Here is a 55,855-nt window from a genome sequence, read left to right as displayed (position 1 = left end):
CGGCACGGAGACGCCGCCGAGGCTGAACGCGCGCAGCACGTTGTCGATCCACGTGTTGTTGCGCAGTGCCGCCACGATGCCGAGGCCCCCACCGACGACGAGCGCGATGACGGTGGCCATAAGAGCGAGTTCGGCCGACGCGGGGCCGAACTGCGCGAGGTCCTCAGTGACGGGGCGATTGCTCTGCAACGACAACCCGAGGTCGCCGCGCACCAGGCCGCCGAGGTAGATGAAGAACTGCTCCCAGATCGGCCTGTCGAGCCCGAGTTCGGCTCGCAGCTTCGCGACGAGCTCGGCGTTCGCCGCGGCTCGCTCTCCGAGACGCGCAGTCAGCGCGTCACCGGGAAGGACGGAGGTCAGAAGGAACGCCACGATCGTCGTCCCCAGCACGAGGAGCAGGGATGCTCCCAGCCGACGCAGGACGAACATCAGCATTCTTCGGGGCCTTTCTGAACGGGAGGAGCGGTGCCGGGGAGGTCAGGCCTCCCCGGCACCGCGCGGATCACTTGCCGATCGCGGCGATATCCAGCTGGAACACCGGGTCGAAGTCGACCTGGCCCACGGCCGTCGTCGCGACGACGGTCGCGGCCGGCTGGAAGAGCGGCACGATGACCGACGCCTCGTTCTCGAGCTTCTGGAAGTCCTGATACAGCGTCTCACGGGTGGCGGCGTCGGTCTCGGTCGAGACCTGGTCCATCACCGACTCGAGTGCCGGATCGCTGCCCTCAGCCCAGCCTGCGCGGAGGCCGACGATCTCGCCCGGTCCGAAGGCCAGGTAGTCCGCCGAGTCCGGGTAGTCCGGGTTCCAGAGCCAGAGGCCCATCTCCTCGGTGCCGTTGCGGTAGTTCTCGAGCGTCGTCGCCACCGGGCCGGGCGCGAGCTCGACCGTGATGCCGACCTCGGCCAGCTGAGCGGCGATGCGCTCGGCGACCGGCCCGAAGTTGATGCCCGCGACCGAGATGTCGTTCGGGTACTCGAGCGAGACGGTCACGTCTCCGCCGAGACGCGCCACTGCTGCCGACGCACGGTCGACGTCGCGCTCCACCGCGGCGTCCTCACCCAGCGCACCCAGGTAGGTGTTCGGGATGATGCCGTAGGCCACGCTCGCGCCGTCTCCGGCGAGCTCGAGGAGGGCGTCGCGATCCAGGCCGTACTTCATCGCCTCGCGGAAGTCGTCGGTCGCGGTCACGTCCGAGACATCCACGTTCGCGTTCGCGAAGAGGAAGAAGATCGTCGGCGAGCTCGAGGTGCTGGTGATGATCTCGTCGTTGCCCTCGAGTGCGCCGAGCTGGTCGGATCCGAGGTCGAGCGCGACATGCGCGGTACCGCTCTGGATGTCCTGCAGCTGCGTCTCAGCCGTGGCGTTGCGGATCACGACGCGGTCGTACTCGGGCGCCTCACCCCAGTACTCCGGGTTGGCGACCAGCACGACCTCGGTCGTCGTGTCGAACGACTCGATCGTGTACGGACCGGAACCGGCCGACGCGGAGTTCAGGTACTCCTCCGCGGTGTCGGTGTCGATCGCGTCCTCGGCGTCGGTGCCGCCGTTCTCCTCGACGACGTCCTTGTTGACGATCCCGAGCGTGGCGCTCGTGAGGATCGCCGGCACGGCGGTGTTCGGAGCCTCGGAGGTGATGACCACCGTGTCCTCGTCAGGCGCCTCGACGCTCAGGCCGGCCATGAGGAACGAGCCGTTTCCCTGGATGTTCTTCACGCGGTCGAGCGAGAACACGACGTCGTCGGAGGTGAGCGGGCTGCCGTCGGAGAACACGATGCCGTCACGGAGGTTGAAGGTGTAGACCGTGGCGTCGTCGTTCACCTCCCACGACTCGGCGACGCTCGGGAGCGGCTCCTCGGCGTTGCCGTCGGCAAAGGTGAGGAGGCTGTCGTACACGGCGTGCAGCACGATGCCGCCCGTCGTCTCGAACATGCGGGCCGGGTCGGCCGTCACGAGGTCGAACGACTTGTCGATCACGAGCGTGTCGGGCGAGTCGGGCGACTCTTCGGCGGGAGCCGAGCAGCCGACCGCGACGAGCGCGACACCGGTGGCGAGGGCGACAAGGCCCCCGATACGGGTGGATGACTTCACAGCGTGTGTCCTTTCAGGATGCGATGCGGTGTGGTGCGGGTGGGATTCAGGAGGGGAGAACGTCTTCGTGGTTGTGTACGACGAGCCAGCGACCATCGCGTCGATGCCACACGCCCGTGTTGCGCACGCGCTCACGGGGCAGCTCTTCCGATGCGAAGACGACCTCGAAGGTGTGCCGCACGAGAGCGATGTCGCCCCAGACGTCGATGACCGGATCGCCCGTCTCGATCGCGACGACCCGGGTCGCCGGGTCGGGTTCGGGGCGGGTGTCACGGAGCGCGTCGAGCCCGTCTCGCGTGGAGACGAGCGGTTCGTGAGCTGTGTCCCAGAGAGTGACGTCCGGCGCGATGTGGGAGTTCGAGCGCTCACGATCGCCATCGAGGTAGGCGTCGTACATGTCGCGCACGGCGCTCCAGATCGCCTGGGCGTCCGGGTGGGTCGGGTCGGTCATCTCGTGGGGGCAGCCTTTCGAGCGTGGTCGATGACCAGAAATCTACCCCGACAGCTTGCTAACGAAAAGTCAAACGCTGTTTCAAGTGTGTAAACGATCTTGAGCAGGGGGTGCAATCTTTACGTTTGATCAACGCACGGACGCAACCCCGTGCCGCGCGAGCCATCCTTCGACGACGTGCATGAATCCCTGAAGATCGTCGCGGAAGACGGAATGACCGGCGCCGGCGAGCGTCTCGACGGTCATCCCGAGGCGGCGCAGCGAGGAGGCCGCCGCATCCGTGATGAGCAAGCTCCGCTCCGCCAGCACGACGAGGCTCGGTGCCGCGAGACGCAGCGGAGGCACGACCGGACGCGTGTCGGCGAAACCGAGGATCGTCCGCTTGTCCCACTCGCGCACCGCCGCGAGCTCATTCTCGACATCCGCCGGACTCCACCGCGGATTCCAGCGCACGAGCGCCGAGCGCCGAGGACGCGGCGCGAGCGCGAAGGCGAGCTTGAAGGCCAAACCGCGCACGCCCCGCGGGAAGGCGAACGCAGGGTCCACGTAGATGGCCGCGCGCGGCGCGAGCCGGTCCGCGGCGAGCGATGCCACGAGCCCGCCGAGCGAGTGCCCCATGACGAGCGCCGGCGGCTTCCGCAGGAGCGGCTCCACGGTCTCGACGACGTCGTCGGCCCACGCGCGTGGGCTGTAGCGACGCGCACGCGGACTGCGACCGTGTCCAGCGAGGTCGACGGCCAGCACCCGGAAGCCGCGGTCGACGAGCTCCGCCGTCACGCGGTCCCAGGCGCGGTGATCCGACATGATGCCGTGGATGAGGATCGCGGTCTGCTCCCCCGCACCGAACTCGTGAACCGCCAGCTGCACGCGACGACCGTACGACTCGAGGCTGAGCACGTGCTCAGCCCCACCTGGGCAAGCGCTCAGGCCTCGGCGCGCGCGCCATCCTCGAGCAGGTGCGCCACGGCCTCGCTCGCCTGCACACGGATGCGGGTGCCGGTCTCCTCGTAGCTCGTCGCGAGCACGTGCGCGCGGTCGTGAGCGAGCGAGACGAGGTCGCCGCGCTCGTAGGGGATCACGATGTCGAGCTCGACATCGGGCTGAGGAAGACGACGCCCGATCTCCTCGAGAAGCTCCTCGACCCCCTCGCCGGTGCGCGCGGAGACGAACACAGAGTCGGGCTCGAGGCCCCGCAGGAGGATGCGACGGTCGGCGTCGGCGAGGTCCGCCTTGGTGAACACGATGAGCTCGGGCACGTCGCGCGCGCCCGCATCGCCGAGGACGTCGCGCACGGTCGCGATCTGCTGCGACGGATCCGGGTGGCTGGCATCGACGACGTGCAGCACGAGATCAGATGCGGCGACCTCTTCGAGCGTCGAGCGGAACGCCTCCACCAGCTGGTGCGGGAGGTTGCGCACGAAACCGACCGTGTCGGCGATCGTGAACATCCGGCCGTCGGGTGTGCGGCTGCGACGCACGGTGGGGTCGAGGGTCGCGAACAGCGCGTTCTCGACGAGCACCCCCGCGCGCGTGATGCGGTTGAGCATGCTCGACTTGCCGGCGTTCGTGTATCCCGCGATGGCGACCGCGGGGACTTCGAAGCGGTCGCGGTTGGCGCGCATGGCCTGACGCGCGGGCGCGAAGCCGCGGATCTGGCGACGCAGCTTCGCCATCCGAGAGTGGATGCGCCGACGATCGAGCTCGATCTTCGTCTCACCGGGACCACGCGAGCCCATGCCGTTTCCGGCGCCCACCTGGCCACCGGCCTGACGGGACATCGACTCACCCCATCCACGCAGACGCGGAAGGAGATATTCGAGCTGCGCGAGTTCGACCTGCGCCTTGCCCTCGCGGGACTTCGCGTGCTGGCTGAAGATGTCGAGGATCACGGCCGTGCGGTCGATGACCTTGACCTTGACGGCGTCCTCCAGCGCACGCCGCTGGCTGGGGGCGAGCTCGGTGTCCGCCACGACGGTGTCTGCGCCGAGCGCGGCCACGATATCCGCGAGCTCGGCGACCTTGCCCCGGCCCAGGTAGGTGGCAGGGTCGGGATGCGGGCGCCGCTGCAGTACGCCATCGAGCACGACCGCGCCTGCCGTCTCGGCGAGCGCGGCGAGCTCGCGCAGGGAGTTCTCGGCGTCCTCGAGCGATTCCGACGGCGAGTACACGCCGATCAGCACAACGTTCTCGAGCCGCACCTGCCGGTATTCGACCTCGGTGACATCCGCGAGCTCGGTGGAGAGCCCTGCGACGCGGCGGAGTGCCGCGCGCTCGGCACGGTCGAACTGCTCGCCATCCTCGTCGCCGCCGGCTGCCGTGACATGATCCTGCAGAGCGGTCGCTCGACCGCCGAATACACGCACTCCCGCGTGCGTGCCCTCGGTGGCGAGGATGCGGTCGAGAGCGTCGCGACCGGCGTCCTCGCCGATCGTGCCCTCGATGTCCTGACGGATCTCGCTCATGTCCGGTTAACCCTAGTCACTCGTTTTCGGTAGGTTCTGTGCATGTCGCCCGAGCATTACTTCTCGTCGACTCCCGCGGGTGAGCCGGTGCTGCGGACGATCTCCGTGCGCCTCGCGGGACGCGATCTCGAGCTGACCACCGCGAACGGCATCTTCAGCCCCGAGCGCGTCGACACCGGCACGCAGGTGCTGCTCGGCAGCACGCCTGCTCCCCCGCCGGGTGGTGATCTGCTCGACATCGGATGCGGCTGGGGCCCGATCGCACTCACGCTCGCCCTCGAGTCGCCCCGCGCGACCGTCTGGGCCATCGACGTGAACGAGAGGGCGCTCGACATGGTGCGCCGGAACGCCGCATCCCTCGGCCTCGACAACATCAACGCCTGCCACCCCGAAGATGTTCCCGCCGATACACGCTTCCGCACGATCTGGTCGAATCCGCCGATCCGGGTGGGTAAGAACGAGCTGCACGCGATGCTCGAGCACTGGCTGCCGCGGCTGGATCTCGCCTCCGACGCGTGGCTCGTCGTGCAGCGCAACCTCGGATCCGACTCGCTCCACCGGTGGCTGCAGGGTGCTCTCCCCGATGACTTCACCGTAACGCGCGCGACGACAGGCAAGGGCTACCGGGTACTGCGCGTCCGGCACCGCTCGGGCACGGATCTCACCGCGCCGATCGACATCATCGGCTGAGGCGTCCGCCTCAGAGTTCGAGAACGCCGTCGTAGACGAGCTCGGCCGGGCCGCTCAGCAAGACATGCGGGCCCTCGGGCGTGTCTGCGACGCGGACACCGAGCTCGCCGCCCGGGACCTGCACCGACCAGGCATCCGGAGCGCCTTCGCCCGCCCAGGAGCGGGTGGCGAGAGCCGCGGCGGCCGCGCCGGTGCCGCACGACAGCGTCTCTCCGCTGCCGCGTTCGTGCACGCGCATCCGGATGCGACCCACGCCGTCCGCGATGAGCGGATCCGACGGGACGACGAATTCGACGTTCGCCCCCGCGGGCGGAGCGGGCTCGACGACGGGAGCGTCCGACAGATCGAGGGCGTCCAGCTCGGCGTCATCCGCGAGCGCGACGACGACGTGCGGATTGCCGACCCCGACCGCGAGGCCGGGACGGTCGACCGCGAGGCGCCGGGCCGCGACCATGGCCTCGCCCGCCACCACGAAGGGGCCGAGGTCGACCTCGAAGCCGTCGACCGTGCGGGTGAGGTCGCGAACACCCCCGCGCGTGCCGATCGGGATGGACTCGCCGACCTCCAGCGAGAGCAGACCCTCTGCCAGCAGGAACGCACCGAACACCCGGATGCCGTTCCCGCACATCTCCGCCGGGCTGCCATCGGCGTTGTGGTAATCCATGAACCACACCGCACCCGGATCCTCGGCGAGCGCCGCGGCCCCTTCGGGCAGCCGAGACGAGCGGACCGCGCGGATGACGCCGTCGCCGCCGACCCCGAAGCGGCGGTCGGCGAGGCCCGCCAGCTGATCTGCGTCGAGTTCGATCTCGCCATCGGGGTCGGCGAACAGGACGAAGTCGTTGCCGGTGCCCTGCCCCTTGGTGAAGGCGATCTCGATTGTCACCCGGGAAGCCTACCGGCGGCCGACTGGACCGCGCCGAACGCCCCGTCCGCCCGCTCCGGGTCGTCGGCGTCGAGCCAGACCGTGTCGGGATCGCGCCGGAACCAGGACACCTGGCGTCGTGCATAGCGACGGGTGAGTGCCTGAGTCTCGGCGATCGCCTGCGCCTCGTCGAGGGCACCGTCGAGCTGCGCGAGCGCCTGCGCGTATCCGATCGCCCGGCTCGCCGTCGTCCCGAGGCCGGCGGGCCGCAAGCCCTCGACCTCGGCGAGGAGGCCCGCCCGCCACATCCGCTCGACGCGGGCATCGAGTCGCGCGATGAGTACGGGCCTCTCGAGACGCAGCCCGACGATGGTGGTGGGCCGCCAGCGGCTGCGCGACTCCGGCAGGCCCGAACCGAAGGGCTCGCCGGTGAGTTCGATGACCTCGAGGGCGCGCACGATCCGCCGCCCGTTGTGCGCCCCGATCGCGGCGGCCGCCTCCGGGTCGAGCGTGCTGAGGCGGCGGTGAAGGATACCGGGTCCCTCTGCTTCGAGCTCGGCCTCGAGCCGTGCGCGGATCCCGGCGTCCGTCCCGGGGAAGCGGAAGTCGTCGATCACGCTGCCGACGTAGAGACCGGATCCGCCGACGAGGATCGGCCAGACGCCTCGACCGAGGATGTCGTCGATGACCGCACGGGCGTCGATCTGGTATCGCGCAACGCTCGCCTCCTCGGACGGCTCGAGCACATCGAGCAGAAGGTGCGGGATGCCGCGCCGCTCGTCGACCGTGAGCTTGGCCGTCCCGATGTCCATGCCGCGGTACAGCTGCATGGCGTCGGCGTTGACGATCTCGGCCCTCTCGCCCACCCGTCCGAGGCGCTCGGCGAGGTCGACCGCGAGTTCCGATTTGCCTGTACCCGTCGCACCGACGACGGCGACGAGTCGGGTCACCCCACCGGGCGCAGACCCGGCAGGCCGAGGCTCACGGCGCGCGTGCCGGTCTCGGGCGTCGGGACAGCGCAGGACTCCGCCTCGGCACGGTCCCACGCGTCGCCCGCTCGCGTGCGGCGGATGGGAAGCTCTGTGCCCGACGCCGCGGCGATCAGGTAGTGCGGGGTCGCCCGAGTGACCTCGACGCTCACGATGTCGCCGGGGCGCGGTATCGCCGACCCGTCGGGAACGTCGACGTGCACGAGGCGATTGTCTTCGGCGCGACCGGAGATGCGGTTGGTCCGGTCGTCGCGGCGGCCTTCACCTGCCGCGACGAGCACCTCGACCCTCGTGCCCACGAGCCGCTGGGCCTCCTCGCCTGAGACGCGCTCCTGGAGTTCGATGAGGCGCTCGTAGCGCTCTTGCACGACTTCCTTCGGCACCTGGTCGGGCATGGTCGCTGCGGGGGTGCCCGGGCGGATGGAGTATTGGAAGGTGAACGCCGACGCGAATCGCGCCTGCTCCACGACGCGCAGCGTCTCGGCGAAGTCCTCTTCGGTTTCGCCCGGGAATCCGACGATGATGTCGGTCGAGATCGCGGCGTGCGGGATACGGGTGCGGACGCGGTCGAGGATGCCGAGGAACCGCTCGGATCGGTAGGAGCGTCGCATCGCGCGGAGAATCCGGTCGGATCCCGACTGCAGCGGCATGTGGAGCTGCGGCATGACGACCGGGGTCTCGGCCATCGCCTCGATGACGTCGTCGGTGAAGGCGGCCGGGTGGGGACTCGTGAACCGGAGGCGCTCGAGACCGTCGATCGATCCGGCCGCCCGCAGGAGCTTCCCGAACGCGAGCCGGTCGCCGAACTCGACTCCGTAGGAGTTGACGTTCTGGCCGAGGAGGGTCACCTCGATGGCGCCGTCGGCGACGAGCGCCTCGATCTCGGCGAGGATGTCGCCCGGGCGGCGGTCCTTCTCCTTGCCGCGCAGTGACGGCACGATGCAGAAGGTGCAGGTGTTGTTGCATCCGACCGAGATGGATACCCAGCCGGATGAGGTGGAGTCGCGTCTGGTCGGAAGGGTGGAGGGGAACACGTCGAGAGATTCGAGGATCTCGAGCTGGGCTTCGCCGTTGTGTCGGGCGCGCTCGAGCATCGTCGGGAGGGATCCCATGTTGTGGGTGCCGAATACCACGTCGACCCAGGGCGCCTTCTCGAGGATGACGTTCTTGTCCTTCTGGGCGAGGCATCCGCCGACGGCGATCTGCATGCCGTCGTGCTGACGCTTGCTGTTGGCCAGGTGTCCGAGGGTTCCGTAGAGCTTGTTGTCGGCGTTCTCGCGGACCGCGCAGGTGTTGATGACGACGATGTCGGCTTCGCCGTCTGTCGCCCGGACGTAGCCGGCGGCCTCGAGCGACCCGCTCAGGCGTTCGGAGTCGTGCACGTTCATCTGGCACCCGAAGGTGCGCACCTCGTAGGTGCGGGGGGCGGTTCCGGCGGTCGTGCCGGAGTCGGCGTCGAGCAGCGTCATGGTGGCGACAGTCTACGTCGGGGAGGGCGTGAGGCGCCCTCTCACTGGAGTTCGAGGTCGACCGTGAAATCGCCGTCGGCGAAGGTGCCGGTCGCCCGCATCGGTTCGCCGAGACCCTCGTACTGCCCGAGCATCACGAGGTCGCCGTCGGCGAAGGCGATACGCATCATGACGGTGTCGTCGTCGTGCGACCACACGTCGGTGTCGTCGTCGAAGGTCGACCCGGCGTAGCCGAGTCCGATCGTCCCGTCGGCCTGGAACTCGATGCTCCACCGATCTCCGTCGGAGTCGACGCCCGCCCAGGTCGTTCCGACGAGCTCGTCGGTCTGGGCCGACGTGGCTGTCGGGTCGGGGGTGGCGGTGGGCGTCGCGACAGGCGCGGGCGTCGTGCACGCGGCGAGGGCCGCCACCAGCACCGTGGCAGCCAGGAGCCCACGACCGGTTCGGGCGAGGGATCGGAGGCTCACCTGTCGGAGGTTATCGGAACCGCACCGCAGTGCCCGCGCCCCGCGCGGGGAGAAGCTGATCCACGACGGATCGCACCGTGCTGCCCGAGTATCCCCGCCGAGCGAGGTAACCGCTCAGACGGCGGACGGCCGTGTCGCGGTCGAGGCTCGAGAGCTGGGCGGCACGCTTGCGGCCGACCTCGCGAGCCCGCGCGAGCTCGTCGCCGGTGTCGATCAGTTCGAGGGCGTACTCGATGGCACTGGGAGCCAGCATGCGACGCGCCAACTCGGCGGCGATCGCGCTGCGCCCGAGCCCCTTGCGCTCTTGCAAGGTGCCGACGAGCGTCTGGGCGAGCGCTTCGTCGTCGAGGAGCCCGACGCGCACGAGCCGCTCCGACTCTCGGACGATGGCATCGTCGTCCACGCCCTGATCGCGCAAGACGCGCTCCAGCTCGCGCCGGGAGAGCGGCCGTCGCCCGAGTGCCTTCATCGAGATGCGCTCGACGTCCAGATCGGCGACGGCGATCTCGACATCGGATCCCCACGCGTCGTTCCACTCCGGCGCGACATCTGCCGCAGCCGCGCCGACGGGCACTCCGGAGTCAGATGCCCGGGCGTCGGTCCGTGCGGCGCCCGCCGCCTCGACGGACGACCGGGGGACCGACGCGCGCACCGCCCTCTCGTCAGGGCCGGATGCGGCCCCGAAGAGGTAGGTGACGGGCGCGAGCCGGTCGTCGGTCCCCTCGGTCATGATCCGACCTACTCCCCCGAGGCCTTGCGTGCAGCGAGCTTGTCGCCGAGGGACTCGACGTTATCGCCGAGTCCGTCGTCGACCTTCGCCGCGACGCCGACGCCGAGCTTGGTCAGGATCTTCTGCTCGATCTCGTCGGCCATCTCGGGGTGCTCGATGAGGAACGACCGCGCGTTCTCCTTGCCCTGCCCGAGCTGGTCGCCGTCGTAGGTGTACCAGGCTCCCGACTTGCGCACGATCTCGTGCTCGACGCCGTAGTCGATGAGGCTGCCCTCACGCGAGATGCCGACGCCGTAGAGGATGTCGAACTCCGCCTGCTTGAAGGGCGGCGCCATCTTGTTCTTGACGACCTTGACCCGGGTGCGGTTGCCCACCGCCTCGGTGCCGTCCTTGAGGGTCTCGATGCGGCGGATGTCGAGCCGAACCGAGGCGTAGAACTTGAGCGCCTTACCGCCCGAGGTGGTCTCGGGGCTGCCGAAGAACACGCCCACCTTCTCGCGCAGCTGGTTGATGAAGATCATCGTGGTCTGCGTCTGGTTGAGACCACCCGTGAGCTTGCGGAGAGCCTGCGACATGAGTCGTGCCTGGAGGCCGACGTGGCTGTCGCCCATCTCTCCCTCGATCTCGGCGCGCGGCACGAGGGCGGCGACCGAGTCGACGACGATGAGGTCGATCGAGCCCGACCGCACGAGCATGTCGGCGATCTCGAGCGCCTGCTCACCGGTGTCGGGCTGCGACACGAGCAGCGCGTCGATGTCGACGCCGAGCTTCTTGGCGTACTCGGGGTCGAGGGCGTGCTCCGCGTCGATGAACGCCGCGATGCCGCCGGCCCGCTGCGCGTTCGCGATCGCGTGCAGCGTGAGCGTGGTCTTACCGGAGGACTCCGGTCCGTAGATCTCGACGATGCGGCCACGAGGAAGACCGCCGATGCCGAGAGCGACATCGAGGGCGATGGAGCCCGTGGGGACGACGGCGACCGGGGCGCGCTCGTCGCTCCCGAGCCGCATGACGGTTCCCTTGCCGAATTGACGGTCGATCTGGGCGAGGGCCGTCTCGAGGGCCTTCTCGCGATCTGCAGGTGTAGGCATGTGCCCGGTCTCCTTCTTTTTCGTGTTCCGCGCGCCCATAGGCTGTCGTCCCTGCGCCGACCGATGGTGCCAGGCCTGCGCCCTTTCGACAGGGCTGTCTCCGTGTGGGACAGGGCCGACGTTACGCCCGACCTCCGACATCGCATCGGAGTGACAGGCGGAACTGTCGACGACTCTTCTTCGACGGATCCTGTGGAGGAGACTAGCGAGAATCGAACCGATGTTCGAACAATCCGCGGCGTGTCGCGCGGCGGATCACTGCGGCGGATCGCCGAGACCGACCCCGTGCCAGCGCTCACGCGGCACATCCTGTGCGCGGCACAGCGCCAGCCACACCCGCCCGGCGGGCACGCCATCCGCGAGGGCGACCGCGGGAGTGCGGTTGCCGAGCTCCACCAGGACGGTGTCGCGCACGAGCACACGGCCGAAACCCGCGCCGAACTCGCCCTCGACCGCCCGCTGGAACTCGCTCGCCTTCATCCGCTTCAGGCTAACGAGCCCGGACGATCCCCGCAGACGACGACGCCCCGACCATCGGCCGGGGCGTCGCAAGACGGGACGTCAGCGGACCGCGAGATCCGCATCGAACTGCGCGACGAGGTCGTCGGGCAGCGTGTCGGGCACGGTATTGATGCCCTCGATCACCGCGAGCCGGTCTCCGACCTCGCGCATGATCGTCGAGACCGGGGTGTCGAGCGCCTCGGCGACGGAGGCGAGGATCTCGGAGCTGGCCTCCTTCTGACCACGCTCCACCTCGCTCAGATACCCGAGGGCCACGCTCGCGCGGCTCGCGACCTGACGCAGGGTCAACGCCTTCTGGAGACGTACGTCGCGGAGGACGTCACCGAGTTCCTGACGAACCAGAACCATGATGTGTTCCTCCTTCTCTGCTGACCGGCGGAGCTCCGGGGGGCTCAGGCTACCCGGATGATGCAAAAACTCTAAATCCTGCTGGCTTGGATCCCGCCGTGAAGACACCACATGTAACGAGATCGAAACCGCGGATTATTCCCGGGGCTCGAGCGGGTTCGCGTGCGGGATCCCGAGGTGGTCCGCAAGCAGCTCGAGCGCGCCGTCGACCGCCGCCTCGCGAACCGCGGCGCGGTCTCCGACGACGAGGAGCCCGCGGTCGTCCTGCGCGATCTGAGAGGAGTATCCGATCCAGACCGTGCCGGGTGGATGGCCGTCCTGCGACTCGGGACCCGCCACGCCCGTCGTCGAGACACCGTGCTCGGCCACGCGACCGTCGACCACGAGGCGCTCCCGAGCTCCGGCCGCCATCTGCCTCGCCACCTGCGGATCCACGGCGCCGCGCTCGGCGAGCAGCGCGCCGTCGACGTAGAGGACACTCGCCTTGAGAGGCGTCGCGTAGGCGACCACTCCCCCGACGAGCACGGCGGAAGCGCCCGGCACATCGACGAGCGCGGCCGTGAGCATACCGCCGGTCAGCGACTCGGCCACGGCCAGGTGCTCACCGCGCCGCGTCAGCTCCGCGACGATGCGCTCCGCGAGCGGCCGCGTCATCGGCGCTGCCTGCTCACCCGCCAGGCACTCCAGAGATACTCGACCCCGCTCACGACCGTGAGCACGAGTGCTGCGCCCATGAGCACCGCATTGACCACGTGCACCCAATCGCCGAGCAGCGTCCACAGCGGCACGAGCGCGAACGACACCGCCACCGCCTGCACGACGGTCTTGACCTTGCCGAGGAATCCCGCGGGGATCACGTGGTCGCGCAGCATGAGGAAGCGGAAGATCGTGATGCCGAACTCGCGCACGAGGATCACGATCGCCACCCACGGCCACAGCTCACCCAGCACCGCGAGCGCGACGAGGGCCGCACCGACGAGGATCTTGTCGGCGATCGGGTCGACGAGCTTCCCGAAGTCGGTCACGAGGTTGCGGCTGCGGGCGACGAACCCGTCCACCGAGTCCGTCGTGATCGACAGGATGAACAGCACCGCGGCGACCCAGCGCCAGACGCCCAGCTCCCCGCCGTCGAGGATCATGAGCCACACGAAGACCGGCGCGAGCAGGATGCGCACGACGGTGATGATGTTCGCGATGTTGCCCATGCTCGCGGGGGTCTCCCCCGCGCTCACAACACGACCCCGCATGGGGTTCACGCGGCTGCTCTTGCCGGATGCGCCCTCGGGCGCCGGATCCGAGACGGCCACGCGCTACTCCCTGCCGGTCAGCCCCCAGGCGTCCTCGTCTGAGGAGCCCTCCTCGACAGGATAGCCGTCGAACTGGGCGTCGACGGGGTCGGGCGACCCCGTAGGCGACCCCGCAGGCGCTGCGCTCGACGCCGGGGACGACGGCCCGGGAGCGGCGGGCGCCGCGGCGCCGGGAGGTTCCTCACCGCGCAGACGGGCGAGCACACCGGGCAGCTGCTCGGGCGTCACGAGGACGTCGCGGGCCTTCGACCCCTCGGAGGGGCCGACGATCTCGCGCGACTCGAGCAGGTCCATGAGACGCCCGGCCTTCGCGAACCCGACACGCAGCTTGCGCTGCAGCATCGAGGTCGAGCCGAACTGGGTGTTCACGACGAGAGTCGCCGCCTCGAGCAGGAGTTCGAGGTCGTCACCGATGTCGGCGTCGACCTCCTTCTTCTCGACGACCGCGGCCACATCCTGGCGGTACTCGGGCCGCGCCTGATCCGTCACGTGCTTGACGACCGCGTGGACCTCGTCCTCGGTGACCCACGCGCCCTGCACCCGGATGGCCTTCGAGGCGCCCATCGGCAGGAACAGGCCATCGCCCTGGCCGATGAGCTTGTCGGCACCCGGCTGATCGAGGATCACGCGACTGTCGGTCATGCTCGACACCGCGAACGCCAGACGGCTGGGCACGTTCGCCTTGATGAGGCCGGTGACGACGTCGACCGAGGGCCGCTGCGTCGCGAGCACGAGGTGGATGCCGGATGCGCGGGCGAGCTGGGTGATGCGCACGATCGAGTCCTCGACGTCACGAGGCGCGACCATCATCAGATCGGCGAGCTCGTCGACGACGACGAGCAGATACGGATACGGCTGCAACACCCGCTCCGATCCCGCCGGGAGCACGATCTCGTCCGCGAGCACGGCGCGGTTGAAGTCGTCGATGTGACGGAAGCCGAACGACGCGAGGTCGTCGTAGCGCATGTCCATCTCCTTCACGACCCACTGCAGCGCCTCGGCCGCCTTCTTGGGGTTCGTGATGATGGGGGTGATGAGGTGCGGTACACCCTGGTACGCGGCGAGCTCCACGCGCTTCGGGTCGACGAGCACCATGCGCACGTCGGCGGGCTTCGCCCGCATGAGCACACTCGTGATCATCGAGTTGATGAAGCTCGACTTGCCGGAGCCGGTGGAGCCCGCGACGAGAAGGTGCGGCATCTTGGCGAGGTTCGCGACGACGAACCCGCCCTCGACGTCCTTGCCGAGTCCGATCGTGAGCGGGTGGTTGCTCTTGGACGCGGGGCCGGATCGCAGAACGTCGCCGAGCGACACGATCTCGCGGTCGCGGTTGGGGATCTCGACGCCGATCGCGCTCTTGCCCGGGATCGGCGAGAGGATGTTGACCTCGTTCGAGGCGACGGCGTACGAGAGGTTGCGGCTGAGGGCCGTGACGCGCTCGACCTTGACACCCGGTCCGAGCTCGATCTCGTAGCGCGTGACGGACGGCCCGCGGGTGAACCCGGTGACCTTCGCATCGACCTGGAACTGCGTGAGCACGTTCGTGATCGCGGCGATGATCTCGTCGTTGGCCGCGGTCCGCGCCTTCGGCGGGGTGCCGGGCGCGAGCACCGAGGCCGCCGGGAGGCGGTACGGCCGCTTCGACGTGGGCGGTGCCGCCTGAGACGCCGGAGCGAGGTCCAGCTCGACCGGGGCCCCCGGCGTGCCTCCACCCGTCGGGGCGTCATCGAGCAGCGTGGTCGCCCGCGCGTCGGTCTCGACCTCGCCCGTGAAGCGCTCGACCGCCTCCTCGGCGCGGACGAGCTCCTCGAGGAGCTCGACTCCGAACTCGGGCGTGGGTTCGATGATCTCGGTCTCGAGCTCGCGGCCGACCACCGGGGTGTCGAACGCGGCGCCCTCATCGCGGGGCTTGTTACGGCGCCACCACGGCATCGACCCCGGATCTTCGGGCTCGAATCCGAGGTCGGAGAGCGTGCCGAATTCAGTCGTCGTGTCGTTCCCGCCACGCGCCGACTTCGCCGGCTTCGCCGCCGGCTCCGGAAGCTCCGCGCCGAAGAGATATGCGTAGAGCTCACGGAGACGATGGCCGATGCGGTTCGGCGGAGTCTTGGTGAGGATGAACAGCGAGAGCGCGAGCAGCGCCGCCGAGATGAGTGCGGCGAGCCACGCGAGACCGACGACGGCGAGCGGCCAGGTGACGATCCACCCGACGATGCCTCCGCCGGCGGCGAGCGCTGCGGCGCCATCCGATGGGGCCGGCATGCCTCCGAAGACCTGGCAGAGCGCTGCGAGGCTGCCGATCAGGAGCACGAGCCCGACGCCGATGCGGCCGTTGTCGTGGACGCTCGACGGGTGGCGGAAGAGCCATACGGCCAGCACGACGAGGATCACGGGGAGCGCGAAGGCGACGCGCCCCACGAGCCCCCCGAAGCCGAAGATGTCGAGGGCACGGGCGACGTCGTTGCCGGGGGCGAACCATTCGACGACGGCTGTTGCGATCGCGAGCACGAAGAACAGGAACGGCACGCCGTCTCGGCGCTCGTCCTTGGCGAGGTCCTCCTTGCCGAAGAGCCGCGCCCCGGCGCCCACGGCGTGCGCCATCCCGAGCCACGCGGCCGTGAGGATGCCGTGGCTGGGCTCGGGTGCGCGCTTCGCGGGCAGTTTGCGAGTGCCCTGAGGACCGCGCGACGAAGAGCCGCGCGAGGACGTGCCCGTGCGGGCGCGCGAGGACGTCGACCGGGTGCTCGTGGCCATGCGATCACGCTAACGGGCCCCTCGGACCTCGCCGCGGAAGACCTGCGGCGTGCCCGCGGATCCCGTGCGGCGCGGGCCGCGCGATCAGGCCTCGATGACGACCGGGATGATCATCGGGCGGCGACGGTGCTGGGTGTTCACCCAGCGCCCCACGGTGCGCCGAACGGCCTGGCTGTAGCCGTGCTGGTCGGTCACCCCGTTGTTCGAGGCCTCGAGAAGCGCCGCGACGATCTGGGGGCGCACGCTGTCGAACACGGAGTCGTCCTCCGCGAAGCCGCGCGCCTGGATCTCCGGGCCCACGATCGCCTTGCCGGTCTGGCGGTCAACCGCCACGAAGATCGAGATGAACCCCTCCTCGGCGAGGATCCGGCGGTCCTTCAGATCGGCATCCGTGATCTCGCCCACGGTCGAGCCGTCGACGTACACGTATCCGACGTCGAGATGCCCCGCGACGCGGGCAACGCCGTCGGCGAGGTCGATGATGATGCCGTTCTCGGCGACGATCGTGCGCTCGCGCGGCACGCCCGTCTCGACCGCGAGGTCGGCCGAGGCCGTCAGGTGCCGGTACTCGCCGTGAACCGGGAAGACATTGCTCGGCTTCACGATGTTGTAGCAGTAGAGCAGCTCGCCCGCGGCCGCGTGCCCGGAGACGTGCACGCGCGCCGAGCCCTTGTGAACGACGTTCGCGCCGAGCTTCGTGAGACCGTTGATCACGCGGTACACGGCGTTCTCGTTGCCGGGAATGAGGCTCGACGCGAGGATCACGGTGTCGCCGTGCCCGACCTCGATGCGGTGGTCGTTGTTCGCCATGCGCGCGAGCACCGCCATCGGCTCGCCCTGCGATCCAGTGCTCATGAACACGACGCGGTCGTCGGGCAGCTCGAGCGCGGTCTTCAGGTCGACGAGAACGCCCTCCGGCACCCGGAGGTAACCGAGGTCGGCCGCGATGCCCATGTTGCGCACCATCGAGCGCCCGACGAGTGCGACGACGCGGCCGTTCGCGACCGCCGCGTCGAGCACCTGCTGCACGCGGTGCACGTGGCTCGAGAAGCTCGCGACGATGACGCGCTGCGGCGACTTCGCGATCACGGACTCGATGATGGGGCCGATGTCGCGCTCGAGCGGGGTGAACCCCGGGACATCCGCGTTGGTCGAATCGGGGACGAAGAGGTCGACGCCCTCCTCGCCGAGCCGCGCGAACGCACGCAGGTCGGTGATGCGTCCGTCGAGCGGAAGCTGGTCCATCTTGAAGTCGCCCGTGTGCAGCACGAGTCCCGCCTCGGTGCGGATCGCGACTGCGAGCGCATCGGGGATCGAGTGGTTCACGGCCACGAACTCGAGATCGAACGGTCCGAGCGTGATGCGCTGGCCCTCGGCGACGACGTGCGGGAGCGGTGTGATCCGGTGCTCCTTGAGCTTCGCCTCGACGAGCGCGAGCGTCAGGCGCGATCCGTAGATCGGGATGTCGTCGCGGAGCTTCAGCAGGTACGGCACGGCGCCGATGTGATCCTCGTGGCCGTGGGTCAGTACGACCGCCTCGATGTCGTCGAGACGATCCCGGATCGGCGCGAAGTCGGGAAGGATCAGGTCGACGCCCGGGTGGTGCTCCTCCGGGAACAGCACACCCGCGTCGACGACGAGCAGGCGACCGCCGAACTCGTAGACCATCATGTTGCGGCCGACCTCGCCGACGCCCCCGAGCGGGAGGAGTCGGAGGGTTCCCGGAGCGAGCTCGACCGGGTCGTACACGTCGATGGCCAATGCGGCCTCCTTTTAGCGGGTGGTGCCGGCGACCTTCGGGAGCGCACCGCCCGCGGCGGCGTTCCTGTCCGGTCGGAAGTTGCGGAAGTCGACGCCGTCGATCTGCTTGACGAGCGCGATCTCATCCTCGATGAGAGCGGCCTCGGACTCCTCGGGGCCGACGAGCGGAAGACGCACGCGCGGGCTCGAGATGCGGCCCAGGCCGTGAAGGATGTACTTGGTGGCGACGGTGCCGGGCACGTGGGTCATGGTGGCGCGCACGAGGGGCTCGAGCGCCCGGTGCGCCTCCGTCGCGGTGGCGAGGTCGTTCGCGTTCACCGCGTCGACCATCGTTCGGTACGGGGCGGGCGCGATGTTCGCCGTGACGCCCACGAGGCCCGTGCCCCCGATCGCGAGGGTCGGCAGCGCGTTCGCGTCGTCGCCCGCGAAGTACATGAGGTCCGTCTGGTTGAGCACGCGGCTCACCTCGGAGAGATCGCCCTTCGCGTCCTTCACGGCGCGGATGTTGGGATGTTTCGCGGCACGCAGGATCGTCTCGTAGCGGATCTGCACGCCGGTGCGCCCGGGGATGTCGTAGAGCAGCACGGGCAGGTCGGTGGCGTCGGCGACCATGCGGAAGTGCGTGAGGATGCCCGCCTGCGTGGGCTTGTTGTAGTACGGGGTGACGACCATGATGCCGTCCGCGCCCGCCTTCTCGCTCTTGCGGTAGAGCTCGATCGCGTGGGCGGTCTCGTTCGACCCGCCCCCGGTGATGATCTTGGCGCGGCCGGCGGCCACATCCTTCGCGACCTCCACGAGACGCACCTTCTCGGCATCCGTGAGGGTCGAGGTCTCGCCCGTCGTGCCGGTGACGACGACACCGTCGGCCCCGTGCGTGACGACGTGATCCACGTGCTTCTCGACGTCGGTCCAGTCCACCTCGCCGTCGGTCGTGAACGGAGTCACGAGCGCGACGAGCACCTGTCCGAAGGGGTTCTCTGGCGTCGACACGCCCTCCAGGCTAGCGGGTGGCGCACCGCGCCTTCACACGGAAGAGCCGCCGCCCTAGGGTGAGCAGCAGCATCCGAAAGGTCGCACCATGGAACCCACCACTCCCCGTCTGCTACAGGCCGGCCCTTTCCGGTTCGGATTCGTCGCCGCCACCGGCGTGCTCCTCGCCCTCGCCCTCGGATTCGCCGTCGTCTCGCTCGCCCAAGCGCTGACGCTCATCTTCCTCGCGCTGTTCGTGTCGCTCGGCCTGACCCCGGTCGTTCGGCGGCTCGAGGGATTCGGTATGTCGAAGGTCATCGCCCTGCTCGTCGTACTGGTGGGCTTCCTGCTGCTCGTCGGGCTGCTCATCTGGATCGTCGTGCCCGTCGTCGTGGACGAGCTCGGGAAGCTCATCATCTACCTGCCACAGGGCCTCGACAACATCGAGGAGCAGGACTGGTTCATCTCGCTCAACGAGTCCCTGGGAGGGGTGCTCACCGGGTTCGTCGGGTTGCTGCAGGATGCGGTGGCCGACCCCAACACCTGGCTCACCGTGGGCGGCGGTGCGCTGCGGATCGGGATCGGGGTGATCAACGGGGTGTTCTCGGTGATCTTCGTGGTGGCGCTGACGATCTACTTCGTCGTGGGCCACGAGCCGATGAAGGAGGCGCTGGTGCGGCTCGTTCCCGGCAGCCGACGCCCCGGTTTCCGCCCCATCGCCGACCAGATCATCACCTCGGTCGGCAAGTACCTCAACGGCATGATCATCCTCGCGCTCATGAACGCGACCTTCACGTTCATCGTGCTGACGCTCGCGGGCGTCCGATACGCCGCGCTCGTGGCCGCGCTCGCACTGCCGATCACCTTCATCCCGCTCGTCGGATCCGTGATCTCGGCCATCATCGCGACCACCGTCGCGCTTTTCACCTCTCCGACGGCGGGCCTCGTGACGCTCATCGCGCTGCTCGTCTACATGCAGATCGAGGCGTACGTGCTGACGCCCCGGATCGTGGGCAACGCCATCCAGATCCCCGGGTCCCTCGTGCTGATCGGGGCGCTCATCGGCGGCACCCTCCTCGGTCTGCTCGGCGCTCTCGTCGCCTGCCCCGTCTCGGCCTCGCTTCTGCTCATCGTGAAGAAAGTCGTGATGCCCGCGCAGGACGCGCGGTGAGCGGGGAGACGGTCGCCCTCCTCGTCGTCGCCCTCCACGCCGCGATCGTGCTCGTCGCGGCGGTGTGGATCTCGGCCCGGCGCGCGCCGTCGGCGGCGATCGCGTGGATCCTGGCGATCGCATTCGTCCCGCTCCTCGGGATCGCGTGGTTCCTGCTCGTCGGGGCCGGGCGCCTGCCGCGGGCGCGGCGCGAGAAGCAGCAGGAGGTCAACCGAGCGATGCTCGAGCGCACTCCCGGCGTCTGGGAGACGGGCCACCGCGACGAGTGGCCGGAAGCTCTCTCCTCCGCCGCTGCGCTCAATCGCGAGCTCGGGGCGCTGCCGATGGTCGGCGGCACGACGGCGGCGCTCGAGGGCGACTACGCCGAGACCTTCCGCCGCATGATCGCGGACATCGATGCCGCCGAGCGCGCGGTGAACGTCGAGTTCTACATCCTTGTGCTCGACGACACGACACGACCCTTCGTCGAGGCGCTCGGGCGCGCCTCCGCCCGCGGGGTGTCGGTGCGCGTGCTGAGCGACCATCTCTCCGGGTTCCTGTACCCGCATCGCCGCGCGACCCAGGCGGCGCTCGCCGACGCCGGTGCCGAGTGGCGCGCGATGCTGCCCCTCCGACCCTTCCGCGGCCAGTGGCAACGCGCCGACCTGCGCAATCACCGCAAACTCCTCACCATCGATGGCCGAGTCGGGTGGACGGGTTCGCTCAACCTCATCGACGAGAGCTACCTGAAGCCCTCGAACATCCGTCGCGGGCTGCACTGGAAGGAGCTCATGGTGCGGCTCGAGGGTCCCGTGGTGCGCGAGCTCGACGCGGTGTTCGCAACCGATTGGTACAGCGAGACCGATGAGCTGCTCCCGCTCGACGAGACACCCGTCGAGGTGCCGTCGCCCGCCGCATCCGAGCTCCTCGATGCACAGGTGGTGCCGAGCGGGCCGAGCTTCGAGAACGACAACAACCTCAAGCTCTTCGTCTACCTGCTGCAGAACGCGAGACGCCGGGTGTCGATCACGAGCCCCTACTTCGTGCCCGACGAGTCCACCCAGCTGGCGATCGTCACGGCAGCGTCACGCGGCGTCGCGGTGGAGCTCTTCGTCTCCGAGATCGGCGACCAGGCGCTCGTGCACCACGCGCAGCGCTCCTACTATGAGGCGCTTCTCGCGGCGGGCGTGCGCATCCACCTCTACCGCGCACCCACGGTGCTGCATGCCAAGCATTTCTCGATCGACGACGATGTAGCCGTCATCGGATCGAGCAACATGGACATCCGCTCGTTCAGCCTCAACATGGAGGTCTCGCTGCTCGTGCACGGGCGCGGATTCGTGGACGCGCTACGCGAGGTGGAGGACTCCTACCGGGCGGCCTCGCGCGAGCTGACGCTCGACGAGTGGCGTGGTCGCCCGATGCGCGCCCGGGTGGGCGACGCGCTCGCGCGGCTCACTTCGTCGCTGCAGTAGCCGCGACGCGACGACTAAGGCGCGACGCGCCCGTTCGCCTGGAAGGCCGCATACGTGAGCGGCATGAGCTCGGCCCAGAAGTCCTCCATCTTCTCGGCCACCATCTCGATCTCGCGCTGCGGGAACGAGGGGAAATGCGAGCCCTCGTGCTTCGTGCGCAGCGAGAGGAAGTTCATGAGCGAGCGTGCGTTCATCGTCACGTACATCGACGAGTAGGTCGAGACGGGGAGCACGCCGCGGGCCACCTCACGCGCGATGCCGGCGTCGAGCATCCGCTGATACGCCGCGTACGCGAACTCCGCCGCGGCACGTGACTCCGACGCGGCGATGTCGGTCTGCTCCGGGGTGCCCTCCACGAACTCATAGGCGCCGGGCTTGCCCACCTGCACGAGCCGACGCTCGGGACCCGGCACGTAGAACACCGGACGCAGCTCGCGGTAGCGCCCCGACTCCTCGTTGTAGGAGGCGATGCGGTGCCGCATGAACTCGCGGAACACGAAGATCGGCGCCTGCACGTAAAACGTCATCGAGTTGTGCTCGAAGGGCGAGCCGTGCCGGTCGCGCATCAGGTAGTTGATGAGGCCACGGTCGCGATCGGATGCCTCGGTGCCCGCCGAGGCCGCGTCGAGCGTCTTCTCGCCCTGCGTCGACACGCGCGCGGCGAACAGGACGTCGGAGTCGTGCGCGCTCGATCGGACGAGCTCGACCGTCATGTCGGAACGGAAAAGGGGCGTCTGATCGGGCGTCGTAGCAGGCATCGGGATCACGATATCGGCAGCGCCCGACGCGCGGTCCTGCGGCGCGCCGCCGTGCGTCCGCGACCCTGCCGCGCCGGCTCCCTGCGACCTAGAGTGGGACGAACGGGGCGCTGCCGCCCCGCGAGCGGATGGAGACCCCCATGGCAGTCACGAGCGAAGCGACCACCCTCTGGTTCGGCGACCTGATGAGCGGATCCGGGACGACCTCCCTCGATTCCTCGGATGCCGCAGAGTTCCCCGTCAACTGGACCGCGCGGTCCGAGGGCGAGCTGGGGAAGACGAACCCCGAAGAGCTGCTGGGCGCGGCGCACTCCGCCTGCTACTCGATGGCGTTCTCGCACGCGCTCGCGCAGGCCGGGCACGCACCCGAGAGCCTGCAGGTCACGGCCGCCGTGACCTTCCAGCCGGGTGAGGGCATCACGGGAAGTCACCTGCTCGTGAGCGCCAAGGTGCCGGGCATCTCGGAGGCGGACTTCGAGCGGCTCGCGGAAGACGCGAAGCAGAATTGCCCCGTGTCGAAGGCGCTGGCCGGAATCCCGATCACCCTCGAGGCGAGCCTGGCCTGAGCGCAGCGCGGCGGAGTTCTCCGGGGCGGGCTCAGCGGGCCTGGCGCTCCCGCGCGATCGCCTCGCGCGTCGCCCACCGGGCACGTCGACGGTCGCCCGCCGCGTCGTAGGCGAGGGCCAACCGGAACCACCCTCTCCAGTCGTCCGGCGCGGCGTCCACCGCCGCCCGGAACGCCGGGAACGCGGCATCCGCAGCTCCGCGATCCACGCGCCCGCTCACGCGGGCGGGCAGCTCCTCATCGGGGAGCCCGCCCTCGGCCTCGAGGGTTCGCGCGAGGCGCTCGGCGCGGATGCCGAAGACGATCTCGGCTGCGATGAACGCGCCTCCGATGAGCGGGAGCACGAGGAGCGCCACACCGATGCCGATGGCCACGGGCACACCGGTCGAGAACAGGACGACGGCGTAGTAGACCGCGAAGACGAGGTAGAGGCCGAGCACGACCGCCATCGCGATCGCGCCCGCCCGAGCGGTCACGAGTCGAGCCCGAGCAGGGCGTCGAGCCCCACGACGAGACCCCGCGCGGACGGCAACGCGCGGAGAGCGAGCAGGATCCCCGCCTCGTAGGAGCTGTCGGAGACGGTCTGGTGCGTGATCCGGAGCGTCTCGCCCTCGCCGCCGAAGATCACCTGCTGCTCGGCGAGCACGCCATCCATCCGGAGGCTGTGCACGGGCACGCTCGCGACCTGCTGGCCACGTGCGCGCTGGTCGGCGTGAGGGGCCTCGACCGGTCCGCGATCGTCGCGGGCGGCCGCGATGAGCTCCGCGGTGCGGATGGCGGTACCGGACGGCGAGTCCGACTTGCCGGCGTGGTGGGCTTCGATGATCTCGATCGAGTCGAACCACTTCGCGGCGATCGTCGCGAGCCGAGTACCGATCACCGAGCCGAGCGAGAAGTTCGGCACGACGATCACGCCCGTCTGCGGATCGTCGCCGAGGCGCGACCGCACGCGTGCGAGGCGCTCGGAGGTCCACCCGGAGGTTCCGACGAGCACCGGAATACCTCGTGACACCGCTGCTTCGACGACCTCCGGCGAGACGGCGGGCAGCGTGAGGTCGATCACCAGGTCGGCGCCGTCGATGCCCTCGATCGCGTCGGACGACCCGAGCCGCGCATGGACCTCGAAGTCGTCGCTTGCCTCGATGAGACGGGTTGCGAGGGTGCCCATCCTTCCCGTCGCGCCCACGACGGCGACCGAAAACGCCATGCCGTCCACCCTACCTAGGCTGGGCGCGTGGACCCCGTCTTCCGTTCCTCGAACGTCGCCGACGACGACGCACACGAGCTGCTCAGCGAGTACTTCACCGAGCGCACGCTCGGCTTCGACCCGACGGCGGGCGGCTACCGCACGGTGCTTCCCGACCCGGCGAACTTCGTGCCGCCGGCAGGGCTGTTCCTGGTGGTCCTCGACGAGCACGAGGATCCGGTCGGATGTGGCGGCATCCGCATGCTCGACCCCCGTCGCGCGGAAGTGAAGCACCTGTACCTGCGCGACGCCGCACGCGGCCGCGGCTGGGGACGCCTGCTGCTGGCCGAGCTCGAGCAGCGCGCGATCGAGTTCGGGGCGACGGAGGTGGTGCTCGACACGAACGCGAGCCTCACGGTCGCAGGCGCTCTCTACCGCCGTTCGGGGTACACAGAGATCGCCCCCTACAACGAGAACCCGAACGCGACCCTCTGGTTCTGCAAGGTGCTCACGGCCGAGTAGCAGGCCATGCCCGACTCAGTACGGCTGCTCGACCGCGAGGCCCGTGCGCAGCTCGGGCGGCAGGTGACCCAGATCGTTATGGGTCACCAGCACGGCAGGCTTCGCCGAACGCACCCGGATGATCGTGAGCCCGCAGTTCGCCTGGTTGACGCCGAGCCATCGCCAGCTGGCGGCGCCGAAGACCTCGCGCACGAACCACCCGATCACGAAGTTGTGGGTGATGAGCAGGTCGTGGCGATCTTCGCGGGTCGGCGCGAGCCAATCGGCCACCGCATCCGCCATCTGAGCCTCGCCCGCCTCGATCTCTTCCGGCGTCACCGAGCCGAAGAACGGCTCCCACGCGTGGGGCAGGTCGGGCGTCGGGCCGGAGGGGATGCAGTCCATGAGCAGCGCCGAGGGCTCGGGCTCGATGGCGGGCATGCGCTCGGTCATGATGCGGGCGGTCTCCTGGGCACGCTGCAGCGGAGAGGTCCACGCTCCCGTGAACGGCACGCCGCCCAGCCGCTCCGCGATCGCCTTCGCCTGCCGGACGCCACGGGACGACAGGGGGCCGTCCGGGAGGCCGTATTCGGCGTCCTGCTGCTCGCCGTGGCGGACCAGGTACAGGTATCGAGACATACGTCTGCTCCTCAGGCCGCGGCCGGCTCGCCCTCGAGCCCCGCGAAATCTGCATCGGTGATCGGTCCGACAGCTGCGACCGACAGCGGCCGCGCGCTCAGCTCGGCGGCGAGCTCGCGCACCGCATCCGCGGTGACGCCGTCGATGCGGCGCAGCGTCTCGTCGAGGTCGGCGAACTCGCCGAGGGTCAGCTCGCTGCGGCCCAGACGGTTCATCCGGGTGTCGGAGTCCTCGAGCGCCAAGGCGGACGCGCCCGCGAGCTGACCGCGTGCACGGAACAGCTCGTGGTCCTCGATTCCCGACTCGGCCACGCGGCGGAACTCCGCAAGCATCAACTCGGCGACATCCGCCGCTCGCCGGGGCGAGCAGCCCGCGTAGAGACCCATGACCCCCGCGTCCGAGTAGCTCGACGCGAACGAGTACACGGAGTACGCGAGCCCGCGACGCTCGCGCACCTCCTGGAAGAGGCGCGAGCTCATTCCGCCCCCGAGGACGGAGTTGAGCACCGTGAGCGCGGGGCGCCGGCCGTCGGCCGCCGCAAGACCCGCGACGCCGAGGTAGAGGTTCACCTGTTCGAGCGGCCGCTCGACGACCGCACGCGCGGCGCCGCGCTCGATGAGATCGACCGACGGATCGCGGCGCGCGACAGGGGCCGCAGGCTCGTTGAGATTCCAGCCGGCCGCACGGAGCGCATCAGTCGCCACGGCGACGAGCGCGTCGTGCTCGACCGACCCGGCGACCGTGATCACGAGATCGCGCGGCCCGTAATTGGCGCGGTAGTGCTGCCAGACGGCGTCACGCGTCACCGCGCCGATCGATGCGGGACTGCCCCCGATCGGGCGCCCGAGCGGATGATCGCCGAACACAGCCTCGAACAGCCGCTCCCCCGCGACATCCGCCGGGTCGTCGTCGGCCATCGCCAACTCTTCGAGGATCACGCCCCGCTCGCTCTCGAAGTCCTCCGGGTCGAGCAGGGAACTCGCGAACATATCCGCGAGAACGCGCACCGCCATGTCGAGATCGCGGTCGCGGACCTTCGCGTAGTAGCAGGTGTGCTCCTTCGCGGTCAGCGCGTTGTGCTCGCCACCGACCTCGTCGAAGGAGACCGCGATGTCGAGCGCGGAGCGGGCGGAGGTCCCCTTGAACAGCAGATGCTCGAGGAAGTGCGTGGAACCGTAGGTGACGGGCTCTTCGTCGCGAGATCCGACCGCCACCCAGAAGCCAACGGTGGCGCTCTGCGAGCCGGGAACCTGCTCCGTGAGGATGCGCACGCCGCTCGGCAGAACCGTGCGCCGGACGAGGGATCCGCCGGAGGCCTCGATCCGAAGATCGGGAAGGTCGAGGGGGAGCTGCACCGCGCCGTTCATGTCGCCACGAGCCTACGTCATCCCCCTCGGCGCCAGAGCCCCCCCGGACTGGGGCGACAAATGGAGGACAAACAGACAAGTCTGTCTGTCCTCATCGTGTTACCGTGATCCAGCGGAACGCGAACGGACCCGAACCGGTCGGCTATTCCCAGCCGGGGCGCCCTCCCCGGGCCGCCAAGCGCGGCGGCTGAACCGCGAGACCCGAACTCGCACCGCGCTGCGACCGCCTGCCCCCCGAGGCGGTCGCAGCACGCCAGCCCCCATACCCACGATGACCTGAGGAGCCCCCGGTGCCGATCGACCTCGTCAATCCCCCGAAGAGGCACACACTCGCCCCCGCCAAGCAGCGCATCCTCGACACTGCGAACCAGCTCTTCTACGACGAGGGCATCCGCGCTGTCGGGATCGACCGGCTCATCGCGCAGTCGCGCGTGACGAAGGCGACCTTCTACAAGCACTACGGATCCAAGGACCGACTGATCGCGGAGTACGTCGCGTACCGCCACCTGCAGGTCGCCGAGCAGATCGACGCGATCGCGCAGTCGACCGACGACCCGTCGGTCCTGCTGCGCGGGATCGCCGAGGTACACGCACGGATGGTGACCGCACCCGGATTCCGCGGCTGCCCCTTCCTCAACGCCGCGACCGAGTTCACCGAGGCGACCCACCCGGTGCGCCGGGCGGTCACCGCGCACCGCGAATGGCTCCACGGCCTCCTCGAGACGCTGCTGCGCCGCATGGGCCACCCGCTCGCGGGCGACGCGGCGGACGACCTCGTCCTCGCCCAGGACGGCGCGATGGCGGGCGGCTATACGAGCGACCCGATCGCCGCGAACGCGGCGCTCATGCGGGCCTACGACCGCATCGTGACGGGTAGCGTCGCGCAGCCCGCCTGATCCTGACGGGCCCGGCGGACGCCGCGCGGCTCAGCTCGCGCTCGTGCGCTCCAGCTCGGCCAGCTGATGACGGGCGAATCGCAACTCCGGCGCGGCCATGAGATCGAAGAGCTGGTCCGCGGAACTCACCGACACGACCGGCGCGACGACCCCGGGCCGCGACAGCAGCCACGCGAGCGCGACCGTCGCCTGCGCGACGTGCTGAGCGGCCGCTACCCGATCGAGGGCCTGCAGTACGCGACGACCACGGCGCCCCACATGCGGGGCGATGTATTCGGCGGCCGAGCTCTCGGCGATCGATGCCCGGGTGCGATACGCGCCCGTGAGGAATCCGCCGGCGAGCGGGAACCGCGGCATGACCGCGAGCCCCTGCTGCCCCGCGACGCGCGCGAGGTCGCGTTCGAAGTCGCGCTTCATGAGGCTGTACTCGTTCTGCAGGGCCGTCATCGGGGCGACGCCGAGCAGCGCACACGCGATGCGGGCGGCGAGCAGCCGGGTGCCCGTGTGATCCGACATACCGAAGGTGCGCACCTTGCCCGAGCGGATCAGGTCGTCGACCGCGAGCAGCGTCTCCTCGAACGGAACGGACTCGTCGTCGATGTGCAGGTAGAGCAGATCGATGCGGTCGGTGCGCAGGCGCCGCAGCGAGTCATCGACGGCAGAGGCGATCGCCGACGCCGACAGCCCGGGATGAGCCGCGGACTTGCCGACCTTGGTGGCGACCACCATGTGGTCGCGGTTGCCGCGACGATGCATCCACTCGCCGATGATCTGCTCGCTACGGCCATCGGAGTACGAATCGGCGGTGTCGACCATGTTGCCGCCGAGAGCGGTGTAGGCGTCGAGGATCTCGCCCGCGCCGGTCTCTGAGACCGTCGAGCCGAAGCGTTTGCCGCTCATCGCGAGCGGAAAGACCTGGAAGCCCGTCCCCGTGATCTCGCGCCGCGCCGGCGCGGCGCGGCCGACGATCGTCGCCGTCTCGAGAGTCGTCGGGGCAACGGGCACGGCTGCGGACGACGGCGGAACGATCCGTGTCTCCATAGCAGCACCTCCCCGGGTGGGAGCGACATTAACGCCCCAGACGGCGAATGGGCCGCAAGGTGAGGACTCTCGCGGCGAATCGTCACCTATTCGTGATCCCGACGTGCACCGAACGCACGGATGCCCGCCCCGCGCATGGCGGGACGGGCATCCGTCGAATGTGGGATCAGCCCTCGGCGGGAGCCTCGGGACCCTCGCTGTGAGCGGCGGAGCCGTCGGTGTCGGCCGACTCCTCCTCGACCACCGGGGCGAGCGACAGCTTGCCGCGGTCGTCCATCTTGGTGATCTCGACCATGATCTTCTGGCCCACCGAGAGGACGTCCTCGACGTTCTCGACGCGCTTGCCACCGGCGAGCTTGCGCACCTCGCTGATGTGCAGGAGGCCGTCCTTACCGGGGAGCAGCGACACGAAGGCGCCGAACGTGGCGATCTTCACGACCGTTCCGAGGAAGCGCTCGCCGACCTCCGGGTTGACCGGGTTGCCGATCGCGAGCACCTGCGCGCGAGCCGCCTCGGCCGAGGGGCCGTCGACCGCGCCGATGTAGACGGTGCCGTCCTCCTCGATCGAGATGTCGGCGCCGGTCTCGTCCTGGATCGCGTTGATCGTCTTGCCCTTGGGGCCGATCAGCTCGCCGATCTTGTCGACCGGGATGTTGACCGAGATCACGCGCGGCGCGGTCGGGGCCATCTCGTCCGGTCCGTCGATCGCCTGGTTGATGACCGCCAGGATCGCCGTGCGGGCGTCCTTCGCCTGCGACAGCGCGCCCGCGAGGACATCCGAGGGGATGCCGTCGAGCTTGGTGTCGAGCTGAATCGCGGTCACGAACTCGGAGGTGCCGGCGACCTTGAAGTCCATGTCGCCGAGCGCATCTTCGGCACCGAGGATGTCGGTGAGCGCCGCATAGCGGGTCTCGCCGTTCACGGTGTCGGACACGAGGCCCATCGCGATGCCCGCGACGGGCGCCTTGAGCGGCACACCCGCGTTCAGCAGCGACAGGGTCGATGCGCAGACGGAGCCCATCGAGGTGGAGCCGTTCGAGCCGAGGGCCTCGGAGACCTGACGGATCGCGTACGGGAACTCCTCGCGGCTCGGCAGCACCGGCACGAGGGCGCGCTCGGCGAGGAAGCCGTGCCCGATCTCGCGACGCTTCGGCGAACCCACGCGGCCGGTCTCACCGGTCGAGTAGGGCGGGAAGTTGTAGTGGTGCAGGTAGCGCTTCTTGGTGACGGGCGACAGCGAGTCGATCTGCTGCTCCATCTTCAGCATGTTGAGCGTCGTGACGCCGAGGATCTGCGTCTCGCCGCGCTGGAAGATGGCCGAGCCATGCACGCGCGGGATCACCTGGACCTCCGCGTCGAGGGCGCGGATGTCGGTGAGGCCACGGCCGTCGATGCGCACGCCCTCCGTGAGGATGCGACCGCGCACGATCTTCTTGGTCACCGACTTGTAGGCGGCCGACACCATGCCGGCGGCCTCCGCCGGAAGCTCGCCCGCGGCGATCTTCTCGCCGATGGCGAGCTTCACGCGGTCCTTGAGGGCGTCGTCGGCGTTCTGGCGCTCGATCTTGTCGGCGATCTGGTAGATGCCGCGCAGCTCGTCGGTCGCGAGACCGGAGACCGCGTCGAAGACCTCGGGGCTGTAGTCGAGGAAGATCGGGTAGTCCTTGATCTCCTTCGCGGACTGCGCCGCGAGCTTCTCCTGAGCCTTCACGAGCTGCGAGATGAACGGCTTCGCCGCCTCGAGCCCCTCGGCGACGATCGCCTCGTTCGGCTTCACGGCGCCGCCCTGGATGAGCTCCCAGCTGTGCTCCGTGGCCTCGGCCTCGACCATCATGATCGCGACGTCTTCGGAACCGTCAGCGTTCGTGACCACGCGACCCGCGACCACGAGGTCGAAGACCGCGTCGGCGAGCTGCGAGTGCTTCGGGAACGCGACCCACTGGCCGCCGGCCTCACCCGGGTTCGGGATGAGCGCGAGGCGCACACCGGCGATCGGGCCCGAGAACGGGAGACCCGAGATCTGGGTGGAGGCGCTCGCCGCGTTGATCGCGAGGGCGTCGTAGAACTCGTCCGGCGCGATGGAGAGCACCGTGATGACGACCTGCACCTCGTTGCGGATGCCGTCGGCGAACGACGGGCGCAGCGGCCGGTCGATGAGACGGCAGACGAGGATCGCCTCGGTCGAGGGACGGCCCTCACGACGGAAGAACGAGCCGGGGATCTTGCCCGCGGCGTACGAGCGCTCCTCGACGTCGACGGTCAGGGGGAAGAAGTCGAAGCCCTCACGGGGGTTCTTCGAGACGCTCGTGGCGGAGAGGAGCATGGTGTCCTCGTCGAGGTAGGCCGCGACGGCCCCCTGTGCCTGCTGAGCGAGACGGCCGGTCTCGAACCGGATGGTACGGGTGCCGTACTTGCCGTTGTCGAGAACGGCTTCGGCGAACTTGATCTCGGGACCTTCCACGAGGTCACCACTCCTTAGCTGCCGCGGATCGCGGCGGGGCGGAGCAGGAGCGGGCAGGAAGGACGGGGCGCACGCTAGGCGCGCGCCGGCCGCCTGGCTCTGGTCAACAGTAGAAGGACTCCGACCCTGGTTCGGAGGACCACCACCGGTGACCAGCTTCGTGCCGGCCTGCTCCGGTTCGTTCCGGTGCGCTTGCGCGCATCGGAGGCCGCCGGGTCGGCGACCGGTTCACATGGTATCAGCAGCCCCTCAGCGGAGCGAGGGAGGCGGGCCGCGGCGCGGCGCGGCTCAGCGCTCGACGATGCGCGTGCGCGTGCTCGTCGCGGGAAGAATCGGCACGAGTTCGTCGTGCTTGGCGACCCGCCCATCGCCTGCCGTGCGACCGCGGATGCGACGCGCCGCCCACGGCCGCACGTGGGTCCACAGCCAGCGCGCGTGCGACAGCGGCTCGTCGTCGGCGCCCGGCTCCTCGTCGTGCATCGCCGCGTCGAGCTGGGCCAGCTGGGCCGCACCGACGAGACCGAGGGCCTCCGCGGCGAGATATGAGAGGGCGCGATGCCCGCGGGAGCTGAGGTGCACGCGGTCGCCCGCCCACATCCGCGGATCGGCGAGGTCGAGCTCGTTCCCCGGGTCGATGAAGAGCGCTCCACTCTCACGCGAGCGACGGCGCAGTTCGCGCGAGAAGACGAGCGTGCGGTCGTGCAGAGCGCGCAGGTAGCCGCGCGGCGGGGCGAACGGCGCCACGACGAGCACCTCGGTTCCCGCCTCGCGCAGCCGCTCCACGCCGTCCGCGAGCTGCTGGGCGAGTCTCGTGGTCGGGGCGCCGATGCGGACGAGGTCATTCGCGCCGATGAGGACGGTGACGAGATCCGCGCCGAGCTCGAGCGCTCGCGGCAGCTGCACGTCGCAGACATCCGCCACGCGACGGCTGCGCACGGCGAGGTTGCCGTAGCGCAGCGGCTCGGTGCGACCCTCGGAGTGGGCGAGCAGCAGGGCGAGGCGATCCGTCCATCCGCGGTACTCCCCCGGCGCCTGCCGGGACGTGTCGCACAGCCCCTCGGTGAGAGAGTCGCCGAGGGCGGCGAAGCGCACCACGCGACGGGCGAGAGGCTCGGCGGGAGCGGCGGGAGCCATCCGATCGACGGCAGTTACAGACGGCTCGGACGCGGATGCGCCCGCAGCGATCGCCGCGCGGTAGTGCCCGAGCAGCTCGTCGCCGAGCGCCGCCCAGCTGCGCCCCATCACCGACTCCCGTGCGGCCGTGGAGAACGCGCGGCGCTTCGCCGCGTCGCCCGTGAGGTCCTGTACCCGAGACCGCAGGTCGGCCAGGTCGCCGGGACGGTAGAGCCATCCGTTCCGCCCGCTGGACACGAGGTCGCGCGGCCCTCCGCGTCCCGTCGCGACGACCGGTACGCCGCTCGCGAGACCCTCCTGCACCGTCTGGCAGAAGGTCTCGGACTCGCCCGGGTGGACCAGGACGTCGAGGCTCGCCACGGCGACCGCGAGCTCGTCGCCCGAGAGGAAGCCGAGGAAGGCGGCACCCGGGAGCATGCGCTCGAGCCGTTCGCGCTCCGGGCCCTCGCCGATCACCACGAGGCGGGTGCCCGGGATGCCGGTGAGTGCCGCGAGGTCCTCCACCTGCTTCTCGGGCGCGAGACGCCCCACGTATCCGACGAGCACCTCTCCGCCGGGCGCGAGCTCCGCGCGACGTCGCGCGCTGCGTCGCGCCGGGTCGAACCGCTCGGCGTCGACGCCCCGTGCCCACCGGCGCACCCGGGGAACCCCGAGCACCGCGAGGTCGTCGCACGCGGCCGTCGAGGGGGCGAGGGTCAGCGTCGCCCGCGAGTGCAGCCGCGCCACATGGCGCCCGAGCTCCGCCTCGGCGCCCGGGATGCCATAGCGGCGCGCGTAGCCGGGGATGTCGGTCTGGTAGATCGCGACCGTGGGGATGCCGAGGCGGCGGGCGGCCTGAAGCGCCTGCCAACCCAGCACGAACGGCGAGGCGAGATGAACGACGTCGGGCGCGAAGTCGCGCAGCAGGGTGACGAGCCGGGAGGTGCTGCCGACGACGATGCGCACCTGCGGGTACCCCGGGAACGGCACCGAGCGCAGCAGCGCCAGATCCGCGTCCACGTCGGGACGCTCTCGGCCGGAGCGCGGCGCGATCACGAGCGTCTCGTGTCCGGCGCGTTCGAGATGCCGGATCACCTGGAGCAGGGAGTGGGTGACCCCGTTCATGTGCGGGAGGAAGGACTCGGCGATCAGCGCGACTCTCACGGGCCCAGGATCGGGCGTCGAACCGCCTTCGCGCCGGTTCCACGCACCCTTGTCGACGAGGATTCATCTGCACGTCGCGAGGCGGACACCGACGGCTCGCCGCGACGTCATCCGGTCGCCCGAACGACGCCGCGCGTTCACCCCCGCGGCGTATAAGAGACGGATGGACGCGTGGCTCGAGGCGGTCGCCGCGTCGCCCTGGCTCCTGCTCGCGCTGTTTGCGCTCGTCGTCGGCGACGCATTCCTCGTGGTGCTGCCGAGCGAGACGCTCGTGGTGGCAGCGGGGGCGCTCGCCGCATCGAGCGGCAGCCCGTCACCGTGGCTCGTGATCCCGATCGCGGCCGTCGGGGCCGTCGTGGGTGACGCCGCGTGCGTCGGGATCGGACGCGCGGTCGGCACCGACCGATGGGCCTGGCAACGCCGGGGACGCATCGCATCCGGGATCGCGCGCGCCCGGGCGCTCGTCGACCGCCGCACCGCGACGCTCGTGCTCACCGCGCGCTACATCCCGTTCGCGCGGATCGCAGTCAACCTCTCGGTGGGGGCCGCACGGATCCCGTGGCGGAGGTTCCTGCCGCTCTCGGCCCTGGCAGGAACCGCGTGGGCCTCCTACAACGTGGCGATCGGAGCGCTCTTCGGGGCCGTGCTCGCGACGCCGTGGATCGCGATCGTCGTGTCGGTGCCGATCGCCGTGCTCGTCGGGGCGAGCGTCGACCTCGCCTTGCGACGCGTGGCGCGCGTCAGAGATTGAGCACGGCGCGGGCGGCATCGGCGAGCGCGTCGCCGTAGTGCGGGCCGTGACCCGCCGCGTGCACCGCGAGCGGATGCAGCTGATGAAGAGGAACGCGCTCCCGCCAGCCGTCGTCGAGCGGATGCGCCTCGTCGTATCCGAAGACGACCTCGTCGAGATACGGGCAACCGAACAGCGCCAGCATCGCCAGATCGGTCTCGCGGTGTCCGCCGTGCGCTGCGGGATCGATCACCACCACTCCCCCGATCCCCCACAGCACGTTGCCGTTCCACAGATCGCCGTGGAGTCGCGCGGGCGCATCGTCGTCGTCGAAGTCGCCCCCGGCGATCCGCTCGCACGCCTGTCGGACGAGGTCGGCATCCGCGTCGCGCAGGAAGCCCGCCGCGAGCGCCGGCTGCACATACGGCAACACGCGATCGCGGGCGTAGAACTCGCCCCAGCTCGCGGTCGTGGACCCCATCGGGAGCTCGCGCCGGCCGATGTACAGCGGGCCGTCCCACCCGTCGGGCGGGGCGCCCCATCCGCGGGCACCCGCGCCGTGGGTTGCGGCGAGGGCGCGGCCGAACGCCCGCGCTGCGTCGCGATTCGGCCCGGTCTCGCGGATCCGCTCGATCACGATGCGCCCCGACTCGACCTCGATCACGCGCGCCGCACGGACACCGCCCTGCACCTCGGCCGCGGCGAGCCATCCGAGCCCGGCGGCCTCCGCCTCGAAGAAGCCCGGCGGCGCGTCGGCGCGGTGCTTCACGACATCGGTCACGCCGTCTTCTCCGTCGACGCCCCGTCGCGCCAGCTCGACGGACCCGAGGAGCCTACAGCGTACTCGTCGAGCGGCACCTTCCCCGCGGCCCACGCCTGACGCACAGGCTCGACGATGCGCCAGCACTGCTCGGCCGCGTCCCCACGCACCGAGAGCGCCGGCTCATGGTCGAGGATCGAGGCGATCACCTCGGCGTAGGCGCGCTGGGTGCCGAGCCCCAGATCTGCATCGAGGGTCGCGCGATGGAGCGCAAACGGGTCATCACCGCCGTTGACGTTGATTCCGATCGAGAGCCGGTCGGGGCCGAGCGAGAACCTCAGCACCGATCCGGGTGCCTCTCCCGTGAACCCTCCCGGCAGGTGCCGAACGGGGCGCAGTCGGAGCACCACCTCCATCGCCGCGTCGCCGAGGGCCTTGCCCGAGCGGAGGGTGAACGGCACGCCCGCCCAGCGCGCGGTCTGCACCTCGAACGTGATCTCGGCGAGCGTCTCCGTCTGCCGTGCGGGGTCGACGCCCTCCTCGTCCACGTACGAGGGAAGCGTGCGGCCATCCACATCGCCCGCGGTGTACCGGGCGCGATGCGAGTTGGCCACCGGGTCGCCATCGCGCACGCGGGTCGCGCGCAAGACGGCGGAGGTGGCGTCGCGGAGATCGGCCTCGTCGAGGCTCGCGGGGGGCTCCATCGCCACGATCGCGAGCACCTGCAGCAGGTGGCTCTGGATCATGTCGACCATCGCCCCGGCGTGGTCGTAGTAACCGGCACGCCCTTCGAGACCGAGCGACTCGTCGAAGCGGATCGCGACCGATTCGACATCCGATGCCGACCACACCGGCTCGAACAGGCGGTTCGCGGTGCGCACGCCGATCACGTTGAGCACGGTCGAGCGCCCCAGGAAGTGATCCACCCGGAAGACGCTCTCCTCGGGGAGGAGCTCGTGGAGCACCGCGTTGAGGTGCTCGGCGCTCCCCTCGTCGGTGCCGAACGGCTTCTCGAGCGCGAGCACGGTGTCGTCCGGCAGGTCGGAGCTCTCGATCGCGGCACACGCGGACGCGGCGACCGCAGGCGGAACGGCGAAGTAGAGCACGAGGCGACCGGAGCCGGCCGCGCCCACGATCTGTCGCATCCCCTCCGCCGTCGTCGCATCGGCGGTGACGTAGTCGCCGAAGTCGACCCGCTCGAGGGCCGCCTCGGCGCCCGCCGTCGCGAATGCCTGGTGCACCCTCGTGCGCCAGTGCTCGTCGTCGAGACCCGAGGATCCGGCCCCGACGAGCCGCACCCGCCTGTGGGGGTCGTCGAGCAGCAGCTGACCGAGTGCCGGCAGCAGAAGTCGAGAGGTGAGATCGCCTGATGCCCCGATGATCACGAGGGTGGTCCGCTCGTTCATCTTCGCGACCCTACTCCCGGTCTCCAGCGCGAGCCTGAGCCGCTCTCAGCCGGGACTGACACAATCGACGGATGGCGGCACCGATCGAGGACTACGCCCTGCTCAGCGACGCGCGCACGGCCGCGCTCGTCTCGCGCGACGGATCGATCGACTGGCTCTGCCTCCCCCGATTCGACTCACCGTCGGTGTTCGGCGCCCTGCTCGGCGACGGCGACCACGGCAGCTGGGAGCTGCGCCCGAGCGATCCGGACGCGCGCGCGACCCGGCATTACGACGACGGGACGTTCACGCTCGTCACGCGATGGGAGACGGCCGCGGGCGTCGCCGAGGTGCATGAGCTGCTCGTCATCGACGACGACGAGTCGCGAACGGTCGGCCGCACCGACCTCGTGCGACGAGTGCGGGGCGTCGAGGGGTCGGTCGAGTTCGCGCAGAGCCTTCGCCTGCGATTCGACTACGCACGGGCTGTGCCCTGGGTACGCCAGCGCCGCGAGGGGCAGACCCACGAGCTCGTCGCGATCGCCGGGCCCGACGCCGTGATCCTCCGGGGAGCCCGTCTCGAGGCGTCCGACCATGTGCACGTCGGCACCTTGCGGGTCGATGAGGGCGACACGGCCGATCTCGTGCTCACGTGGCACCGCTCCTCGGAGCCCACGCCCGAGGCGCTCGACATCGATGAGGCGATCGCGCATACCTCGCGCTGGTGGCGCCGCTGGTCCGACCGCATCGACGCCCCGACTCCCCACCACCGCGAGGTCATCCGCTCGCTCCTCGTGCTGCGCGCGCTGTCGCACCGTGACACGGGCGGAATCGTCGCCGCCGCGACGACCTCGCTGCCGGAGGCGTTCGGCGGGGTGCGCAACTGGGACTACCGCTACGTGTGGCTGCGCGACGCGGCGCTCACCCTCGAAGCGTTCATCGCCCACGGGTTCCTCGGCATCGCCGAGCACTGGCGCACATGGCTGTTGCGTGCCATCGCGGGCGACCCCGCGCAGATGCAGATCATGTACGGCATCGCGGGCGAACGCGACCTGTGGGAGCGCGAGATCACCTCGCTGCCGGGGTACGACGGCGCCTCCCCCGTGCGGATCGGCAACGACGCGGCGAGCCAGTACCAGGCGGATGTGATCGGCGAAGTGCTGGTCGCCCTCGACTTCGCCCGCGAATCGGGTCTCGCCGAGTCGGAGTTCTCCTGGCCGTTGCAGCGGGCGCTGCTGGACCAGGTGGTCGAGCGTCTCGACCAACCTGACCACGGCATCTGGGAGATCCGGGGCGAGCCGCGGATGTTCACCCACTCCCGCGCGATGATCTGGGCCGCGTTCGACCGCGGCGTGCGGGCCGTGCGCGAGCACGGCATGGACGGACCGGCGGAGCGCTGGGAAGGATTCCGCGAGCGGATGCGGGCCGAGATCGACGCGCACGGCGTCGCCGACGCCGGTCACTTCCGGCAGAGCTACGACGACGACGAGGTCGACGCCTCGCTGCTCGTGCTGACGACGATCGGATTCTGCGAACCGGACGATCCGCGGATGCTCGCCACCGTCGCGCGCATCGAGGAGACCCTCATGCGCGATGGCCTCGTGCACCGCTATCGGACGAGCTCGGGCGTCGACGGCCTGCCGGGCGACGAGCATCCGTTCATCGCGTGCTCGTTCTGGCTCGTCGAGCAATACGCCGCGACGGGACGCCTCGAGGACGCGCACGCGCTCATGGATCGAGCGTGCGGTCTCGCCAACGATGTGGGGCTGCTGTCGGAGGAATACGACACCGCCCGGGAGCGGCACGCGGGGAACACGCCGCAGGCGCTGTCTCACCTGGCGCTCGTCCGCGCGGCCGACGCGCTGGCGGCGGCCTCCCCCGGCAGCTGAGAGCGGCCGGGAGAGGCGCCGCGGGTCACTCGCCGGCGAGGCCGCCGAGCAGGTGACCGAACGAACGGCCCTCACCGAGGAAGGCGTCGGGGTCGAACGGATCGATCTCGACCCGCACGTCGCGCCGGGCGATCGACTCGGCCAGTTCGCGCGCTCCGCGCTCGATGCGCGAGGCGAGGGGCTTCACGTCATCGGCGTGAGCGCCCCAGTCGCTCGACGCCGCGAACACGCCGGTGGCCACAGGCTCCGCGTGGAGGTACGCGAACAGCGGACGGATCGCGTAGTCGATCGCGAGCGAGTGGCGGGCGGTGCCCGCGTTCGCCCCGATGAGCACCGGCATGCCCGTGAGCGCGTCGGGGTCGATGACGTCGAAGAACGACTTGAACAGACCCGAGTAGCTCGTCGAGAAGATCGGCGTGACGACGATCAGCCCGTCGGCGGTCACCACCTGGCGGATCGCCGCCTCCAGCGCGGGGGGCGCGAACCCGGCCAGCAGGTTGTTGGTGATGTCGTGCGCGAGGTCGCGCAGCTCGATGATGTCGACCGTCGCCTCGATGCCCTGCTCGCGCAGCTGCGCGATCGTCGACGCGGCGAGCCGGTCGGCGAGCATGCGGGTCGAGGACGGGTTCGACAGTCCAGCGGTGACGACGGCGATGCGGCGGGTCATCGGACCGCCTCCTTCCGAGTCGCGGCAACGCCGAAGGCGGAGCCGGGTGCGGGGGCCAGCGCCGGCGAATCCTCGTAGGGACCACCGACGGTGAGGTTGTTGCCGGCCGCCGCGGTGGGGCGGGCCTGGCGGGGCTCACCGTCGCCGTACTTGGCGTGAACGCGGTCGGCGTGGGTCGGGGCGTCGGGCACCTCGGCCGGACGGTTCTCGGCGAGCTCCTTGCGGAGCACGGGCACGACCTCCGAGCCGAGCAGCTCGATCTGCTCGAGCACCGTCTTCAGCGGGAGCCCGGCGTGGTCGACGAGGAACAGCTGACGCTGGTAGTCGCCGTAGTGGTCGCGCATCGCGGCGTAGCGGTCGATCACCTGCTGCGGGGATCCGACGGTGAGCGGCGTCAGCTCGCTGAACTCCTCGAGCGAAGGGCCGTGGCCGTAGACCGGCGCGTTGTCGAAGTACGGACGGAAGCGGTCGACCGCATCCTGCGAGTTCTTCGCGATGAACGCCTGCCCGCCGAGCCCGACGATCGCCTGCTCAGGGGTGCCGTGCCCGTAGTGCGCGAAGCGCTGACGGTACAGGGCGATCAGGCGCTGGTAGTGCTCCTTCGGCCAGAAGATGTTGTTCGCGAAGAAGCCGTCGCCGTAGTACGCGGCCTGCTCGGCGATCTCGGGCGTCCGAATGGACCCGTGCCACACGAACGGCGCGACGCCGTCGAGGGGACGAGGAGTCGAGGTGAAGCCCTGAAGCGGGGTGCGGAAGCTGCCCTCCCAGTCGACGACGTCCTCGTTCCAAAGACGCTGCAGGAGCGCGTAGCTCTCGATCGCGATCGGGAGCCCCTGGCGGATGTCCTTGCCGAACCACGGATACACCGGGCCGGTGTTTCCACGACCCATGACGAGGTCGACGCGGCCACCGGTCAGGTGCTGCAGCATCGCGTAGTCCTCGGCGATCTTCACCGGGTCGTTCGTGGTGATGAGGGTCGTCGCGGTCGAGAGGATCAGGCGCTCCGTCTGGGCGCCGATGTACGCGAGTGTGGTCGTGGGCGACGAGGAGAAGAACGGCGGGTTGTGGTGCTCGCCGAGGGCGAAGACATCGAGGCCGACCTCCTCCACGTGCTTCGCGATCGTCACGATGTCCTTGATGCGCTCCGCCTCACTCGGCGTTCGGCCGGTCGTGGGGTCGCGCGTGATGTCGCTGACGCTGAAGATGCCGAACTGCATCGGGCTGCTCATGATGATTCCGATTCTCCGTAGGTTCTATGCGTTTGCATTGATACCCGATGAAACCGAACGGGACCCGAGAGTATTCCCGTGAGCCAGCGCGGGTCGCGCGGCTGCCCTAGCCTCATATTCATGGCGACCGTCAACCTCACCGAGAAGAGCTTCGAGAGCACCGTCCTCGAGGGCGACATCGTGCTCGTCGACTTCTGGGCCGAGTGGTGCGGGCCGTGCCGCGCCTTCGGCCCCGTCTTCGAGGGCTCGAGCGAAAAGCACCCCGACATCACGTTCGCGAAGGTCGACACGGATGCCGAGCAGGGGCTCTCCGCAGCCCTCAACATCCGATCGATCCCGACCCTCATGGCCTTCCGCGACGGCATCGGCGTGTTCGCTCAGCCAGGAGCGTTGCCCGGTCACGTGCTCGAAGACCTCATCGCGCAGATCCGCGCGCTCGACATGGACGAGGTGCGCGAGAAGATCGCCGCCGCCCAGTCGGAGCTCGCCGAGCAGTAGCCGGACCGGTCGCTACTTGAGCGACCCCATGAGCAGCACCACGCGGTAGCCCTCGCGCCGCTTCTCCACGCGAGCGGGGATGCGCGCCTTCTTGCCGGACCCGTCGAGACGCCGCAGCGTCTCATCGATCACCGACTCGAGCCCGCGCGGCACGCTCCCCACGACCCCGCTCACGCGACGTCCGGTGAACAGGCGCACCTCGATCGGCGCATCCACCCGCTCCGCCTCGAGCGAGCGGGGTGAGATCGCGGTCTCGACGCCCTCCTGCTCGGACTCGAAGATCTCGCGAAGGGCGTCCTGGTGCGGATTCGAGTTCGCGAGGACGAGCGTCACGCGCTTGTTGCGAGGCGCGAGGTCGTAGATGTAGTCGTCGAAGCTGCCGAAGCCCCGATCGTCGCGCGGAAGCTCGGGATCGACGCCTCGTCGGCTGCGGAAGAATGCCACTCCGGGATGCTATCCCGCGACGACAGACGGCAGCACACCGCGCAGACCTCCGCGACGAGACCGTGCCGGCATTCCTCTTCCACGCTGAGAGTGTGCGCCGACGGACTCGACCCGGCCATCCCCAGAGCGAGGGCCCCTCATCCGGGTGCGCACGCGTGTTCGAGGCTCAGCGGCGCCCGGGAACGCGAACGGGCCGCCACCCGAAGGTGACGGCCCGTCGAAGAAGATCGCGGTATCGATCGACGCTGCGCTCAGCGGCGCAGACCCAGGCGCTCGATCAGCGAGCGGTAGCGCTCGATGTCGATGTCCTGGAGGTAGCCCAGCAGCCGGCGACGCTGACCCACGAGGAGGAGCAGACCACGACGCGAGTGGTGGTCGTGCTTGTGCTCCTTGAGGTGCTCGGTCAGGTCCTTGATCCGCTTGGTCAGGATCGCGACCTGCACCTCGGGGGATCCGGTGTCTCCGGGGGCGGTGGCGTACTCATCGATGATCGCCTTCTTGGTCTCTGCATCCAGTGCCATAGAGGGGATCCCCTTTCTCTCGCTGCGCGGTGCCGCCTGCCTTCTGCAGGGGCGCTCTTGATCCGCGGCCGTTGGACGGCAACCTCCCGATCCTAGCAGAGGATCAGAGCGCAACAGCGAGCAGCAGGACGAGCGAGAACGACGCGAGAACCAGCACAGCGAAGAACGACGAGATGACGATTCCTGCCACGGCCCAGCCGCGACGACGGAGCGCGCCGTCGGCGGTCTCTCGGATGCCCCGGACCCCGTAGCGGATCGACGCGGTCGCGAGCACACCCACCACGAGAAGCTTGATCCCTTCGAGCGCAAGAGCGCCGTCGGCGAGGCGGGCCGCATCCGATACGAGGTACACGGCTGCGAAGGTCAGCGTGCCCACGACCGCGTTCGCGGCCACCACGAGGGCGGCGAACTGCAGGCTGCGGGTCGCAGCGACGTCGGCGGGGCGGCGCCCGGACGCGGTGATCGCGACACGGGTGCCGCAGTGGGCACAGAAGGGCTCATCGGGAACGGCAGCGCTTCCGCAGCGTGCGCAGGCGACTCGTCGGGTGCGCGGTGTCGGGAGGGCAGCGGGCGTGAGCACTCCGGGGGAGAGAGTGGTCATGTCCCCCATTGTGCGGCGGGGTCCCCCATGGGGCAACCGGTTCTGTGGTCTTCGGGACTATGCCGTGCCCCTGCCGCCAGCTCACAGCCTGCGCTGGGAGACTTATGCAGTGCTGGTGGCCCGACTCCTCGACGTACTCCTCGTCCTCGTGCTGCTGGTGTACCTCGGCGAAGGCTGGCGGAACGGGATCCTGCGCAGCGTCAGCGTGATCCTCGGAATCGCCGCCGGAGGTGTCGCGGCGTTCTTCGCGATCCCGCTCGTGGCCACCGCGATCCCCGGACCTGAATGGCGTCTCGCCGCCTCGATCACCCTCGCGATCCTGTTCATCGGGGCGGGACACCTCATCGGCGCCGCCGTCGAGCGCGCGCTCCGCCACCGCCGCGACGACCCGCGCCACGACCGCGACCTCTCCACTGCGGAGCGGCTGCTGGGCGCCGTCGCGAACATCGTCATGGCGGCGCTCGTCGTCTCGCTCGTCGCCGGCAGCGTCGCGCAGCTGGGTGTTCCGGTGCTCTCCCAGGCGGTGCAGCGCTCGGTCGTCGTCGGCGTCATCGAGCAGCTCACACCGGGCTTCGTCGACGAGTCGATCGCGCGGGTGCGCTCGGCGATCCTCGAAGAGGGCATCCCCACGATCGACGAGGCACTCGGCGGCATCACCGACAACCAGGCTCCGCCATCCGTCGACACCGCGACGGATCCGCTCGAAGCGGCCGCGCTGTCCGTCGCGCGCATCAGCGGGACCGCGTACCAGTGCGGCCAGAACCAGTCCGGATCAGGGTTCGTCGTCGCGCCCGAACGCCTCGTGACCAACGCCCACGTGGTCGCGGGCGTGCCCTCCCCCGTCATCGAGCTGCCCGACGGCCACGTGCTCGACGGACGGGTCGTGTACTTCGACTCCGACCTCGACGTGGCGATCATCGCCGTCCCGGGTATGACCGAGGACCCGCTGCGGATCGCGGACGCGTCGATCGGCCAGCCGGGCGTCGTCGATGGCTACCCGCACGGTGGCCCGTTCACCTCGGGAGCGGCGGAAGTGCGTGCCATATCGGAGGAGAACGTCGCCGACATCTACGGAGAGAGCTCCTCAGAGCGCGAGGTGCTGACGCTCGCGGCCGACGTGCAACCCGGCAACTCGGGAGGGCCATTCCTCACCGAGGACGGCGAGGTCGCGGGACTCGTGTTCGCCCGCAACGCCGACCACGCGACGATCGGGTACGCCACGAGCTCTGCCCAGCTCGAGAGCGTCTACGACAAGGCGTCGTCGTTCACGAGCGCGGTGCGCCCCGGGCACTGCGTCGTCGGCTGAGGAGTCACAGCGCCCGGATCACTCGGTCGCCGGGATCCGCATGTACCACTCTGTGAACGAGCGCGCCCGACCGTCGGGGGCGAACACGATCACCCACAGGTTCGCGTAGCGGCGGTCCTCCGGGTAGTCGGTGCGCCCGTCGATGAAGGCGGTGTCACCGTCGATGCCCGCCAGTTCCCACGAGAATTCCGTCTCGCCTGGCTTGTCGGCGCTCTCCAGCCAGCTCGCGACGATCGCCTCGACCCCTACGACCGGCTCACCGAACGGCTCGTAGCGATACTCGGCATCCGGCGTGAACAGTGCACGGATCTCGTCGGGCTCGTTCGATTCCCACGCGGTTCGGTACCCGGCCATCCACCGGGCGACTTCATCTCTCTGGGTCATGCCGCCTGTCTACTCCTCGCCCCCGACACGCCGTGAGGTATTGACGGAGCTCCGGGACGGGTGCACCCTGGATATAGATCCACTCATCGCCCAGCAGAGCCGGAGTCATCGACCCGCCACTGGGCGATGAGTTCGTTAACGGCCAGATCGCCCCGGCCGGATGCCACCGCAGCCGGAGCTCACCGAACGGGCACGGCCGCGTTCAGCGCCTGGCGCGCGGCGAGCAGTCGATCGAGATCCCGTCGCTCGTCGTGTCGGGTGCCGATGTCATCACGACCGCTCACGATCCGCTGACGGGTGAACGCGAGCGCCGTGGCCGCGCGGATGTACGCGTGCATCTGCGGGGCGACCCGGTTGGCACGCGCCCACTCGAGCACGTGCCGCCGACCGGCGGGAGTCGCCAGCGCCTGGACCTCCTGCGGGCTCAGCCAGCCCACGGCCGCGTACTCGGCAAGGCGCTCGGCGGTGAGCCGCACCTCCTGCGCCCGCAGCCGCAAGATGAGCACGATCGCGGCGGAGAAGAGCGGCACCTGCACCACCAGGTACACCACGAACCAGCCGCCGATACCGAGCAGAGCGAGAGCATTCCACACCGCGTGGAGCAGCATCGCCGGCACGAGCCCCAGGAGGAAGCCGGCGAAGCCGCCCGCCGCGCCGCGCCTCCCCCACAGCCCGATGAAGAGCCCCGTCATCGAGGTGAACATCGCGTGCGCGAAGGGCGACAGGATCCCGCGCACGAAGAAGGTGAGGCCGACGTCGGCGCTCACGAACCCGGAGTACGAGATGCTGTCGGCGAAGTAGAGGATGTTCTCGGTGAACGCGAACCCGGCGGCGACCACTGCGGCATAGACGATCCCGTCGACCGGGCCGTCGAAGAAGCGCCGGGCGACCAGGAAGATCAGCAGCACGCCGAGCCCCTTCGCCGTCTCCTCCACCACCGGTGCCTGAACGATGCCGCCGAGCAGATCTGAGGCGTCCGGATCGGTGCCCGACGCGTATGCGGCGAGCTGGATGCCCACGTCGATCAGCAGCGTCACCGCGATCGAGACGCCCGCGCCCCAGAGGAACCCGAAGGCCAACAGCGCGCGCGGCTCCGGCTCCCACCGGTCGATCCACCGCACCCCGAGCAGCACGATCACGAGCGGAGCGAGAGCGAGGATCGCCCCTGAGATCAGCAGCCCCGGACCGAGAGCCAGCAGCAGGTACCCGACGACCGCGACGACGGCGACACCCACGACTCCGAATCCGGCGATCGCCCACCCGATGAGCGATCCGCCGCGGCGCGGAGGCTCGGCGAGCACCGGCTGCGGCGGCGCGGCCTGGGCGCGCACCTCGGTCGGTGCGGAGCCCGGCGGGCGCGGATCGGCGTTCTCGGGCGATCGGGCATCGAACGACATGGGGTCACCCTAGTGGCGCCCACGGACGCCCAGCAGGCGCTACTTCTGCTGTTCGCGCAGGATGGCGAGCGCCCGCGCCACCCGATCGCGCAGTCCCGGGACGTTGCGGCGCTGCGGGATGCGGGCGCGCTCCAGCAGCGCGACGACCTCCGCGCGCTGCTCCTGACGGACGGCGTCCGCGGCCGCGTTGCGCTCCACTGCCGCGCGCACGGCGACCACGAAGGCGATGATCGAGAGCCCGGCCGCGACGATCGCGGGGATCGCCAGATACGGCAGCGATTCCGCGAAGCCGACGACCGCCGCCGCGACCCCGATGCCGAGCACGGCGAGCAGCGCCACGAGGCGCAGAGTGGGCCCGGCAGCCGAGCGCCGCGCCACGTGGCGGTCGGCATCCGCGAGGCGCGCGTCGAATTCGGCGAGCTCCTCCGCCTCGAGTTGCATCACCTGGCGGTCGCGCAGGTCGCGCCGTAGTCGCGCGTAGGTGGGCCGATCACGACGCACGACCGCGAGCACCGCCGCCGTACCGACGCCGAACGCGACCACGGCCGTCGCGACGAGGATCAGGAACGCCACGACCGGCTGCGACGCGTCGAACAGCAGGCGCGCGGCGGCATCCACTGCGAACGCGACGAGCACCGCCGTGATCGCCGTGACCGCGGTGGTCCAGGTGAGCTCGCGCACGCCGGTGCGGGTGATGACCTCCGGGTCGTCGGTGTCGCGGATGCGGCGGGCGTCGATGAACCCGGTCACCGCGTCGCCGATCTGGAGAGCCAGAATCGACACCTGCAGAAGCAGCGCGACGACGAGCAGCGGGATGAGATCCACGGATGCGACCTTACTTCTCTCCGTCAGCGCCCGGACCCGGTCGGCGCGTCGACCGCCCCACCGAAGCGTCGGGTGCGCCGACCGTACAGCTCGATCGCGCCCCACAGATCCTCGCGGTTGAAGTCGGGCCAGAGCCGATCGAGGAACACCATTTCGGCGTACGCGCTCTGCCAGAGGAGGAAGTTGCTCGTGCGCTGCTCGCCGGAGCTGCGGACGAAGAGGTCGACATCCGGGAGCTCCGGCACATAGAGGTGCCGCTGCAGGGTCTTCTCGCTGATGCGGTCGGGCGAGAGGCGGCCTGCGGCGACCTCCGCGGCGATGCCGCGCACCGCATCCGCGATCTCGGTACGGCCCCCGTAGTTGACGCACATCGTGAGGGTGAGGGTGCTGTTGCGGGCGGTGAGCTTCTCGGCGAACCGCAGCTCGTCGATGACGGAGCGCCACAGCCGAGGCGTGCGGCCCGCCCAGCGCACCCGCACCCCCCACTCGTTCAGCTGGTCGCGGCGGCGGTGCAGCACGTCGCGGTTGAACCCCATCAGGAAGCGCACCTCGTCGGGGCTGCGCTTCCAGTTCTCGGTCGAGAACGCGTACACCGAGAGGTGCTTCACGCCGATCTGGATCGCCCCGGCCACGACGTCGAGCAGCGCGGCCTCCCCCGCCTTGTGCCCCTCGACTCGGGTGAGCCCCTGACGGTTCGCCCAGCGGCCGTTGCCGTCCATGACGATCGCGACGTGCTCGGGAACCGCGGCGGCGGGGAGCTTCGGCGGATGCTTGCCGGTCCAGTCGAGAGGGACGAAGTCGACGGCATCGCGGTGAGTCTTCGGCACCGGCATCAGGCGCTCGTCCGATCGACGTGCTCGAGCGAGCGGAGACCCCGCTCCAGGTGGAATTGCGTGTAGGCGGCGGTGACTCCGGATGCCTGCGCGCGGGTGCGTTCGTCGGCGGCATCCGCGGTGGCCCAGTCGCCCGCGAGAAGCGCCGCGAGGAGCCCGAGGGTGTCGGCGTCGAGGCGGGGCGATCCGGGCGGGGCTGCGGCATCCGACACCACTCCCCCGAGCTGCACCACGAAGGCGCTGTGCGGGCCCGGCGCACCGGTGACGGCGCAGTCGACGAAGCTCGGCGCCCATCCGGCGATCGACAGCGCGCGCAGCAGATAGGAGTCGAGCGTGAGGCCCGCGGGGTGCTCGTTGCGCGAGAGCGAGCGCAGCGCGCCGACGAGCAGCAGATAGTGTTGCAGGCCCGCCTCGTGGTCGGTGAGGCGGTCGGCGGTCTCGACCATCGCGGTCGCGGCCGTGTAACGCGCGTAGTCGCCCGCGATGTCGGCGCCGTACGACCCGAGCGTCTCCGCCTGCTGCACGATGTCGAGGCTGCGGCCCACGTAGCACTGCATGTCCACGACCATGAACGGCTCGAGCCGTGCGCCGAACCGCGAGCCCGTGCGCCGCACGCCCTTCGCGACCGCCCGCACCTTGCCGTGCTGGCGGCTCAGCATCGTGACGATGCGGTCGGCTTCGCCCAGCTTGTGGGTGCGCAGCACGACGGCTTCATCACGGTAAGTCGGCACGCTCGATTATCCCCCGCGCCACCGACTCCGGGCCGGACGGGCGACATGTGGCGTGGCGTGCTACGAATGGGTCGTGACCGCAGGCCTCTTCACCATCCCCCTGTGGATCGACCTCCTCGCCGTCGGGATCGGCAGCGTTCAGGGGGCCGCGTTCGCGGCCCAGTTCCGTGACCGGCGGCTCGACCTGCTGGGGGTCGCGATCATCGGCATCGCGACCGGATTCGGCGGCGGCCTCATCCGCGACATCCTGCTCGGGCAGGTGCCTCTCGCGCTGCGCAGCAACTGGTATCTGCCGGTCGCGGTGGCTGCGGCGCTGCTCGGGATGCTGCTGCAGCGGCTCGTGCACCGCCTGGGCGTCACGATCAACATCCTCGACGCGGTGACGATCGGGATGTTCGGGGCGATCGGCACGACCAAGGCGCTCGCGCTCGGACTGCCGGTGGTGCCGGCGGTGTTCGTGGGCTCGGTGGCCGCGGTGGGCGGGTCGATCCTGCGCGACCTGCTGCTGAATCTGCCGATCGCGATCATGCAGGTCGGGTCGCTCTATGCGGTCGCCGCGATCGTCGGGACGTCGACGCTCGTGGTGCTCGACGCGCTCGGCGTCGATGTGCTCATTGCGGGGATCGTGTGCGTCGTGGTGACGTTCGGGGTGCGCGTGCTCGCGGTCGCGTTCCACTGGACGCTGCCGGAGCAGCGGCACCTCCCCACGGGCGCGATCCGCATCGTGCGCCGCCCGCGGCGCCCGGGCCCCGGCCGCTGACGCGGCCTCCCCCGAGGGGTCGCAGACTGCTGGAGACACGGCGTGTTTCGCGCAGTTTGCGACCCCTCAAAAGGGGCAGAGGGCAGCCGGGCGGCGCAGCCGCTCGGTCAGACTGCGGCGAGCTCGCGATCGCCGGACTCGAGACGCACCGCGCGGTTGACAGCCGACACGACCGCCTTCAGCGAGGCGGTGGAGATGTCCGCGTCGATCCCGACACCCCACAGGCGCTTCTCGCCCACCTGGAGCTCCACGTAGGCGGCCGCCTGCGCGTCGCCTCCGGCGCTGAGCGCGTGCTCCACGTAGTCATAGAGCTTGATCTCGTGCCCCTGCGACGCCATGATCCCCAGGAATGCCGCGATCGGGCCGTTGCCCTCACCGTGCGCGTCGCCGACCTGGTCGCCGACCCGCCAGCGGATGTCGAGCTGCACCACACCGGCGAGCTCGCTCGCGGTGCGGGTGGAGATCAACTCGTAGCGCCCCCACTTGTCGGACACATCTGCCGCCGGCAGGTACTCGTCCTGGAAGATCGCCCAGATCTGGTCGCTCGTGACCTCGCCGCCTTCGGCATCCGTCTTCGTCTGCACGACCTGGCTGAACTCGATCTGCAGCTTGCGCGGCAGGTCGATCGCGTGGTCGGTCTTCAGCAGGTACGCGACGCCGCCCTTGCCGGACTGCGAGTTCACGCGCACGACGGCCTCGTATCCGCGGCCCAGGTCCTTCGGGTCGATCGGCAGGTACGGCACGGCCCACTCGAGCTCCGACACCGGCACTCCGCGACGCTCCGCCTCGGCCTCCATCGCCTCGAAGCCCTTCTTGATGGCGTCCTGGTGGGAGCCGGAGAAGGCGGTGTAGACGAGGTCGCCCGCCCACGGGCTGCGCTCGTGCACCTTCAGCTGGTTGCAGTACTCGGCCGTCACGCGGATCTGGTCGAGGTCGCTGAAGTCGATCTGCGGGTCGATCCCCTGGCTGAACAGGTTGATGCCGAGAGCCACCAGGTCGACGTTGCCGGTGCGCTCACCGTTGCCGAACAGGCATCCCTCGATGCGGTCGGCGCCGGCCATGTAGCCGAGCTCGGCCGCCGCGATCGCGGTGCCGCGGTCGTTGTGCGGGTGCAGGCTCAGGATCACGTTCTCGCGGTGCGCGAGGTGGCGGCTCATCCACTCGATCGAGTCGGCGTAGATGTTCGGCGTGGCCATCTCGACCGTGGAGGGCAGGTTGATGATCACCTTGCGCTCGGGCGTCGGCTCGAAGACCTCGATCACCTGGTTGCAGACCTCGACGGCGAACTCCAGCTCGGTGCCGGTGTAGCTCTCGGGCGAGTACTCGTAGTAGACGGTCGTGCCGGGCACCGTGGCCTCGAGCTCGCGGCACTTGCGCGCCCCGTGCAGGGCGATGTCGATGATGCCCTGCTTGTCGGTGCGGAACACGACCTCGCGCTGCAGCACGCTCGTGGAGTTGTAGAGGTGCACGATGGCGGACTTCGCGCCACGGATCGATTCGTAGGTGCGCTCGATGAGGTGGTCGCGCGCCTGCGTGAGCACCTGGATGGTGACGTCGTCGGGGATGAGGCCCTCTTCGATGAGCATCCGCACGAAGTCGAAGTCGGTCTGGCTGGCGGACGGGAAGCCCACCTCGATCTGCTTGTAGCCCATCCGCACGAGCAGGTCGAACATGATCCGCTTGCGCTCGGGGCTCATCGGATCGATGAGGGCCTGGTTGCCGTCGCGCAGGTCGACGGCGCACCACATGGGAGCCGCCTCGATGTGACGGTCGGGCCAGGTGCGGTCGGGCAGCTCGACGCGGAACTGCTCGTGGTACGGCCGATATCGGTGAATCGGCATCGTGGAGGGGGTCTGGGTGTTCTTCATGGTCTCAGCTCTTCCTGGTCGTGTGGGGCCGACAGCGGACTCCGCGACGGGGAAGGCCTCGTGAACTAGGACCCGTCGCGGCGGCTAAGAAGGAGAAGGCCGAAACGCACCAGAGAAGATTAGCACTCGCGACCCGGCAGCGGCGACCGCGGCCGACGCGCGAACATCCGAGAACGTTGGGTGGCGCGGGCGCGAGCGGCCTCCGGATACTGATGCCATGCGCCTTCGTGTTCCCGTCACGGCCGCCTTGGCGGCATCCCTTCTGCTCCTCTCCGGGTGCGCCACGACCACCTCCGCACCCGGCGCCGACGGGCAGGGCGATGTGCCCGCCCCGTCGGATGCGATCGCGGCTCCCGGCACGGTCATCGGCCAGGGCACCGTGCTGCAGGTCGACGGCGAGGACCCGATGCTGTGCCTCGGCGCGGTGGCGGAGTCGTATCCGCCGCAGTGCAGCGGTCCGGCGATCACCGGATGGGACTGGGATGCGGCATCAGGTCAGGAGTCGGCGAGCGGGGTGACGTGGGGCACCTATGCGGTGACCGGCACCTGGGACGGCACCACGTTCGACGCGGAGTCGTCGGTGCCGCTCGCCCTCTACGACCCGATGCCGATCGACGACCCGCTCACCGATCCGGCCAACGGGGGCGACACTCCCCGCGACGAGCTCACGTCGATTCAGAACGGCCTCGACGATGCGCCGGTGACGGTGCTCTCGTCGTGGATCGAGAACGGCTACCTCTTCGTGCAGGTGATCTACGACGACGGCACGATCCAGGCGTGGGCGGATGACACCTACGGAGTGGATCGGGTGGCGGTGCGCTCGGCGCTGCGCGACGTGTAGTCGGCGGCCGCGCACTTAAGAAGGGCACGATAGGCACTGCAGTGCCAGCCTTATGGCACGCAAAATGCGCCATTCGACCGTTAAGTGTCGCTTCTTAGCCGCATGCTCATGACATGAGCAAACGAAACATCATCTCTGGTGTGGCCCTCAGCGCCGTCGCCCTCGGCTTGGTGCTGACCCCGGCCGTCAGCGCCTCGGCCGCCCCGATCGATTGCAAGGTCACGAAGGCGGTGATCTCGAAGGTCGACGGGCGCGCCCGGGCGACGGGGTACGGCGACTGCCGCCCCAACTACGACGGCTCGTGGTTCACTGCGACGTTGAAGACCGAGGTGTTCCACAACTACGACTTCGTACCCGACGCAGGTGTGACCACCGGATGGACCAACAAGAAGATCACCACGAAGTCCTACACGTGGATCGGTCACACGCAGCGATGCGACAACGCGACCGTCGCCGACTACTTCGCCAAGGCGACCGTCGGCATCTCCACTAAGACGTCCGACACGAAGCGAATCGCGACCTGCAAGGGCACCGGTGGATGATCTGACGCGGTCGCGAGAGGGCATCCGCGTGGAGCAACTGCAGGTACGGCGGGGGCGGCGCATCGTGCTCGAGTCGGTGAGCTTCGCCCACGAGCACGGCGTCTTGGCGTTGCTCGGGCCCAATGGGGCGGGGAAGAGCTCGCTGCTCGCGGTGCTCGCGACCCTGAGGCGGCCCGCCGGTGGCGAGATCGCCATCGCGGGCCACAGGATCGCCACTGGGAAGGACCGCCGAGCGGTCCGGGGGGCGATCGGGTTCCAAGCCCAGGATGACCGCCCGCCCGCTGAGCTGAGATGTGCCGACTATGTGCGTTATGCGGCGTGGCTCGCGGGTGTCGACCGTTCGGCGCTGGATCACGCGACCGCTCGCGCCCTCAGCCGAGTGAATCTGACGGAGCATGGACGCACCCGCATCCGCCACCTCTCGGGCGGCATGCTGCGGCGGCTCACCATCGCCGCCGCGATCGCCCACCGCCCGCGCGTGCTGCTGCTCGACGAGCCCACCGCGGGACTCGACCCGCACGAGCGTCTGTCGCTCACCGGCGTGATCCGCGCCCTGGCGGGAAGCGCGACGATCGTGATGTCGACGCACCTCTCGGACGACGTGCGGCGTGCCGCGGACTCGGTGGCGGTCTTCTCGGCCGGCCGGATGACGTTCAGCGGATCGTTGGATTCTTTCGAACGGCTGGCCCCGGGAGATCTCGACGAGGCGTATCGCGCGGCGGTCGATCGATGATTCGCGCCACTCTCGCGTTGCTCGCGCGCCCGAGTATGTGGCTAGGTGTGCCTGTCGCCGTCGGTGCCGGAGTCGTCGCCGGCACGACCCGTCTGTGGCCCGGGCTCGCCGTCTGGGAGAACATCGATGAGGCGGTCGCCTCCAGCTCGGTTTTGCTGGGTCCGCTGCTCGCGGGGCTGGCGGCCTGGGAGGGCATGCGGCTGCGGAGGGCGGCGCTCGGCGGGCGATGGGTGCTGAGCACGCGGGGTGCCCTCGGGCCTGCGCCCGTGCTGATGATCGTTACCGTCGTCGCGGTGGGGGCGTATGTCGCGTGCGCTGGCCTCATCGCCCTACCGCTGGCGGGCCACGCGACCGCCGGGGGTCCGAATCTGCTGGTGATCGCCGCTGGCGGCATCGGTGTGATCACGCATTCGGTGTTGGGGTTGCTGGCGGGGTTCGCTGCACCGTTCTTCCTCGTTCCTGCGGTCGCGGCGCTCGCTGCCTACGTGATCGACCTCGCGTTCATATTGGGTGGGGGTGCGGTGAATCCGCGTGTTGCGGCTTTGGGCCCGGCAACGCAACAGGTGGCGTTCCCCTTCGTCGACGTGAATGCGGCTTTCGTCGGCGCCCAGCTTGTCGTGCAGCTGGGGGCGGCGGGAGTCTTGGCGGCGATTGCCCTGACGGTCGCGGCGAAGCGGGTCGGATGGGGCTCTCTGGCGGTGGTCGCCGTGTCGGGAGCGGTGGCGGCGGCTGGCGGGTTCGCGGCGACGACGATGCCGTCCGGTTTCCATCTGCCTGCTCGGAAGCCGGTTTTCTCGTGTTCGATGTACGGCGAGTTGGAGGTGTGCGTGCACCCTGCGTTCGAGGTGGCGTCTGCGCCTCTTGCGGAGGCCTTCGAGCCAGTTCGCGCCCGGCTGGCCGGGACGCGCCTGGGCTTCGATCGTGTGGAGCTGAGCTATCGCGGGCCGGGTGCTCATGCGACCACGGACTCGACGCTCATGGTCGTGTTCGACGATCTGAGCGAGGGGTGGCAGGACCGGGCGGTGGCCGAGTCCGCAGTGAATCTGATGCTGGGAGAGTTCCCCAACACCCCGTGTGCGGCAACGAAGGTGGTCGACTACGAAAGCGCGTACTGGGGTGGCGCCGCGGTCGTGGCGCTGTGGGTTGCCGGGGTCGACGACGCTGATCTGGATCCCCAGTTCGAGGCAGCTCAGTCGTGGTTCCTGCACTTGGGCGACGACGAGCGGACGGCATGGATCGACGCGCACACGGAATCGCTGTGTGCGGGGACCGTTCGTCCGAGCGATTTCGGATGATCCACGCGGCTCGGGTGATGCGGGTGGTCCCGCTGATCGGCGCGGCGGCGCTCGTGATGCTCGCTGCGGTTGCGCTCGCGCGGGTGGCGGTTCCGCTTCCGTTCGTCGATCGATTCCTGGTGCCGGCGGGCCTCTTGGCGACGATGGTGTCGGGCACGGTCGTGTCGGCGGTGCTGCTCGACCGGACACCCCGACTGACCGCGACCGCGGTTCGCCGGCTGCTGCCCGTGCGGCTGAGTGCCGCGATCGTGGCCCTGGGCGTGCCCCTGATCGCCCTGCTGGCAGCTGGGGATGGCGGGTTCGCCGTCGCCGTGGCGCGCGGGCATCTGCTGTTCACGGCGCTCGGCATCCTGGCCGTGCGCGCGATCAACGCCGCACTCTTCTGGCTGGCGCCGGTCGTGTATGGGTTATGCACCTGGGTCGCAGGGGTGGATGAGCACCTGCAAGTGCGCCCGTGGGCGTGGGCTCTGGCGGATGCCTGGGATGGCGGGGCTTGGCTCGGCACCTGGGTTCTCGTGGCAGCGGCGCTCGTGATTACGGCGATTCCGTGGCGGCGGGAGTGAGTCATCCGAACACCGACCGCGCCGTGGACGTGGCCTCGATTCGGATGCCATCGGGGATGAACACAGTCGCGACCGGTGGCCGCCAGTAGGCGGTGAGCGTCACGGTTGCGCTCCGCCCGTCGGCGGTGTCGGCGTGAGTCACGGCGAGCTCGTCGAAATGCTCGGTGCGGGCACGTTCGAGGTAATCGTCGACGGCCGCGCGGATGGTCGCGGGGCGCAACGTCGGACGCGGGCCGTCGGGCGTCAGTTCGACGTCGCTCAGTTCGAAGGACTCGGCTGCGGAGAGGCTGGCGCCGTCCGCGAGCGCGAGGAGGCTCTTCTTCTCGAGATAGAGCGACGTCGCCGCCGCGACAAGGAGGGCGACCGCGAGCACGAGCGCCCCGAATCCGGCGACGAGCGGCAGGGTGGACCCCATGTCGGATGCGAGGACACGTCGGGCGTTCATGGCAGCCCGACGAACCGTGGCACCTGCTCGGTGGCCGAGGCGCTCACCGCGATGCCCGCCGAGTCCAGGCCGAGAACGGGCGGGAGAAACGGCAGCGCGACGGTTGCGGTCATCCCGATGGTGACCGCGCCGTGCGGCTGGAGGCAGTCCGCTGGGTCCGGGTCGCAGCGTACGGTCACCTGGATGGTGGCGGCGTCGAGGTCGTAGTCGGAGGCGGTCGCTTTGATCGCGCGGGCCGCCGCGGCTTCGGCGTCCGAGACAGCGTGCTCCCGGACGAACACGCGTGCGGCCTGGCGCGCAGCCCCTTCGAGCCCCAGCGCGGCCGTCTGAACCGCGGAGAATGTGACGACCAGGTAGACCGTCGGCACGAGCAGCAGCAGCCCGACCGTCAGGAATTCGAGTGACGCCGACCCGAGGTCACCTGTGTCGCGCAGTTCAGTCGAGGTGCTCACGTATCGCGTGGCCCTCCACTTCGATCACGCGGTCCGGCCCGAGAAGGCCGAGCAGCGGCAGTGGAGCTTCAACCCTCACGACCACTGCGGAGTGATCCCGCCAACGCTCCTCTTCAACGGTGATGTGTGCTGCGTACTGTTCTCCGATCGCTGCCGTGATCAGTTCGGCCGCCCGTGCCCGTGCGTCGTGCGGGCTCTTGTCGGCAAGGGAGCCGTAGCGCGCTCCCTCTGCCGCAGCATCGAGCACCGTTGTGCGCACGTGGAGGGCGAGCGTGAGTTGCAGGACGGCGAGCGCGACCCCGGTGAGCAGCGCCCCGACGAAGACGAACTCTGCCGGGGCCGAGCCGCGATCGTCCCGCCATCGAGTGGTGATCCCCATCGCGCGCGGCCCTAGATGCCGGAGACTTTGTCGATCGCGTTCTGAAAGATCTCGCTGAGCGCCGGCCCGGCGAGCGCCCAGATCAGGAGGACGAGCGCCGCCGTCATGAGTGTGATCAGCACCCAGCCGGGCACATCGCCACGGTCGTCATTGAGCAGGTGTTTCAGTCGGCGTTTCGGGGTCATGTTGGCGATGCTGCCGGAGAACTGAGTGACATGACCGTGACTATCCACAAGGGCCAGCGAGACCAGGCGCAATCGGCGCACACTGGGATGATGAGCGATCTGCACGAAGCGCGTGAGAGTCTCCCCATCGCACTGCCCTATGAAGACATGGAGGCCGAGACGGAGCGCATCATCCGCACGGGCACCATTTGGCTGGGGGCTGTCGCGGTGACTGCTGCTCTCCTTCTCGGGCCGTCGGTCGCCTCGGGGTGGCGTCCGACAACTCTGCCGATGGTGTTCGACGTGGCGTGGTGGTTGGGTGCGACTGCGGCGGCG

At 69.8% G+C, this 55,855-nt stretch carries 60 protein-coding genes (2 of these 60 running past the window's edge); 17 read left to right on the top strand and 43 right to left on the bottom strand.

What is annotated here, in order from left to right; genetic code table 11:
- The 5 genes from FVQ89_RS08290 to hflX all read right to left on the bottom strand — a co-directional run.
- Nucleotides 1-429, bottom strand: the start of a protein-coding gene (locus FVQ89_RS08290; protein WP_255513484.1) for an ABC transporter permease. 579 nt of this gene lie to the left of the window's left edge; the window shows 429 of its 1,008 coding nt (coding positions 1-429); the start codon lies at nt 427-429; its stop codon lies beyond the left edge, outside the window.
- A gap of 73 nt (nt 430-502) precedes the next feature.
- On the bottom strand, nt 503-2,089 hold the full coding sequence (locus FVQ89_RS08285) for an ABC transporter substrate-binding protein (protein WP_187264955.1): 1,587 nt from the start codon (nt 2,087-2,089) through the stop codon (nt 503-505).
- Between the two features lie 46 nt (nt 2,090-2,135).
- Nucleotides 2,136-2,540: a nuclear transport factor 2 family protein gene (locus FVQ89_RS08280; protein ID WP_147901342.1), complete on the bottom strand. Its 405-nt coding sequence runs from the start codon at nt 2,538-2,540 to the stop codon at nt 2,136-2,138.
- 129 nt (nt 2,541-2,669) lie between these two features.
- On the bottom strand, nt 2,670-3,407 hold the full coding sequence (locus FVQ89_RS08275) for an alpha/beta fold hydrolase (RefSeq protein WP_147901341.1): 738 nt from the start codon (nt 3,405-3,407) through the stop codon (nt 2,670-2,672).
- A gap of 56 nt (nt 3,408-3,463) precedes the next feature.
- The gene (gene hflX, locus FVQ89_RS08270; RefSeq protein ID WP_147901340.1) at nt 3,464-5,002 is read right to left on the bottom strand and encodes a GTPase HflX; all 1,539 of its coding nucleotides are present in this window, start codon (nt 5,000-5,002) and stop codon (nt 3,464-3,466) included.
- A gap of 42 nt (nt 5,003-5,044) precedes the next feature.
- On the opposite strand from hflX, the gene FVQ89_RS08265 reads away from it, so the two are divergent.
- Nucleotides 5,045-5,692, top strand: a complete 648-nt coding sequence (locus FVQ89_RS08265; protein WP_147901339.1) for a class I SAM-dependent methyltransferase — start codon at nt 5,045-5,047, stop codon at nt 5,690-5,692.
- Nucleotides 5,693-5,702: 10 nt separating this feature from the next.
- Here the strand turns inward: FVQ89_RS08265 and dapF are convergent, their stop codons facing one another.
- The 13 genes from dapF to dapA all read right to left on the bottom strand — a co-directional run bounded on the left by dapF (nt 5,703) and on the right by dapA (nt 18,982).
- The gene (gene dapF / locus FVQ89_RS08260) at nt 5,703-6,572 is read right to left on the bottom strand and encodes a diaminopimelate epimerase (RefSeq protein ID WP_370454459.1); all 870 of its coding nucleotides are present in this window, start codon (nt 6,570-6,572) and stop codon (nt 5,703-5,705) included.
- 2 nt (nt 6,573-6,574) lie between these two features.
- Entirely contained in the window at nt 6,575-7,507 is a 933-nt protein-coding gene (miaA, locus tag FVQ89_RS08255; protein ID WP_147901337.1) for a tRNA (adenosine(37)-N6)-dimethylallyltransferase MiaA, read from the bottom strand.
- Nucleotides 7,504-9,015, bottom strand: a complete 1,512-nt coding sequence (gene miaB / locus FVQ89_RS08250; protein ID WP_147901336.1) for a tRNA (N6-isopentenyl adenosine(37)-C2)-methylthiotransferase MiaB — start codon at nt 9,013-9,015, stop codon at nt 7,504-7,506. Before miaB ends, miaA begins: the two co-directional genes overlap by 4 nt.
- Before the next feature lie 41 nt (nt 9,016-9,056).
- Complete coding sequence (locus FVQ89_RS08245) at nt 9,057-9,482, bottom strand: hypothetical protein (RefSeq protein WP_147901335.1); 426 nt, start codon at nt 9,480-9,482, stop codon at nt 9,057-9,059.
- Between the two features lie 10 nt (nt 9,483-9,492).
- On the bottom strand, nt 9,493-10,212 hold the full coding sequence (locus tag FVQ89_RS08240; protein ID WP_147901334.1) for a regulatory protein RecX: 720 nt from the start codon (nt 10,210-10,212) through the stop codon (nt 9,493-9,495).
- An 8-nt stretch (nt 10,213-10,220) separates the two neighbouring features.
- Nucleotides 10,221-11,300 (bottom strand): recombinase RecA, encoded by a 1,080-nt coding sequence (gene recA / locus FVQ89_RS08235; protein WP_147901333.1) that lies wholly within the window; start codon nt 11,298-11,300, stop codon nt 10,221-10,223.
- A 255-nt stretch (nt 11,301-11,555) separates the two neighbouring features.
- Nucleotides 11,556-11,780: a DUF3046 domain-containing protein gene (locus tag FVQ89_RS08230; RefSeq protein WP_187264954.1), complete on the bottom strand. Its 225-nt coding sequence runs from the start codon at nt 11,778-11,780 to the stop codon at nt 11,556-11,558.
- Nucleotides 11,781-11,861: 81 nt separating this feature from the next.
- The gene (locus FVQ89_RS08225; protein ID WP_147901332.1) at nt 11,862-12,170 is read right to left on the bottom strand and encodes a helix-turn-helix domain-containing protein; all 309 of its coding nucleotides are present in this window, start codon (nt 12,168-12,170) and stop codon (nt 11,862-11,864) included.
- Nucleotides 12,171-12,305: 135 nt separating this feature from the next.
- Entirely contained in the window at nt 12,306-12,824 is a 519-nt protein-coding gene (locus FVQ89_RS08220) for a CinA family protein (RefSeq protein WP_147901331.1), read from the bottom strand.
- Nucleotides 12,821-13,417, bottom strand: a complete 597-nt coding sequence (gene pgsA / locus FVQ89_RS08215; RefSeq protein WP_187264976.1) for a CDP-diacylglycerol--glycerol-3-phosphate 3-phosphatidyltransferase — start codon at nt 13,415-13,417, stop codon at nt 12,821-12,823. Before pgsA ends, FVQ89_RS08220 begins: the two co-directional genes overlap by 4 nt.
- Before the next feature lie 63 nt (nt 13,418-13,480).
- The gene (locus FVQ89_RS08210) at nt 13,481-16,231 is read right to left on the bottom strand and encodes a DNA translocase FtsK (protein WP_147901330.1); all 2,751 of its coding nucleotides are present in this window, start codon (nt 16,229-16,231) and stop codon (nt 13,481-13,483) included.
- A gap of 84 nt (nt 16,232-16,315) precedes the next feature.
- Entirely contained in the window at nt 16,316-17,992 is a 1,677-nt protein-coding gene (locus FVQ89_RS08205) for a ribonuclease J (protein ID WP_147901329.1), read from the bottom strand.
- A gap of 12 nt (nt 17,993-18,004) precedes the next feature.
- On the bottom strand, nt 18,005-18,982 hold the full coding sequence (gene dapA, locus FVQ89_RS08200; protein ID WP_147901328.1) for a 4-hydroxy-tetrahydrodipicolinate synthase: 978 nt from the start codon (nt 18,980-18,982) through the stop codon (nt 18,005-18,007).
- A gap of 88 nt (nt 18,983-19,070) precedes the next feature.
- Here dapA and FVQ89_RS08195 point away from each other — a divergent pair, with 88 nt between their 5' ends.
- Nucleotides 19,071-20,132 (top strand): AI-2E family transporter, encoded by a 1,062-nt coding sequence (locus FVQ89_RS08195; RefSeq protein WP_147901327.1) that lies wholly within the window; start codon nt 19,071-19,073, stop codon nt 20,130-20,132.
- On the top strand, nt 20,129-21,586 hold the full coding sequence (cls, locus tag FVQ89_RS08190; protein ID WP_147901326.1) for a cardiolipin synthase: 1,458 nt from the start codon (nt 20,129-20,131) through the stop codon (nt 21,584-21,586). The genes FVQ89_RS08195 and cls overlap by 4 nt, the downstream gene beginning before the upstream one ends.
- Before the next feature lie 14 nt (nt 21,587-21,600).
- On the opposite strand, the gene thyX is transcribed toward cls, so the two are convergent.
- Complete coding sequence (gene thyX, locus FVQ89_RS08185) at nt 21,601-22,344, bottom strand: FAD-dependent thymidylate synthase (protein ID WP_147901325.1); 744 nt, start codon at nt 22,342-22,344, stop codon at nt 21,601-21,603.
- A gap of 140 nt (nt 22,345-22,484) precedes the next feature.
- On the opposite strand from thyX, the gene FVQ89_RS08180 reads away from it, so the two are divergent.
- On the top strand, nt 22,485-22,910 hold the full coding sequence (locus tag FVQ89_RS08180; protein ID WP_147901324.1) for an OsmC family protein: 426 nt from the start codon (nt 22,485-22,487) through the stop codon (nt 22,908-22,910).
- Nucleotides 22,911-22,941: 31 nt separating this feature from the next.
- Here the strand turns inward: FVQ89_RS08180 and FVQ89_RS08175 are convergent, their stop codons facing one another.
- Nucleotides 22,942-23,385 carry a hypothetical protein gene (locus FVQ89_RS08175; RefSeq protein ID WP_255513483.1) on the bottom strand — a complete coding sequence of 148 codons (444 nt, stop codon included), beginning with the start codon at nt 23,383-23,385 and terminating at the stop codon, nt 22,942-22,944.
- Nucleotides 23,382-24,116, bottom strand: coding sequence for a 4-hydroxy-tetrahydrodipicolinate reductase (dapB, locus tag FVQ89_RS08170; protein ID WP_147901323.1), 735 nt, complete (start codon nt 24,114-24,116; stop codon nt 23,382-23,384). Before dapB ends, FVQ89_RS08175 begins: the two co-directional genes overlap by 4 nt.
- Nucleotides 24,117-24,143: 27 nt before the next feature.
- Between dapB and FVQ89_RS08165 the strand changes: the two genes are divergently transcribed.
- Entirely contained in the window at nt 24,144-24,617 is a 474-nt protein-coding gene (locus tag FVQ89_RS08165; RefSeq protein ID WP_147901322.1) for a GNAT family N-acetyltransferase, read from the top strand.
- A gap of 15 nt (nt 24,618-24,632) precedes the next feature.
- On the opposite strand, the gene FVQ89_RS08160 is transcribed toward FVQ89_RS08165, so the two are convergent.
- Together FVQ89_RS08160 and FVQ89_RS08155 are read right to left on the bottom strand one after the other, a co-directional pair.
- Nucleotides 24,633-25,235, bottom strand: a complete 603-nt coding sequence (locus FVQ89_RS08160; protein ID WP_147901321.1) for a histidine phosphatase family protein — start codon at nt 25,233-25,235, stop codon at nt 24,633-24,635.
- A gap of 11 nt (nt 25,236-25,246) precedes the next feature.
- Complete coding sequence (locus tag FVQ89_RS08155; protein ID WP_147901320.1) at nt 25,247-26,602, bottom strand: pitrilysin family protein; 1,356 nt, start codon at nt 26,600-26,602, stop codon at nt 25,247-25,249.
- 290 nt (nt 26,603-26,892) lie between these two features.
- On the opposite strand from FVQ89_RS08155, the gene FVQ89_RS08150 reads away from it, so the two are divergent.
- The gene (locus FVQ89_RS08150) at nt 26,893-27,498 is read left to right on the top strand and encodes a TetR/AcrR family transcriptional regulator (RefSeq protein ID WP_255513482.1); all 606 of its coding nucleotides are present in this window, start codon (nt 26,893-26,895) and stop codon (nt 27,496-27,498) included.
- A gap of 30 nt (nt 27,499-27,528) precedes the next feature.
- Here FVQ89_RS08150 and FVQ89_RS08145 read toward each other — a convergent pair whose 3' ends face one another.
- The 3 genes from FVQ89_RS08145 to FVQ89_RS08135 all read right to left on the bottom strand — a co-directional run bounded on the left by FVQ89_RS08145 (nt 27,529) and on the right by FVQ89_RS08135 (nt 33,277).
- Nucleotides 27,529-28,539 (bottom strand): aldo/keto reductase, encoded by a 1,011-nt coding sequence (locus tag FVQ89_RS08145; protein WP_147901319.1) that lies wholly within the window; start codon nt 28,537-28,539, stop codon nt 27,529-27,531.
- 166 nt (nt 28,540-28,705) lie between these two features.
- On the bottom strand, nt 28,706-31,000 hold the full coding sequence (locus tag FVQ89_RS08140; protein ID WP_147901318.1) for a polyribonucleotide nucleotidyltransferase: 2,295 nt from the start codon (nt 30,998-31,000) through the stop codon (nt 28,706-28,708).
- A 288-nt stretch (nt 31,001-31,288) separates the two neighbouring features.
- Nucleotides 31,289-33,277, bottom strand: a complete 1,989-nt coding sequence (locus FVQ89_RS08135) for a glycosyltransferase (protein WP_147901317.1) — start codon at nt 33,275-33,277, stop codon at nt 31,289-31,291.
- Nucleotides 33,278-33,440: 163 nt separating this feature from the next.
- On the opposite strand from FVQ89_RS08135, the gene FVQ89_RS08130 reads away from it, so the two are divergent.
- The gene (locus tag FVQ89_RS08130; RefSeq protein WP_147901316.1) at nt 33,441-34,028 is read left to right on the top strand and encodes a DedA family protein; all 588 of its coding nucleotides are present in this window, start codon (nt 33,441-33,443) and stop codon (nt 34,026-34,028) included.
- Here FVQ89_RS08130 and FVQ89_RS08125 read toward each other — a convergent pair.
- Both FVQ89_RS08125 and FVQ89_RS08120 read right to left on the bottom strand, forming a co-directional pair.
- The gene (locus FVQ89_RS08125; protein ID WP_147901315.1) at nt 34,018-34,788 is read right to left on the bottom strand and encodes a fructosamine kinase family protein; all 771 of its coding nucleotides are present in this window, start codon (nt 34,786-34,788) and stop codon (nt 34,018-34,020) included. The two genes, FVQ89_RS08130 and FVQ89_RS08125, sit on opposite strands and share 11 nt — an antisense overlap.
- Entirely contained in the window at nt 34,785-36,173 is a 1,389-nt protein-coding gene (locus FVQ89_RS08120) for a glucose-6-phosphate dehydrogenase (RefSeq protein WP_147901314.1), read from the bottom strand. Before FVQ89_RS08120 ends, FVQ89_RS08125 begins: the two co-directional genes overlap by 4 nt.
- 71 nt (nt 36,174-36,244) lie before the next feature.
- On the opposite strand from FVQ89_RS08120, the gene FVQ89_RS08115 reads away from it, so the two are divergent.
- A complete protein-coding gene (locus FVQ89_RS08115) occupies nt 36,245-38,041 on the top strand; it encodes a glycoside hydrolase family 15 protein (protein ID WP_147901313.1) in 1,797 nt (598 codons plus the stop codon).
- A 25-nt stretch (nt 38,042-38,066) separates the two neighbouring features.
- Here the strand turns inward: FVQ89_RS08115 and FVQ89_RS08110 are convergent, their stop codons facing one another.
- Together FVQ89_RS08110 and FVQ89_RS08105 are read right to left on the bottom strand one after the other, a co-directional pair.
- Nucleotides 38,067-38,708 (bottom strand): FMN reductase, encoded by a 642-nt coding sequence (locus FVQ89_RS08110; RefSeq protein WP_147901312.1) that lies wholly within the window; start codon nt 38,706-38,708, stop codon nt 38,067-38,069.
- Complete coding sequence (locus FVQ89_RS08105) at nt 38,705-39,925, bottom strand: LLM class flavin-dependent oxidoreductase (protein WP_147901566.1); 1,221 nt, start codon at nt 39,923-39,925, stop codon at nt 38,705-38,707. The genes FVQ89_RS08110 and FVQ89_RS08105 overlap by 4 nt, the downstream gene beginning before the upstream one ends.
- Before the next feature lie 132 nt (nt 39,926-40,057).
- Here FVQ89_RS08105 and trxA point away from each other — a divergent pair, with 132 nt between their 5' ends.
- Nucleotides 40,058-40,435, top strand: a complete 378-nt coding sequence (gene trxA / locus FVQ89_RS08100) for a thioredoxin (RefSeq protein ID WP_147901311.1) — start codon at nt 40,058-40,060, stop codon at nt 40,433-40,435.
- A gap of 12 nt (nt 40,436-40,447) precedes the next feature.
- Here the strand turns inward: trxA and FVQ89_RS08095 are convergent, their stop codons facing one another.
- The 3 genes from FVQ89_RS08095 to FVQ89_RS08085 form a co-directional block, all read right to left on the bottom strand.
- Nucleotides 40,448-40,879 carry a hypothetical protein gene (locus FVQ89_RS08095; RefSeq protein WP_147901310.1) on the bottom strand — a complete coding sequence of 144 codons (432 nt, stop codon included), beginning with the start codon at nt 40,877-40,879 and terminating at the stop codon, nt 40,448-40,450.
- A gap of 251 nt (nt 40,880-41,130) precedes the next feature.
- Complete coding sequence (gene rpsO, locus FVQ89_RS08090) at nt 41,131-41,400, bottom strand: 30S ribosomal protein S15 (protein WP_120761187.1); 270 nt, start codon at nt 41,398-41,400, stop codon at nt 41,131-41,133.
- Between the two features lie 103 nt (nt 41,401-41,503).
- Nucleotides 41,504-42,001, bottom strand: coding sequence for a hypothetical protein (locus FVQ89_RS08085; protein ID WP_147901309.1), 498 nt, complete (start codon nt 41,999-42,001; stop codon nt 41,504-41,506).
- Between the two features lie 115 nt (nt 42,002-42,116).
- Here FVQ89_RS08085 and FVQ89_RS08080 point away from each other — a divergent pair, with 115 nt between their 5' ends.
- The gene (locus FVQ89_RS08080; protein WP_222706055.1) at nt 42,117-43,307 is read left to right on the top strand and encodes a MarP family serine protease; all 1,191 of its coding nucleotides are present in this window, start codon (nt 42,117-42,119) and stop codon (nt 43,305-43,307) included.
- An 18-nt stretch (nt 43,308-43,325) separates the two neighbouring features.
- On the opposite strand, the gene FVQ89_RS08075 is transcribed toward FVQ89_RS08080, so the two are convergent.
- The 5 genes from FVQ89_RS08075 to recO all read right to left on the bottom strand — a co-directional run bounded on the left by FVQ89_RS08075 (nt 43,326) and on the right by recO (nt 47,477).
- Complete coding sequence (locus tag FVQ89_RS08075) at nt 43,326-43,691, bottom strand: nuclear transport factor 2 family protein (protein WP_147901307.1); 366 nt, start codon at nt 43,689-43,691, stop codon at nt 43,326-43,328.
- 179 nt (nt 43,692-43,870) lie between these two features.
- Nucleotides 43,871-45,088, bottom strand: a complete 1,218-nt coding sequence (locus FVQ89_RS08070) for a PrsW family intramembrane metalloprotease (protein WP_147901306.1) — start codon at nt 45,086-45,088, stop codon at nt 43,871-43,873.
- Nucleotides 45,089-45,127: 39 nt separating this feature from the next.
- A complete protein-coding gene (locus FVQ89_RS08065; RefSeq protein WP_147901305.1) occupies nt 45,128-45,913 on the bottom strand; it encodes a hypothetical protein in 786 nt (261 codons plus the stop codon).
- Between the two features lie 23 nt (nt 45,914-45,936).
- Entirely contained in the window at nt 45,937-46,749 is an 813-nt protein-coding gene (locus FVQ89_RS08060) for an isoprenyl transferase (protein ID WP_147901565.1), read from the bottom strand.
- Complete coding sequence (recO, locus tag FVQ89_RS08055) at nt 46,746-47,477, bottom strand: DNA repair protein RecO (RefSeq protein WP_147901304.1); 732 nt, start codon at nt 47,475-47,477, stop codon at nt 46,746-46,748. The genes FVQ89_RS08060 and recO overlap by 4 nt, the downstream gene beginning before the upstream one ends.
- A gap of 73 nt (nt 47,478-47,550) precedes the next feature.
- Between recO and FVQ89_RS08050 the strand changes: the two genes are divergently transcribed.
- Complete coding sequence (locus tag FVQ89_RS08050; RefSeq protein WP_147901303.1) at nt 47,551-48,237, top strand: trimeric intracellular cation channel family protein; 687 nt, start codon at nt 47,551-47,553, stop codon at nt 48,235-48,237.
- A gap of 107 nt (nt 48,238-48,344) precedes the next feature.
- On the opposite strand, the gene leuA is transcribed toward FVQ89_RS08050, so the two are convergent.
- A complete protein-coding gene (leuA, locus tag FVQ89_RS08045; protein WP_147901302.1) occupies nt 48,345-50,105 on the bottom strand; it encodes a 2-isopropylmalate synthase in 1,761 nt (586 codons plus the stop codon).
- Between the two features lie 217 nt (nt 50,106-50,322).
- Here leuA and FVQ89_RS08040 point away from each other — a divergent pair, with 217 nt between their 5' ends.
- From FVQ89_RS08040 to FVQ89_RS08020, 5 genes are all read left to right on the top strand, one after another.
- On the top strand, nt 50,323-50,946 hold the full coding sequence (locus FVQ89_RS08040) for a hypothetical protein (RefSeq protein ID WP_147901301.1): 624 nt from the start codon (nt 50,323-50,325) through the stop codon (nt 50,944-50,946).
- Between the two features lie 113 nt (nt 50,947-51,059).
- Complete coding sequence (locus FVQ89_RS08035) at nt 51,060-51,488, top strand: hypothetical protein (protein ID WP_147901300.1); 429 nt, start codon at nt 51,060-51,062, stop codon at nt 51,486-51,488.
- Complete coding sequence (locus FVQ89_RS08030) at nt 51,481-52,221, top strand: ABC transporter ATP-binding protein (RefSeq protein ID WP_147901299.1); 741 nt, start codon at nt 51,481-51,483, stop codon at nt 52,219-52,221. The genes FVQ89_RS08035 and FVQ89_RS08030 overlap by 8 nt, the downstream gene beginning before the upstream one ends.
- A 47-nt stretch (nt 52,222-52,268) precedes the next feature.
- Nucleotides 52,269-53,516: a hypothetical protein gene (locus FVQ89_RS08025; RefSeq protein WP_147901298.1), complete on the top strand. Its 1,248-nt coding sequence runs from the start codon at nt 52,269-52,271 to the stop codon at nt 53,514-53,516.
- Nucleotides 53,513-54,079 carry a hypothetical protein gene (locus tag FVQ89_RS08020; RefSeq protein ID WP_147901297.1) on the top strand — a complete coding sequence of 189 codons (567 nt, stop codon included), beginning with the start codon at nt 53,513-53,515 and terminating at the stop codon, nt 54,077-54,079. Before FVQ89_RS08025 ends, FVQ89_RS08020 begins: the two co-directional genes overlap by 4 nt.
- A gap of 1 nt (nt 54,080) precedes the next feature.
- Here FVQ89_RS08020 and FVQ89_RS08015 read toward each other — a convergent pair whose 3' ends face one another.
- The 4 genes from FVQ89_RS08015 to FVQ89_RS08000 are packed head-to-tail and all read right to left on the bottom strand — an operon-like array spanning nt 54,081 to nt 55,645.
- Entirely contained in the window at nt 54,081-54,524 is a 444-nt protein-coding gene (locus tag FVQ89_RS08015) for a pilus assembly protein TadG-related protein (protein ID WP_147901296.1), read from the bottom strand.
- Nucleotides 54,521-54,976 (bottom strand): hypothetical protein, encoded by a 456-nt coding sequence (locus FVQ89_RS08010; protein WP_147901295.1) that lies wholly within the window; start codon nt 54,974-54,976, stop codon nt 54,521-54,523. The genes FVQ89_RS08015 and FVQ89_RS08010 overlap by 4 nt, the downstream gene beginning before the upstream one ends.
- Nucleotides 54,960-55,355: a TadE/TadG family type IV pilus assembly protein gene (locus tag FVQ89_RS08005; RefSeq protein ID WP_147901294.1), complete on the bottom strand. Its 396-nt coding sequence runs from the start codon at nt 55,353-55,355 to the stop codon at nt 54,960-54,962. The genes FVQ89_RS08010 and FVQ89_RS08005 overlap by 17 nt, the downstream gene beginning before the upstream one ends.
- A gap of 11 nt (nt 55,356-55,366) precedes the next feature.
- Nucleotides 55,367-55,645: a hypothetical protein gene (locus FVQ89_RS08000; protein WP_147901293.1), complete on the bottom strand. Its 279-nt coding sequence runs from the start codon at nt 55,643-55,645 to the stop codon at nt 55,367-55,369.
- On the opposite strand from FVQ89_RS08000, the gene FVQ89_RS07995 reads away from it, so the two are divergent.
- A protein-coding gene (locus FVQ89_RS07995; RefSeq protein WP_147901292.1) for a hypothetical protein crosses the window boundary here: on the top strand, nt 55,631-55,855 show its 5' portion. Its footprint extends 162 nt past the window's final position; 225 of the gene's 387 nt are visible here — the first part of the coding sequence; its start codon is at nt 55,631-55,633; its stop codon lies off the right edge, out of view. The two genes, FVQ89_RS08000 and FVQ89_RS07995, sit on opposite strands and share 15 nt — an antisense overlap.

Origin of the sequence: Homoserinibacter sp. GY 40078 (genome assembly GCF_008017545.1) — a bacterium.
Classification (GTDB): domain Bacteria; phylum Actinomycetota; class Actinomycetes; order Actinomycetales; family Microbacteriaceae; genus Homoserinibacter.
Note: the sequence above shows the minus strand (reverse complement) of the source record. Positions and strands in the feature narration are given on the sequence as shown.

Coding starts and splice junctions, on each gene's coding strand:
- dapB (WP_147901323.1), bottom strand. CDS start 24,116: ATGGCGTTTTCGGTCGCCGTCGTGGGCGCGACGGGAAGGATGGGCACC.
- rpsO (WP_120761187.1), bottom strand. CDS start 41,400: ATGGCACTGGATGCAGAGACCAAGAAGGCGATCATCGATGAGTACGCC.
- FVQ89_RS08105 (WP_147901566.1), bottom strand. CDS start 39,925: ATGCAGTTCGGCATCTTCAGCGTCAGCGACATCACGCGCGACCCCACG.
- hflX (WP_147901340.1), bottom strand. CDS start 5,002: ATGAGCGAGATCCGTCAGGACATCGAGGGCACGATCGGCGAGGACGCC.
- FVQ89_RS08115 (WP_147901313.1), top strand. CDS start 36,245: ATGGCGGCACCGATCGAGGACTACGCCCTGCTCAGCGACGCGCGCACG.
- FVQ89_RS08225 (WP_147901332.1), bottom strand. CDS start 12,170: ATGGTTCTGGTTCGTCAGGAACTCGGTGACGTCCTCCGCGACGTACGT.
- FVQ89_RS08220 (WP_147901331.1), bottom strand. CDS start 12,824: ATGACGCGGCCGCTCGCGGAGCGCATCGTCGCGGAGCTGACGCGGCGC.
- FVQ89_RS08240 (WP_147901334.1), bottom strand. CDS start 10,212: ATGACCGAGGGGACCGACGACCGGCTCGCGCCCGTCACCTACCTCTTC.
- thyX (WP_147901325.1), bottom strand. CDS start 22,344: ATGCCTGCTACGACGCCCGATCAGACGCCCCTTTTCCGTTCCGACATG.
- FVQ89_RS08280 (WP_147901342.1), bottom strand. CDS start 2,540: ATGACCGACCCGACCCACCCGGACGCCCAGGCGATCTGGAGCGCCGTG.
- FVQ89_RS08155 (WP_147901320.1), bottom strand. CDS start 26,602: ATGAACGGCGCGGTGCAGCTCCCCCTCGACCTTCCCGATCTTCGGATC.
- miaB (WP_147901336.1), bottom strand. CDS start 9,015: ATGACGCTGCTCGACGCCGACTCCGGCACGACCGCCGGAACCGCCCCC.
- FVQ89_RS08145 (WP_147901319.1), bottom strand. CDS start 28,539: ATGGAGACACGGATCGTTCCGCCGTCGTCCGCAGCCGTGCCCGTTGCC.
- FVQ89_RS08210 (WP_147901330.1), bottom strand. CDS start 16,231: ATGGCCACGAGCACCCGGTCGACGTCCTCGCGCGCCCGCACGGGCACG.
- FVQ89_RS08230 (WP_187264954.1), bottom strand. CDS start 11,780: ATGAAGGCGAGCGAGTTCCAGCGGGCGGTCGAGGGCGAGTTCGGCGCG.
- FVQ89_RS08160 (WP_147901321.1), bottom strand. CDS start 25,235: ATGTCTCGATACCTGTACCTGGTCCGCCACGGCGAGCAGCAGGACGCC.
- FVQ89_RS08195 (WP_147901327.1), top strand. CDS start 19,071: ATGGAACCCACCACTCCCCGTCTGCTACAGGCCGGCCCTTTCCGGTTC.
- FVQ89_RS08005 (WP_147901294.1), bottom strand. CDS start 55,355: ATGGGGATCACCACTCGATGGCGGGACGATCGCGGCTCGGCCCCGGCA.
- pgsA (WP_187264976.1), bottom strand. CDS start 13,417: ATGCGGGGTCGTGTTGTGAGCGCGGGGGAGACCCCCGCGAGCATGGGC.
- FVQ89_RS08110 (WP_147901312.1), bottom strand. CDS start 38,708: ATGACCCGCCGCATCGCCGTCGTCACCGCTGGACTGTCGAACCCGTCC.
- leuA (WP_147901302.1), bottom strand. CDS start 50,105: ATGAAGAACACCCAGACCCCCTCCACGATGCCGATTCACCGATATCGG.
- FVQ89_RS08265 (WP_147901339.1), top strand. CDS start 5,045: ATGTCGCCCGAGCATTACTTCTCGTCGACTCCCGCGGGTGAGCCGGTG.
- FVQ89_RS08085 (WP_147901309.1), bottom strand. CDS start 42,001: ATGACCACTCTCTCCCCCGGAGTGCTCACGCCCGCTGCCCTCCCGACA.
- FVQ89_RS08015 (WP_147901296.1), bottom strand. CDS start 54,524: ATGAACGCCCGACGTGTCCTCGCATCCGACATGGGGTCCACCCTGCCG.
- FVQ89_RS08035 (WP_147901300.1), top strand. CDS start 51,060: ATGAGCAAACGAAACATCATCTCTGGTGTGGCCCTCAGCGCCGTCGCC.
- trxA (WP_147901311.1), top strand. CDS start 40,058: ATGGCGACCGTCAACCTCACCGAGAAGAGCTTCGAGAGCACCGTCCTC.
- FVQ89_RS08120 (WP_147901314.1), bottom strand. CDS start 36,173: ATGAACGAGCGGACCACCCTCGTGATCATCGGGGCATCAGGCGATCTC.
- FVQ89_RS08075 (WP_147901307.1), bottom strand. CDS start 43,691: ATGACCCAGAGAGATGAAGTCGCCCGGTGGATGGCCGGGTACCGAACC.
- FVQ89_RS08040 (WP_147901301.1), top strand. CDS start 50,323: ATGCGCCTTCGTGTTCCCGTCACGGCCGCCTTGGCGGCATCCCTTCTG.
- FVQ89_RS08070 (WP_147901306.1), bottom strand. CDS start 45,088: ATGTCGTTCGATGCCCGATCGCCCGAGAACGCCGATCCGCGCCCGCCG.
- FVQ89_RS08020 (WP_147901297.1), top strand. CDS start 53,513: ATGATCCACGCGGCTCGGGTGATGCGGGTGGTCCCGCTGATCGGCGCG.
- recA (WP_147901333.1), bottom strand. CDS start 11,300: ATGCCTACACCTGCAGATCGCGAGAAGGCCCTCGAGACGGCCCTCGCC.
- FVQ89_RS08180 (WP_147901324.1), top strand. CDS start 22,485: ATGGCAGTCACGAGCGAAGCGACCACCCTCTGGTTCGGCGACCTGATG.
- FVQ89_RS08130 (WP_147901316.1), top strand. CDS start 33,441: ATGGACGCGTGGCTCGAGGCGGTCGCCGCGTCGCCCTGGCTCCTGCTC.